Genomic DNA, 57,671 nt, shown 5'->3' with positions numbered 1-57,671 from the left:
CCTCCATCAGCGTGCGCAGGTCGGCCATGGGGACCTTCCTGCTGCCGCCGACGTTGATTCCGCGCAGCAGCGCCGCGTACGTCGTCGTCATGTGCCCACCCTAGGACCCGGTGCCGGGGGACCCTGATCACCGCCCCGCACGAGGTCCGTTAGATGTAAGGGTCACGATCGTCCCCAGTACGGAGGGCGCGCGGTCCCCTGGGAGGAGCAGAGCACCCCCGCACTTCACCGGCCAGCAGGACGAGACGGGTTTATCCAGCTCATACCTTCGAAACGAAAGGTGACGGCAGGGGGCTGTCACCGCTCACGAGGGGGCAAGCCCGTCATGCGGAACGGAGACACAAGGGTGCGTGGCCTGGCCGCCCGGGCCGGCGGCTGGAGCGCACGGCACCGATGGGCTGCCGTCGGTATCTGGGTGCTGTTCGTCGTCCTGGCGATGGGCCTCGGCTCGGCGGCCGGCCGGGTCGACGTCAAGGACAGCGACCAGCTCAAGGGGGAGACCCACACCGCCGCCAAGATCATCGAGGATGCCGGGATCGACGAGCCGGCCAGTGAGTCGGTGCTGATCCAGGCCAGGGATGCCGGCGGCAAGGCGACCGACGCCGACTTCCGGGCGGCCGTCGCCGCCGTCGTGAAGGCGGTCGAGGGCACCGGCAAGGTCACCGACGTCACCTCGCCGTACGACACGAACACGATCTCCAAGGACGGCCGCAGCGCGCTCGTGCAGTTCGACATGCGCGGCGACGCGGACACCGCCGGGGAGCGGGTCGAGCCGGTACTGAAGGCCGTCGAGGGGGTGCAGAAGGAGCACGAGTCGCTGCGGATCGAGGAGATCGGCGGCGCCAGCATGATGAAGACGTTCGACGACGCGTTCGGCGACGACTTCCAGAAGGCGGAGCTCTCCGCGGTGCCGGTGGCCCTCGGCATCCTGCTGATCGCGTTCGGGGCCCTGGTCGCGGCGCTGCTGCCGGTTCTGCTGGCGGTCAGCGCGATCATGGCGACGATGGGTCTGATGGGCATCGTCAGCCATGTCATGCCGATGAGCGACACCGCCAACTCCGTGATGCTGCTGGTCGGTCTGGCCGTGGGCGTCGACTACTGCCTGTTCTATCTGCGCCGTGAGCGCGAGGAGCGGCAGGCGGGGCGGGACTCGCAGACCGCTCTCAGGATCGCCGCCGCGACCAGTGGGCGCGCGATCATCGTCTCGGGTGTCACGGTGTGCGTGGCCATGGCGGGCATGCTGTTCACCGGGCTCGCCGAGTTCGAGGCGATGGGCCTGGCCTCGCTGATGGTCGTGGCGGTGGCCATGGTCGGTTCCGTGACCGTGCTGCCCGCGCTGCTCTCGCTCCTTGGCGAGCGGGTCGAGAAGGGCAAGATCCCGTGGCTGCACCCGGAGAGCCGGCTGCGCCGCAAGCGGAGCGGCAACCGGGAGAGCCGTTTCTGGACGGCCGTGCTCAAGGGCGTCCTGGCCAAGCCCGTCGTCTCGGTGGTCGTGGCGGCCGGCGCGCTGCTCGCCGTCGCGGCACCCGCGCTCGGCATGAAGACCCAGAACCTCACCCTGGACCAGGAGTTCGGCGACTCGCTGCCGATCGTGCAGACGTACAACCGGGTCAACGAGGCCTTCCCGGGCGGCTCCGAGCCGGCCGAGGTGGTCGTCAAGGCGGCCGACATCAACGCCCCCGAGGTCACCGGCGCGCTGGCCGACTTCAAGGCGAAGGCGATCTCCTCGGGCGCCTCGCGCGGCCCGGTAGAGATCAAGCTGCACGACGCGCAGAACCTCGCCTTCGTGTACGTCCCGCTGGTGGGCGGTTCCGACCTCGACAAGGCCGGTGAGAGCCTGGACAAACTGCGCGACGAGGTCCGGCCGGCCACGCTCGGCAAGGTCGACGGTGTCGAGGCGCCCATCACCGGACAGGTCGCCGGGTCGAAGGACTTCAACGACCAGCTGGCCGGAGCGGTCGTCCCGGTGTTCGCGTTCGTCGTGGTCTTCGCGTTCGTGCTGATGCTGCTGTCGTTCCGTTCGCTGACGGTGGCGATCACCTCGATCGTGCTCAACCTGCTGTCGGTGGGCGCCGCCTACGGCATCCTCGTCGCGGTCTTCCAGCACGGCTGGGGCGCCTCGCTGGTGGGCGCGGAGGGCGTCGGCGCGATCATCACCTGGCTGCCGCTGTTCCTCTTCGTGATCCTGTTCGGCCTGTCGATGGACTACCACGTGTTCGTGGTCTCGCGGATCCGGGAGGCGCACCTGCGGGGCCGCAGCACCAAGGACGCGATCCAGCACGGCGTGGTCACCACGGCCGGTGTCGTCACCAGCGCCGCCGTCATCATGGTCGCCGTGTTCGCGATCTTCGGGACGCTGTCCATGCAGTCCATGAAGCAGATGGGCGTGGGCCTCGCGGCCGCGGTGCTCATCGACGCCACGATCATCCGGGGCGTGCTGCTCCCGGCGGTCATGGCCCTGCTCGGCGAGCGCAACTGGTACCTGCCGAAGTGGCTGCACAGGCTGCCCGACCTCACCCACGACGAGGCCGCGGACGCCGTGGCGACGCCCGCGGCCCGGGACGACGAGAGTGAGCCGCTGAGGGTCTGACCCGCACCGGGCGGGACTGAACCTCCTTGTACCGAGGGTCCGTTGGTCACCGGGGTGCCAACGGGCCCTCACTCATGCGCGCAGTTGCGCCTCGATGAGGTCGGCGGCCCTGCGGGTGCCGCCTTCCTGGGCCATCTCGGCCTGGACCTCCTTGAGCCTGCGGGCGACCTCGGGGTCGTCGACGAGCGCGAGGGCGGCCTCGCGCAGCGCCTCGGCGGTGGCCTCCTCGGTGTCGATCCGGCGGGCGACCCCGAGCCCCTGGAGCATGGCGGCGTTGCCGAACTGGTCCACGGCCTGCGGTACGGCGATCATCGGCGTGGCGGTCGCCAGTCCCTCCTGGCTGCCGCCCGCGCCGGCGTGCGTGACGAACAGGTCGGCCTGCCTGAGCACCGCCAACTGCGGTACCCAGGAGCGCACTTCCACGTTGTCCGGTACGGCGCCCAGCTCGGCCGGGTCGACGTGCCTGCCGATCTGGAGCACGAGGTGCCAGCCGGGCAGGTCACCGAAGGCCCTGAGGCACTCCTTGTAGAAGTCGGGCCGCTTGGTGAAGGAGGAGCCGAGGGAGACCAGGGCCACCTTCCCGGCCGTCTCCGGGCGCCGCCACTCCCCCTGGGAACCGCGGTCCCCCTGGCAGGCGCCGACGAACGTGTACACGCTCTCGTCGACCCGGTCGGCGTGGGGCTGGAGCGCCCTGGGGATCAGGACGAGGGACCGGTCGGGGCGCCCGACGAAGGCATCGGGGTGCAGATCGATCCCGTTCTCCCGCAGCCACTCCTGGAAGCGGGCGTAGTAGGCCTGCCCGCGTGCGGTGCTCTTCGGCCCGGCCCACATCGGTTCGGCGACCTCCTCTTCGTAGCCCTCCCAGGCGACGAGGTTCGGGGAGAGGGAGATCGCGGGCACGCCCCAGCGGTGGGCCAGGACGCGGGCCGGGTAGGCGGTGATGTCGTGCAGGACGAGATCGGGTTCGTCTCCGTCGTACGCCTCGGCGAGCTGGGGCAGGGCCTGCATGGCGTCGGCGAGGAAGAGCTCCACGTGGTCCAGGAGCTCGGTGCCCCAGGCGGACGGGTCGTCGTCGGGTCCGGGGAGCGTCGAGTTCCACGGCTTCACCTCCGCCCCGGTCTCGGCGACCTTCTCGGCGAACAGGGGCGGGACGGCGTACGTGACCCGGTGCCCGCGCGCCACGAGCTCGCGGACCACCTCGAGGCTGGGGTTGACGTGGCCGTGGGCGGCGATGGAGAACATGGCGATGTGTGAGGTCATGGAGACCACCCTGCACGAGACGAGACGTCTCGTGCAAACTGATTTCCGTCGTCAGCGCTGGTAGCGGGCCAGCACCAGGTTTCCGTCCTCCTCCAGGCGGGTGCGCAGCTCACCGAGGCCGATCGCCCCGCTGTAGTACTCCTGGAAGGCGGGGGTGGCCACCTTGTCCTTCCATTCCGGATAGCCCCGGACGGACTGCGCGGGCGCCGAGCGGAGGTGGGAGGCGAGGGCGGTGCCCGTCGCCCAGCCGTCCTTCGCGGTGCGCAGGGCGGGGTCCTTCAGCGCCTCGGTCCCGGTGGGCAGCATCCAGTCCCCCAGGGCCAGCCGGACCATGTTCCGCGGCTGGAGGAGGAAGTCGATGAACTCGGCGGCCTCCTTCTTGTGCGGGCTGTCCTCGGCGACGGACAGGGTCTGCGGGCTGACGCCCTGGGTGAGTCCGTCGGCGCCGGCCGGGGCGGGCAGGACCTGCCACCGGAAGCCCTCGGGGGCCTGCTGGGTGATCTGCTGGCGGTAGGAGAACCCGAGCGGGACCATCGCGTACTTGCCGCCGAAGAAGCCGGGCAGGGTGTCGGAGCCGCCGCTGCCGAGCGTGGTGGGCGAGGCGCTGCGGTCGGTGTTCGCCTGGTCGTGGATGGCGCGGGGCACGGTCTCGTCGGCCTTCTCGAAGCGGATGACGACCTTTCCGTCGGCGCCCCGGTGGAAGAGCTGTCCGCCCGCCGACAGCGACAGGTTGAGGGTCGCGGAGACGGGCTCCTTGAGCGGCCAGGCCACGCCGTACTTGCCCGCGCCGCTGAGCTGCTCGGTGATCCGGCGGAACTCCGGCCAGCTCCACGGGTGTTCAGGCGTCGGGACCCGCACACCGGACTCCCTCAGCCACTCGGCGTTGGCGACGAGAACCCGCGGCTCCTGGAGGAAGGGCACGCCGTAGACGCCGTCGCCGAAGGTGGTGGTGTCCCAGCTCCGCTGCGGGATGTCCGACTTCAGCCGTGCGGGGAGCAGGTCCCTGAGGTCGGCGAGATAACCGCCGTAGGCGAAGTCCGCGAGGTCGTCGGAGGCGTCGTGGATGATGTCGGGCGCCTCGCCGCCCTCGAACGAGGTGAGCAGCTGGTCGTGGACGCTGTCCCAACTCCCCTGCACATACTCGACCTTGACGTCCGGATGAGTGGCGTTCCACTCCTTCACGAGTTCCTGGTTGGCCTGGACGGACTCCTCCTGCCAGGCGAGGGACTGGAAGCGCAGGGTGACGCGACCGTCCTCGGGGGCGCTGGTGCCGGTGCACCCGGCCAGGAGCAGGAGGAGGACCGCCGTGAACCAGCGTGCGCGCATCAGCTCTTCACCGCCCCGGCCAACATGCCTCCCGTGATGCGGCGTTGGATGATCGCGAAGATGACCAGCGAGGGCAGGGTGGCGAGGAAGGCGGCCGCCGCGAGCGGGCCCAGGTCGGCGACGCCCTCCGCGCCGATGAAGTGGGTGAGGACGACCGGCAGGGTCTGCTTGTCCGCGGTCTTCAGCAGCACCAGCGCGAAGAAGAACTCGTTCCACGCGGTGATGAACGCGAACAGCGCCGTCGCCACGATCCCCGGGGCGAGCAGCGGGGCCGTCACCGACACCAGGGTCCGCAGCCGCCCGGCCCCGTCGACGGCTGCCGCCTCCTCCAGCTCGGTCGGCACCGCTCGGACGTAGCCGACGAGCATCCACAGCGCGAACGGCAGCGCCCACACGACGTACACCAGCACCAGTCCCGCGAGGGAGTTGACCAGCCGCAGGTTCTTCAGCACCAGGAACAGCGGGATGATCACCAGCACGAGCGGGAACGCCTGGCTGACCACCACCCAGCCGGTGGCCGCCTTCGCGAGCCGGGTGCGGTGGCGGGCCATGACGTAGGCGAGCGGGGTCGCGAGCAGCACGGCGATCACGGCGGCGGCGAGCGCGGCGAGCAGGGAGTTCCCGGCGGCGCGCAGCAGGGGCTGTTCGTCGAAGGCCTGCCGGAAGTTGTCGAGGGTGGGGTCCCGGGGGATCCAGGTCGGGTGCAGACTGCCCAGTTCCCGCGGGGACTTGAAGGCGGTGGAGACCAGCCAGAGGAAGGGGAAGGCGAGGAAGACCAGATAGGCGAGCAGGGCGCCGTACTGGCCGGCGCGGCCCAGGGTGCTCGTCCTCATGCCTCGTCACCTCCCTTGAGGCGGCCGACGAGGAAGAGGGCGAGCAGGACGGAGACGACGGCGACCATCACACAGCCCATCGCGGCCGCGTAGCCGAACTGGCCGTAGCGGAAGGCCTCTTCGTAGGCGAAGAGCATGGGCAGCCGGGTGCGGCCGCCGGGCCCGCCGCTGGTCAGCACGTACACCAGGGCGAACGAGTTGAAGTTCCAGATGAAGTTGAGCGCGGTGATCGCGAGCGCGACCGGTCTGAGGGCGGGCCAGGTGACCGTGCGGAATCTGCGCCAGGCGCCCGCGCCGTCCATCGCGGCCGCCTCGTGGAGTTCGCGCGGGGTGTTCTGGAGGCCGGCGAGCAGGGTGACCGTGGTCTGCGGCATCCCGGCCCACACGCCGACGACGATCACGGCGGGCAGGGCGGTGGACAGCCCGCTGAGCCAGTCCCGGCCGTCGCCGAGGCCGAGGGTGCGCAGGGTCTCGTTGAGGACACCGGCGTCCGGGTTGTAGACGAGCCGCCACATCACACCGACGACGACCTCAGGCATGGCCCACGGGATGATCGCGAGGGCGCGGGCGAGCCAGCGCAGTTTGAGGTCCTCGTTCAGCAGGAGGGCGAGGCCGAGCGCCAGCAGGAACTGCGGCACGGTCACGCCGACCGCCCACACCAGACCGATCCGGAACGACTCCCAGAACAGGGTGTCGTGCAGCAGGTCCTGGAAGTTGAGGCCGCCGATCCACTGCGTGGCCCGGGTCCGGCCCGACTGGGCGTCGGTGAAGGCCAGCAGGATCCCGTACAGCAGCGGTCCCACGCTCAGCACCAGGATCGGGACCAGGGCGGGCAGCACCAGGAACCAGGCCCCGCGGTCGGAAGGGCGGCGGTCCCCCTCGGCGCGCGGTGCGTCCTGTGCCGACCGCTCCGTCGCGGTCACCAAGGTCACGTCATCGGCTCCTTCACGCGGCTCGTGCCGATCCGGCCCTCCTGGCCTGGGCCTCCGTCATGGTCGTGAAGGGGGTATGCGCCGTCAAGGCGGTGCGCACACGGCCCTACCTGTACGAATGCGAGACTGACCGGTGGATGGCGCGAACTCGACGGCGTTCGCGGTGGCCGTACACAGACATGCGGGACAGGTCAGGACCGGGAGGCGTGGGAGACGATGGACGAGGCACGGGCGCGGGAGGTACTGGCCGCGGCGGGCCTGCCGACTCGGTCGGCGGAGCTGCTCGCCCTCGGCGAGAACGCCGTGTTCGCCGCCGGTGACCTGGTCGTCAAGGTGGCGCGCGACGCCGAGCTCCTCGACCGGGCGCGCCGTGAACTGCACATCGCGGTGTGGCTGGCGGAGGCCGGGGTGCCCGCGGTGCGGGCGGCCGAACCGGAGGCGCGGTCGGTCCAGGGGCACCCGGTGACGTTGTGGCACCGGCTTCCCGACGCCGTACGGCCCGCCGGGGCGCGGGATTTGGCCGAACTGCTGCGGGTCGTGCACGCGCTGCCCGCGCCGTCCTCCTTCACCCTGCCTCCCCGTGAGCTGCTGGGCGGTGTCGAGCGGTGGCTGCGGCTCGCGGGCGACGCGATCGACCCCGCCGACGCGGCGTACCTCCGTGAACGCAGGGACGGTTTCGCGGCGGCCGCGGCCTCGCTGACCCCTCATCTGCCGCCGGGGCCGATCCATGGGGACGCGCTTCCCCGCAATGTGCACGTCGGGCCGGACGGGCCGGTCCTCGTCGACCTGGAGACGTTCTCCTCGGATCTGCGCGAGCACGACCTGGTGGTGATGGCGCTGTCCCGCGACCGTTACGGTCTTGCGGCCGAGGCCTATGACTCCTTCACCGCCGCATACGGCTGGGATGTGCGGGAGTGGGAGGGGTGCTCCGTACTGCGGGGGGCTCGGGAGACAGCCAGCTGTGCGTGGGTCGCGCAGCACGCGCCGACCAACCCGAAGGCGCTGGCCGAGTTCGAGCGGAGAGTGGCGTCCCTGCGGGACGGTGACGGGACCGTGCGGTGGTATCCGTTCTGACCGGTGGACGGGTGCGGGTCGTCGGTGGCTGGTCGCGGCCACGCGGCCGAGCCGCACATTGATACAGCCCCGCGCCCCTAGGGGGTCTCCTCGCCCTGGATGAGAAGCGCCGCCCTCCGCAGTTCCGTCACCACCGTGCGGACGGCTCTCCTCGCGGTTCGCTCCGGCCGGTACAGGGCGTCGATGTGGCGCCTGGCCCGTACCCCGCTCAAGGGCCTCAGGACCAGTGCCGGATGCCGGCGCGTCGTCCAGCGGGGCATCAACGCCAGGCCGCCGCCCGCCGCCACCACCTCCGCCGCCACCGCGAACTCGTTGATGCGGTGGGCCAGATGCGGGCGCCGGCCCGCGGCCGCCGCGATCGCCTCGATGGTGGCCATGACGGGGAAGCCGTCGTGGACGGTGATCCAGGGCTCGCCCGCCACGTCCGCCGGGGTCACCCGGCGCCGTGCCGCCAGCGGGTGGCCGGCCGGCATGGCCACGTCCAGGGGCTCGCGCAGGAGCGTCGTGGCCGTCACCGTGGGCGGCCAGCCGGGGGCGTGGTCGAGGCGGTGGGCCAGGACGATGTCGTACGCGCGGGTGAGGCGGGGGAAGTCCTCCTGCGGGACGTCCTCGTCGGCCAGCCTCGGCACCGGCGTGCCGGGGTCGGCCAGGGCGCGCAGCAGCAGCGGGAAGAAGGCCGCGCCCGCGCTGTGGAAGGCCGCCACCGAGACCTCGGCGTCGGGCCGGTCCTCGAACTCCTCGACCGTGTGCCGGGCCCGGGCCAGCGCCGTCTCCACCTCGACGGCCGCGCCCGCCAGCGCCTGCCCGGCGTCCGTGAGCACCAGCCGCCTGCCGTCGCGCTCGGTCAGCGGCACCTTCACCGACCGCTGCAACAGCCTGAGCTGCTGCGAGATCGCCGACGGGGTCACCAACAGGGCCTCGGCGACGGCGGTGACGCTGCCCAGTTCGCCCAGTTCCCGCAGGATCCGCAGCTGTCGTTCGTCCACCGGGACAGTGTAGGAGTACTGAAAGATCGTTGAAGAAAGTGGCTCTGGGCTTCAGGGACGAAGGGGTGCAGGCTGGGCGGGTGTCCGACGCCCGCCGTACCGACCTGGTACTCCTGCTGGTCGCGATCGTCTGGGGTTCGAGCTATCTCTCCGCCCAGACCGCGACCTCCGCCCTCCCCGTCCTGCTGGTCCTCTTCGCCCGCTACGCCCTGTCCGCGCTCGCCTGCCTCGGCGTCGTCGCCTCCCGCGGGCGAGGCCCGCGCCGGTGGACCCGCGAGGAGCTGCGGGCCGGGGTGCCCCTCGGGCTCACCCAGGCCGCCGTCCTGGTCGTCGAGACCTACGGCGTCGCCCACACCAGCGCCGCCAACGCGGGCCTCATCATCAGCCTGACCATCGTCCTCACCCCCCTCCTCGACCGGACCGGTCACCGGGGCGGCCTGCCGCCCGTGTTCTACGCGGCCGCCGGTGTGTGCGTCCTGGCCGTCGGACTCCTCATGGCGGGCAACGGCTTCCACGCGCCCCGCCTCGGCGACCTGCTGATGCTGGGAGCCGCCGTCGTCCGGGCCGGGCATGTCGCCCTGGTCGGCCGGCTCACCGCGGGCCGGGCGGTACGGCCGCTGCACCTCACCACCGTGCAGACCCTCGTCGGCACGGTCCTGTTCCTCCCCCTGGCAGCGCGCGACCTTCCCACCCTGGCCCACGCGGACCCGGCCACCTGGACGCAACTGCTCTACCTCGCGCTGTTCTGCAGCGTGTTCGCCTTCCTCGCCCAGACCTGGGCCGTGCAGCGCACCTCGGCCAGCCGCGCCAGTCTCCTGCTGGGCACCGAACCGATCTGGGCCGCGGCGGCGGGAGTCGCCCTGGGCGGCGAGCACTTCACCGTACTGACCGGGCTCGGAGCGGTCATGATGATCACCGGCACCTACTGGGGACAGTCCGTGGAGCGTGCCCATCGCACAACCGCCCTGCCCCGCACCGAAGTCCAGCCCACCGAAGAGGACACCCGATGCCCGGCGACGACGCCTGCGACACCTACGACACCTACGACCGTCTGATCTCGCTGCTCGACACCTCCCGGGTCGACTACCGGCTGATCGACCACGACCCCGAGGGCAGCACCGAGGCCGTGTGCGCGCTGCGCGGCCATCCCGCCTCCGAGGCCGCGAAGTGCATCGTGCTCAGGGTCAAGGTGGACCGCCGGACCACCCGGCATGTCCTCGCGGTCGTCCCCGGGGACCGGCGCGTGGACCTGGACGCGGTCCGGGAGCTGTTCGCCGCGCGCTACGTCGGGTTCAGCGATGCGGGGACCGCCGAGCGGCTGGCCCGTGCGATCCCCGGCACGGTGCTGCCGTTCAGCTTCGATCCCGAACTGGAGGTCGTGGCCGATCCGGAGGTCGTGAAGCAGCCCCGGCTGTACTTCAACGCCGCGCGGCTCGACCGCTCGCTGTGCATGGCGGGGGCCGACTACGAGCGCCTGGCGGGACCCCGGGTGGAGCCCGTCGCGAGCCCTCCGGTCCCGGCTGTACCGCAGGGGTGACGCGGACCGGGGTGAGGGGCTCTCACACCGTCTCGTCGGCCGGCTCGCGCAGCGGCCAGGTGCCGTCGACCACCGCTGTCGCGTCGCCCTTGCGGCGCAGGAAGTCCTGGAAGTCCGCCGCCCACTCGGCGTACCACTCGATCTGACGGCGGTGCAGGTCCGCCGGGCCGAGGCCCGCGACCTTGGGGTGCCGGACGGCTATCGCGCAGGCCAGCCTGGCCGCGGCGAGGGCGTCCGCCCCGGCGTCGTGGGCGGCGTCGAGGGCGATGCCGTACTCGGTGCAGACCGCTTCGAGGTTGCGCTTGCCGCGGCGGTAGCGGTCCACCGAGCGGTCGATGGTGTACGGGTCGATGACCGGTGCCGGGTCGAGGCCGCCCAGGCGCTCACGCAGGGACGGCAGGCCGTACCGGCGCAGTTCGGCGGAGAGGAGGCTCAGGTCGAAGGCGGCGTTGTAGGCGACGACCGGGACGCCCGTCTTCCAGTAGGCCGTGAGGACGTCCGCGACGGCGTCGGCGACCTGGTCGGCGGGGCGGCCCTCGGCTGCGGCCCGCTCATTGCTGATGCCGTGCACCGCCACGGCGTCCGCCGGGATCTCCATGCCCGGGTCCGCCAGCCACTCCCGGCGCCCCAGCGGCTGCCCGTCCCTGACCTCGATCACGGCGGCCGTGACGATGCGCGCCTCGCGCGGATCGGTGCCGGTGGTCTCCAGGTCGAAGCCGATCAGCAGCTCTCGGTACCAGCCCATGGGCGGTCCCCCTTCTTGGTGGTGCTTTCCCCCAGTGGTCTCCACCTTCCCATGCGCCACTGACAATCAGAGGACCGCGTTCCGCTTGGCGCCCCGCCCGAGGGGACGTTCAGGACACCGGTCGCGAATCCGCCCAGTTCATCTCGAACTCCTCGCGGTAGGTCGGGAAGAGACCGCTGTCGTCCACATCGCCCGCCTTGACCACCCGGTTGCCGTTGCGCAGCACGAGGACCGGTGCCTCCATCCCCCGCGACCGGCGCAGATAGGACTGCACGACCGCGATCCCGTCCGAGCCGTCGCCGTCCACGAGGTAGGCGGTGAAGCGCGGGGTGTCGTCGTAGACCTGGATCTCGAAGGCGCCCGGGTCCCGCAGCCGGGACCGCACCCGGCGCATGTGCAGGATGTTCATCTCGACGGCGCGGCTCAACTCCCCGCGCTTCATGCCCAGTTCCCGCTCGCGCCGCTTGACGGCGCTGGAGGCCGGGTTCAGGAAGAGCAGCCGCACCCGGCAGCCGGCCTCGGCCAGGCGCACCAGTCGGCGGCCGGAGAAGTTCTGCACCAGGAGGTTGAGGCCGATGCCGACGGCGTCGAGGCGGCGGGCGCCGCCGAAGATGTCCTCGGCGGGGAACTGCCGCAGCAGCCGCACCCGGTCGGGGTGCACGGCCACCACGTCGGCGTACCGGTCGCCGACCAGGTCCTCGACCGCGTCGACGGGCAGCCGGCGGGCGGAGGGCACGTCACCCCCGGCGCCGAGCATCTCGAGGAGCTTGGCGGAGGCGCGCTCGGCCTGGCCGAGGACCGCCTCGGACAGGGCCCGGTTGCGGGAGACGACGTTGCGGGTCACCTCCAGTTCGTCCAGGGCCAGTTCGACGTCACGGCGCTCGTCGAAGTAGGGCTCGAAGCACGGCCAGTGCTGCACCATCAGCTCGCGCAGCTGGGGCAGCGTGAGGAAGCTGAGGACGTTGTCGTCGGCGGGGTCGAGCAGATACCCCTTGCGGCGGCTGACCTCGCGGACGGCGACGGCGCGCTGGACCCACTCCTGTCCGGCGGGGCCGGCGGCCGCGACCACCCAGTCGTCGTGGCCGTGGACGGGTTCGTAGATGGGACGCAGAACAGCGGCCACGACCGCGCGCAGCCGCTGTTCGACGAGGTTCAGCCAGATGTAGGCCCGGCCGGCCCGCTGTGCGCGCGTCCGCACCTCGCGCCAGGCGTCGGCGTCCCAGTCCAGCTCCGGACCGATCGTCGCTCCCGCGTCCATCGGTCGTGCCAGGGACACCGTGCCGGGCGGGGCGTCTGCGGAGTTCCCCTCGTGACCCTCGTCACCAGGGGGCAACTCCAGCCCTCCCGAGCCCACCCGCGCACCGCCTTCCGCTCCCCCGAGCACTCCCCTTGCCAACGATCAAGGAAGGGTACTCCGGGAGCGGTCGGCGGTGCAGCCGGATGGACAGGGTCAATCTCAACTACCCCATTCCCAGTGACCGTTCTGCCCGGCGAGCTCGGCCGGAGTGAGCGGATTCATAGCCGTGACGTCCCTGGGGGCGATGGAGAATCCCTGCCAGTGGACCGGCATGGGCTGCTGGTCCTCGTCCCGCGCGATGTGGTGGAAGCCCACGTTCATCCAGACCACCGGGTGGGTCAGGCTCTGGCCGTTGACCCACTTGTCGACGGACTTGCCCGCCGCGGTCCCGCAGTCGCCGGTGTTGTTGCTGGCGAACTGCTCGCACGGGTTGTACTCGGTGAAGTACACGTCGTGCTTGGTGAAGGAACGGCCCGGGTACTTGGTGCTGGGGCCGGGGACGATCTCGTACGACCGCGGGTGCCAGTCCTTGTTCTTGCCGACCGCGCTGACCATGCGCCACCAGCGGTAGCTCTTGGCGTCGCCGGCGAGTTCCTTGGTGACCGGCGTGCGGGTGGTCTTGACGGTCGCGGTCTGCTGGCCCTGGGCGGCCGCGGTGACTGTCGAGTCGTACTGCTCGACCCGGTTCTTGGAGGAGCCGTCGAGGGCGAAGTCCAGGCGCCAGAAGGCGTTGTGGCTGTGGCTGGTGGCCTGGGCGCGGGGGCCCTTGCCGATCGGCCAGCCGCGGCCGTCGCCGGCGTCGTAGTCCTCGTAGGAGAGGCTGCCGGTCGCGCCGAGGTTCATGGTGACGGTGCCGTCGTCCTGGAAGCGCCACTCGGTCATGTACTCGTACCAGCCGACCTGGTTGACCGTGTAGACGAGCAGGTCCTTGCCCTGGGCCTGGTAGACCTTGTTCGCGCTGTCGCCCTGCATGCGGTAGGCGTGGCCGCGGGAACGGGTCGTGGTGCACAGGCCGTTGACCTCGGCGCGGTCCGGGTCCCAGGAGTCCGGGACCTTGACCTTCTTGATGGTGCCGCCGGGGCATTCGCCCGGGTCCAGGTTCATCAGGCCCTGCGCGAACCCGAAGCCCGTCAGGTCGTCGTACTCGACGCTGCCGTCGTCGTAGGGGACGTGGATCTGGCCGAGCCGGGCGCTGTTGAGGACCTTGATCGGCGCGGCCTCGCCCTTGGGCTGGTAGGAGATGTCCTCCAGGACCATTCCGGCCTTGCTGTCGTAGCGCCAGCACATCCGCCAGGTCGTACCGCTGGCGAGCTTCTGCTCGATCTTGTAGGCGCTGCTGCACTCCGCCGCGGCCGCGGCGGCGACCCCGGGCTGGGCGGCGGCAGGTCCCGCTCCGGTCGTGACACCGGCGGCCAGCGCGGCCACGGAAACGCCGAGGGCCGCGTGCCTGCGCGCGCGGCTGATTCTGTTGACACGCATGAAGAAATGACTCCCTTGCGGAAGGAGCAGGTGGGAAAAGTGGACGGACGAAGGCGGGTCAGCTGTCGAGCTTGGCGACCTTGCGGGCGCTCAGATCGATCACGAAGGCCCTGGCGTCGATCCAGGGGCCGTTCTTCACCTTCGGGAACAGCCGTACGCAGCGGTGCTCGCCGCACTTGTCGAGAGCCGCGGGCTGGCCGCCCGGGACGGCCCGGTACACGGCGCCGGTGAGCAGCAGCTGGTCGGCGTTGGTCAGTTCCTTGTCGGTGGCGTCCTTGTAGTCGGCCTTCAGGTCCGCGCCGAGCGGGTCGGCGATCAGCAGGCTCGCGGCCTCGGCGTACTCGGCGCTGCTCAGCGGCGGCTGGACGCCGTGCTGGGTGCCGGTCGCGACGACCTTTCCGCTGTCGAGGTCGACGGTCCTGGTGACCAGGGTGTCGTCCCGGTAGTCGTAGAACGTCACGTTTGCGCGGCGGGGCGCGTTCGGGTCGTCCAGTTCGCCGGCCTTCGGGTCGGCGAGGTCCACGGTGAGGCGCTCGGGGCCGCGCTCGCCCTCGACGTCCTCGCTGGAGCTCATCATCTGCGGGTTCACGGCGATCTGCTCGACCCGCTCGATCTCGTCGTCGGTGAGCGGGTCGCGGCCCTTGCCCTTCTCACCCTCGGCGGCCGGGGCCTGCTCGACGACCCCGGGCGCGACGGCCCCGTCGGCGCCCTGTCCCGCCTGTGCCGCGGACTGTCCCGAGGCCGCCTTGCCGCCCCCCGTGTCGTCCGCCCCCGCCGTGCCCGGCAGGGTGATCCCGACCATCACGGCGGTCCCGGCCACCGCGATGGCCGCACCTGCCACCACCTTCCCGAGGTGGCGGTGCACTATCTTGCGCACATCTTCCCCCTACTCCCCGGGCATGGTCCGGGAGTATGTGTCTGCCCCACTGGTTCGGCACAGGGGATGCTGTGATCGCCCTGTGCTCCGGTCGATCGGTAAGAGGGACGTAAGTCATAGGTGGTTCCATCACTTTCGGGGACACTCGGGGCCTAGGGGCCCCACGCGGCGCGGGACAGCTGAAAGAGTCGTTTCATGCAGGTCTGGCCTGGAGAGGCGTATCCACTCGGTGCCACGTACGACGGCGCCGGTACCAACTTCGCGGTCTTCACGGAGGCGGCGAACCGAGTAGAGCTGTGTCTGTTGCACGACGACGGCTCGGAAACGGCGGTGGAACTGCGCGAGAGCGACGCGTTCGTCCGGCACGCGTATCTGCCCGGCGTCATGCCCGGACAGCGCTACGGCTTCCGTGCGCACGGTCCGTACGCTCCCGAACGCGGACTGCGCTGCAACTCGTCGAAGCTGCTGCTCGACCCTTACGCGCGCGCGATCAGCGGCTCGATCCGCTGGGGCGAGGAGGTGTACGGCTACCACTTCGACTCGCCCGACAAGCGCAACGACCTCGACTCGGCGCCGCACACCATGACGTCGGTCGTGGTCAACCCGTACTTCGACTGGGGCGACGACCGGCGGCCGCGGATCGGGTACCACGAGACGGTGATCTACGAGGCGCACGTCAAGGGTCTCACCATGCGGCACCCGGGGCTGCCCGAGGAGCTCCGGGGCACCTACGCCGCGCTCGCGCACCCCGCGATCATCGAGCACCTGGTGGAGCTCGGTGTCACCACCCTGGAGCTGATGCCGGTCCACCAGTTCGTGAACGACCACCGCCTGGTCGACATGGGCCTGAACAACTACTGGGGCTACAACACCATCGGTTTCTTCGCCCCGCACAACGCGTACGCCTCCTGGGGAGACCGCGGCCAGCAGGTCCTGGAGTTCAAGTCGGCGGTCAGGGCCCTGCACGAGGCCGGGATCGAGGTCATCCTGGACGTCGTCTACAACCACACCGCCGAGGGCAACCACCTGGGCCCGACGCTGTCCTTCAAGGGCCTCGACAACCCGTCGTACTACCGCCTCACGGACGACCCCCGGTACTACATGGACACCACCGGTACCGGGAACTCCCTGCTGATGCGGTCCCCGCACGTCCTTCAGCTGATCATGGACTCGCTCAGGTACTGGGTCACCGAGATGCATGTCGACGGCTTCCGCTTCGACCTGGCGGCGACCCTGGCCCGGCAGTTCCACGAGGTGGACCGGCTGTCGTCGTTCTTCGACCTGGTGCAGCAGGACCCGGTGGTCTCCCAGGTGAAGCTGATCGCCGAGCCGTGGGACGTCGGCGAGGGCGGCTACCAGGTGGGCAACTTCCCGCCGCTGTGGACCGAGTGGAACGGCAAGTACCGCGACACCGTACGGGACCTGTGGCGGGGCGAGCCGCGCGCGCTGGCGGAGTTCGCGTCCCGGCTGACCGGTTCCTCCGACCTCTACCAGGACGACGGTCGGCGCCCGCTGGCCTCGATCAACTTCGTCACCTGTCACGACGGCTTCACCCTGCACGACCTCGTCTCCTACAACGACAAGCACAACGAGGCCAACGGCGAGGACAACCGCGACGGCGAGAGCCACAACCGGTCCTGGAACTGCGGGGCCGAGGGCGAGACCGACGACCCCGAGGTGCGGGAGCTGCGCGCCCGCCAGATGCGCAACTTCATCGCCACGCTCATGCTGTCCCAGGGCGTGCCGATGATCAGTCACGGCGACGAGGTCGCGCGCACCCAGCGCGGCAACAACAACGCCTACTGCCAGGACAGCGAGCTGGCCTGGGTGCGGTGGCCGGAGGACGCCGGCGACGGCGACGGCGACGGGACCGCCGGGCTCGGCGCCGAGCTGCTGGCCTTCACGCGCGCGATGGTGTGGCTGCGCAAGGACCACCCGGTCTTCCGGCGCCGCCGCTTCTTCCACGGGCGGCCCGTGGAGGGCACCCACGACGAGCTGTCGGACATCGCCTGGTTCACTCCCGAGGGCAAGGAGATGGCCCAGCGGGACTGGGACCGTGCGCAGGCCTCGGCACTGACGGTCTTCCTCAACGGCAACGCCATCTCCGAACCCGGCACCCGCGGGGAACGCATCACCGACGACTCGTTCCTGCTGATGTTCAACGCCTCGCCCAAGACGCTGGACTTCGTGGTGCCGGTCAATCACGGCCGGCAGTGGGAGGTCGTCGTCGACACCGCCCGGCCGGACGGGGTGCCGGCCGGGACGGGGGCGAAGGTGCAGGCCGGGGACCGGCTCACGCTGGTGGACCGCAGCATGGCGGTGTTGCGGAGGCCCGTGTAGGGGAGGACGGGACCGTATCGTCGGGACGATCCCGTGCCGTCGCAACGAAACGGTCCCGTCCTCGCTCCCGGTGTCACGACGGCACGGGATCGTCCCGACGTCCCCGCCCGGGGCACATGGAGCACCCGATGACACGAAAGGCCGCAGGGCGGGTACGTAGCTCTGCATGACACCTGAGCGACCCGACCCGTCGGTGCCGACGGCCACGTACCGGCTGCAGCTGCAGCCCGAGTTCCCGTTCGCGGCGGCGGCGGAGGCCGTGCCGTATCTGGCCTCGCTGGGCGTCTCGCATCTGCACCTGTCCCCCGTCCTCGAGTCCGTCCCCGGTTCGCGGCATGGCTACGACGTCGTGGACCACGCGCGCGTGCGCGCGGAACTGGGCGGTGAGGACGGCCTGCGAGCCCTGTCGCGCACCGCCCGGGAGCACGGGCTCGGGCTGGTGGCGGACATCGTGCCGAACCACATGGCGATGGACCCGCGCCACAACCGCGCCCTGTGGGAGGTCCTGCGGGAGGGGCCGAAGTCGCCGTACGCGCGGTGGTTCGACATCGACTGGGAGGCACAGGGCGGCCAGGTGCTGCTGCCGGTGCTGGGGGGTCCGGTCGGCGGGGAGCTCGGCAACCTCACGGTGGACGGCGAGGTGCTGCGCTACTACGACCATGTGTTCCCGCTCCGCGAAGGCACCGGGGACCTGCCCCTGCCGCAGCTCCTGGACGCGCAGTGGTACCGGCCGGTGTGGTGGCGGCTGGCCCGCACGGAGCTCAACTACCGGCGTTTCTTCAGCATCTCGGAGCTGATCGGGGTGCGGGTCGAGGACCCGGAGGTGTTCGAGGCCACCCACGCCAAGATCCTCCAGCTGCTGCACGAGGGGGTGGTGGACGGGCTGCGGGTCGACCACCCCGACGGCCTCGCCGACCCCGACACGTACCTCCAGCGGCTGCACGAGGCCACCGGCGGGCGCTGGACGATCGTGGAGAAGATCCTCGCCGACGGCGAGCAGCTCCCTGCGGCCTGGCCCGTGGCCGGCACCACGGGGTACGACGCCCTGCGGCACATCGACGGGCTGTTCACGGATCCGGCCGGGTTCGGTGAACTCCTAGGCCAGTACCGCCGGTTCGCGGCCCCGCAGACCGACCGGGGCGGTGACTGGGCGGCGACGGCGCGCCGGGCGGCGTACAAGGTCATCACGCACGAGCTGGCCACCGAGACCGACCGGCTGACCCGGGTGGCGGCACGCGTGTGTGCCACGTCCCCGGAGCCCGCCCTGCGCGACCGCGCGCCCTGGGCGCTGCGCACCGCGCTCCAGGAACTGCTGGTGCGGATGGAGGTCTACCGGCCCTACGGCTCCACGGACGCCGCCTCGGTCGTCACCGAGGAGGCCGCGGCCGAGGCCCGGCTCGCCTTCGTGGTCCCCGAGGAGGCGGGCGCCGTCGACGTCGTACGGGATCTGGTGCTGGGGCGGGCCGGTGCCGGGCCGGACCAGGTGGAGTTCCGCACCCGGTTCGCGCAGACGGCGTCGGCGCTGCGGGCCAAGTCCGTGGAGGACACGGCGTTCTACCGGTACGTACCACTGCTGTCGGCGACCGAGGTGGGCGGGAACCCCGGGAGTCCGGCCGTCTCGCCCGAGGAGTTCCACGCCTACTGCACGCGCGTGCAGCGCGACTGGCCGCTGACGGGGACCGTGGTGTCGACGCACGACACCAAGCGCAGCGCCGATGTGCGCGCGGCCCTGGCCGTGCTCACCGAGTGCCCCGCGTGGTGGGCAGACACGCTGGCCGAGGTGACCCGCGCCGGCGAGGGCGTGCCGGACGCACAGCTGGCGTGGGCGGCCTGGCAGACGGTGTTCGGGCTCGGTCCCGCGGCGCCCGAGCGGGTGCGCGGGGCGCTGCTGAAGCATGTGCGCGAGGCGGGCCTGTACACGAGCTGGACGGAGCAGGAGCCGGCGTACGAGGAGGCGGTGGCGGAGTTCGTCGCGGCGGGGCCGTGCGGGCCGCAGAGCGAGCAGGTGGCCGCGTTGCGCACCCGCCTCGAACCGCACATCCGGGCGAACGAGCTGGGCACGGCCCTGGTGCAGCTGACGATGCCCGGGGTGCCGGACGTGTACCAGGGCACGGAAGGCCGGTATCTGGCGCTGGTCGACCCCGACAACCGGCGGCCGGTGCGGTTCCCGCCGGAGGATGCCGGCGACAAGGGGGCGCTCACCTCGGCGGCGCTGCGGCTGCGCCGTCGCCGGCCGGACGTCTTCGGGGACGCGGCGACGTACACACCGCTGGCGGCACAGGGGCCCTCGACGGCGCACTGTCTGGCGTTCACGCGCTCCGGGGAGGTGCTCACCGCGGTGACCCGGCTGTCGCTGCGGCTGGCGGAGGCGGGCGGCTGGCGGGAGACGGTGCTGCCGCTGCCGCCGGGCGTGTGGCGCGACGTGCTGGTGCCGGAGCGGGAGTTCTCCGGGCACGCGCGCGTGGCGGAGCTTCTGGGCGAGTCGCCGGTGGCGCTGCTGGAGCGGGTCGCCACCGACTGACCAGGAGTGGGTGGACGAGGCGGGTGCACGTCGCGGAGGCCGGTGGCGGCCGGGTGCTCGGGGTGCGTCTGGTGGGACCGCAGGTGCCCGAGACGGTCGCCGAGAGCCGGCTGATCGTCGGCTGGGACGCCGGGGCCGCCGATGCGGCCCGGCGGGTGCACCCGCATCCGACGCTGTCGGAGGCGGTCGGCGAGGCGTTCCTGACGCCGGCAGGGCGCGGGCTGCACCAGCAGTGACGCCGGGGCCGCCGGCGGGGGCCCGGACAACCCGGCTGGCGCCTACGGCTCTACCCGCTGCCGGTAAATGCATCTGGGCGCCCCCTGGAGGCTCCCCGCGGCCTGCTTGACACCTCAACCAGACCGTGGGGTACTGCGGATTGCGAGGCCGGTCGGACGTGTCGGGGGTGAGTCTCCTGCCGGAGCTGCGCTACCCCACGGTGACCGAACTGGTCCGGTCCGCGCGGGCGTTGACCGCGCGCCGGCCCGGTGTCTGCCGGCTGCGGCAGGTGGGTGTCTCGCGCGCGGGCAGACCCCTCCACGTGCTGTCGATCGGCCAGTCCGGCAGGGCCGTCCTGGTGGTCGCGGGCGCCCACGCGAACGAGCCGACCGGCGGCCCGGCCGCTCTGGCGGTGGCCCGACGGGTGCTGGCCGAGCCGGAGTTGCGGGCGGACACGTCCTGGCACTTCCTGCTGTGCGCGGATCCCGACGGGGCGAGTCTGCACGTCACCCCGGCGCCGCGCAGTCTCCTCGACTACCACCTCGGCTTCTTCCGGCCGGCCGGGGCGGAGCAGCCGGAGTGGGCACCCGCGATGCTCCCGCCGGACCGGTTGCCGCCCGAGACCCGAGCCCTGACCCGGCTGATAGACGAGGTGCGGCCCTACGTCCAGGTGAGCTTGCACGCCACGGATCTGGGCGGCAGTTGGGTGCAGTTGACGAAGGACGTGCCGGGGATCGCCGAGCCGTTCGCCAAGTCGGCCGTGGAGCTGCACATTCCGGTGGAGACCGGCGCCTCGGACGCGGCGGGCTGGCCGGCGTCCGGGCCCGGGGTGCATGTGATGCCGGCGCCGGGCGCGGGGGCGGCGTACCCGAGCATGCCGGACGACGCGCGGCTCAGCACCTGGTACCACGCGCACCGCCACGGCGGTCTGACGGCGGTGGTCGAGGTGCCGATGTGGGCGAGCGACCTGGTGGACGATCCGGCCCGGCATCCGGCGCCGGCGGCGGCGATGCGGTGGCTGGCGGGGCGGCTGCTGCGCCAGTCGCGGGCGGTGGACCGGGTGCTGGCGGACGCGCTGCCGCGCCTGACGGGCGCCGAGGGACCGCTGCTGCGGGCCGCCACCTGGTGCCTGGAACTGGTGCCGGGGCTGGCCGCGGACTGGATCAGCACCCGGCCCGCCGACGACACCAGGGCGTACATCGGCAGTGTGGACGCGTTCTCCCGTCGGCTGCCGCTGCGTGCCGCGGCCATGCTGCTGCGGGTCCTGCGGGACGCCGACGACCGCGCGGCCCCGCGTCTGGAACGGCTCGTCGAGGAGTGGAGCGTCTCCTTCGCGGAACGTTTCGGGGCCCGCTGGGTGCCGTTGGAGCACCAGGTCGAGCACCAGGCCCGTACGGTCGTGACGGTGGCGCTGCACGCGCGTGAGCGGGCCCGCTGAGCCGGCCTCGCCCACGCGCGCGGACGTCTCAGCCGTCGAGGGCGAAGACCGCCCCGGTCCGGGCCCTCAGCACACAGGGGTTCGAGAAGGTCCGCCGGTACTCGACCGGGCGCCCGTTCCACTGCCCACCGGCCCGTGCCGTGACCGGCGCGTAGAGCATCGGGCAGTAGACGTCCGCGGGCGCGAGTGCGTCGATGTCGCCGCCGACGGAGTCCAGTTGCGCGCAGGCCTCGGCCGCGCGGCCGTGCCCCTGGGGCGGGTCGCACAGCAGGAGGGTGCCGCGTGTGTCGCTGGAGCGGCCGTCGCCTGTGGTCACCGTGAGGTAGAGGTGGTCGCCGCCGGCGAAGGACCCGGCCGTCGCGGGGGACGCGGCGGCCAGGAGCAGGGCGGCCGCCGTCAGAGCCAGGTGTGCCGCTCGCCGTACCGCTGTCGCTGAGCTGGTGTACGTCATTCCCGATGCATCGGCACGGCGGCCCCGGATCCCCAGCCCGGCTCACCCGAACGGGAGCGGGCGGGCACCTCCCGAGCGGCGAGTTCGAAGGCGGCGAGCACCACCCGGGACTGGTACTCGATCTGGCGCGGGACCGGGATCCAGCGCGCCCCGCAGCCGTCGCGGTAGTCGGCGCACCACAGGTCGACGAGCCGGTCCAGTTCCGGCAGCGCTCCGACCGGGTCGGCGCCCGCGCGGGTCACCAGCTGGTGCAGCAGACCGGCCGTACGCAGGGCGAGGCGCCGTCCGGCGATGCGCAGTGCGGCCAGGTGGCCGACGTTGAGCGGGGGCATCGGGCGGCCGCCGTCGTGGACGTCGGGGTCCCAGGCGTCGGCGAGTCCGGGGCAGACCAGTAAATAGTCCTCGACCGGGGCGAGCAGCCGGGCCGCGTCGGGGGCGGCCGAGACATGCGGGCGGATCCGCGTAAGGACGTCCTCGAGGAGTCGCGCGTCGCGGCGCAGTGTGTGGCTGACGGTGCGCAGCACGGCGGCCGCGTCGGCGGGGGTGCCGCCGTCCTCCACACCGGCCACGCCCCACATGGGCGCCTCGACGACGGCGGTCACGGTGCCGTACCGGTGCGGGTGGTACCAGGTCGACTCGACGGCGGCCTCGGTGATGGCGGCGGCCAGGTCGCCGCGGCGCGGTGGCGGGATCCGGTAGACGGCGGGGCCGAGGCTCGGCCAGTAGAGGGTGTCGTACGGGCCGAGCTCGCGCGGGATGCGCAGCCGGGACGCGGTGTGGGCGACGCGCCGGGCGAGGCCGGGCAGGTCCTGGGTGAGCTCTACGAAGCCGCCGCCCACGTCGACCCCGTGCAGGGAGCACTGGAGAAAGGGCCGCAGTTCGTCCTGGAGCGCGAGCAGGGTGCGGGTCTCCGGCAGTGCGGCGGCCTCCGCGCCGTCGGGCAGCCACTCGGGCTGTTCGCCGAAGCCGGGCCGGAAGAAGTTGCGGAAGTAGCGGCCGAGGGAGTACGGGCCGCGCAGCCAGCCCTCGTTGCGGCGCAGGCCGTCGGGGTCGAGGCAGAGCAGCAGGTTCCAGGTGGCGTCGGCCCCGACGGTGAGCCGGGGGTCGGCCAGGGCGCGTTCGGCGAGTCTGAGGGCGGTGCCGCCGCCGACGGGTTCGTTGGCGTGCGGGCCCGCGACCACGAGGGCCTGGCGGCTGCCGTGGCCGACGGAGAGCAGCCACAGGGGGGTGCCCGCGCGGGAGGTGCCGGCGCGGCGCAGCCGGGCGTCCGCCGGATGGCGGGCGACGAGCGCCGCGGCCCGCGCGCCGAGCTCGTCGACGGTCGGGTAGCGGAGGAGGGGCGGCAGGGCACACCTCCACAATGTGGTGCCGTCGGTTCACCTGATGTGCATGGTGTACGCACAGTCAGTCACGACTTGGGGGGTACGTCAACACCGTGAGACGGAACATGTTGAGGCCGCAACCGCACGTAAATCCCAGGCCAGAGGTGAGGTGGGGCTCAGTCGGCTGCGAGCCGGAAGGCCATCCGGCCGAACCCGACCTGATCGCCCTCGCGGACCACGGCGGCGCCGATGACCCGTCGGCCGTTGACCGTGGTGCCGTTCGTGGAGCCGAGGTCGCGCAGGACCCACATGCCGCCCTGGCGGCTGAGTTCGGCGTGCACGCGGGAGACGGTCTCGTGGGTCAGCCGCAGGCCGTTCGCCGGATCGCGGCCGATGCGCAGCGCGTGCCCGCTGCCGGGGTGCGGCAGCAGCAGCTTGGGCAGGCGCTCGGCCTGCCACGCCCTGCGCAGCCGCACGGTGAAGCCGGAGACGGCCTCGACGGTGCCGAACACCAGCCGGGAGACGCGGCTCTCCTGGGGCAGGTCCGCGGTGAGCACGGCGAGTTCGTCGGACCGGCGCGCGACGAGGGCCAGTTCCATCCGGCGCACGAACGTGTCGTGCGACAGGCGGCCCATGGCGACGCCGTCACGGAGCACCTTCAGCACCTTGTCGCGCTCCGCGTCGGACAGCCGCGCGGGGTACGTGTTGAACTCGAAGGACGACGTCACGTTGGTGATTGTCGGGCAGTGGACCCCGGGTGTCCAGAAAACGAGATGACGGCCCCCACCCGCGCACACCCGCCGACACCTGCCGCAAAGGGGAGGATTCCCCGGCGGATTGATCTCGTTTGAAGCACCATGGACGGGCTACATCACGGTGAACAGACGAAGGGGAACCGTCCGTGCAGTTCGAGGTGTGGGCACCGCAGGCCGGCCGTGTGACGCTCCATTGCGGGGGCGCCACGCACGCGTTGGAGCGCGATCCGGAGCGCTCGGGATGGTGGTGGGGCGAGGCGGAGGCCGGGGACGGCACCCGGTACGGCTTCGCACTGGACGACGGCCCGGTGCTGCCCGACCCGCGCTCGCGCCGTCAGCCGGACGGCCCGGACGGGCTCAGCGCCGTCGTCGAGCACGAGCGGTACACGTGGCGCACGCGGTGGGCGGGCCGGCCACTGCCGGGCGCGGTCCTCTACGAGCTGCACGTGGGCACCTACACCTCCGAGGGCACCCTGGACGCGGCCGCCGCCCGGCTCGACCACCTCGTCGAACTCGGCGTCACCCACGTGGAGTTGATGCCCCTGTGCCCCTTCCCCGGACGGCACGGCTGGGGCTACGAGGGCGTCTCCCTGTGGGCGGTGCACGAGCCCTACGGCGGTCCCGAGGCCCTGAAGCGCTTCGTCGACCGGGCGCACGAGGCGGGCCTCGGTGTCGTCCTGGACGTGGTGCACAACCACCTGGGCCCGTCGGGCAACTACCTGCCCGCCTTCGGGCCGTACTTCACGGACACGCACCACACTCCCTGGGGCTCCGCGGTCAACCTGGACGCTCCCGGCTCCGACGAGGTGCGCGCGTACCTGCTGGGCAGCGCGCTGTCCTGGCTGCGGGACTACCGGATCGACGGACTGCGCCTGGACGCCGTGCACGCGCTCGCCGACACGCGCGCGTGCCACTTCCTGGAGGAGCTGTCCACGGCGGTCGACGCCCTCGCCGACGAACTGGGGCGGCCGCTGTTCCTCATCGCCGAGTCGGACCTCAACGACCCACGGCTCATCACACCCCGCGCCCAGGGCGGTCTCGGGCTGCACGCGCAGTGGAACGACGACTTCCACCACGCCCTGCACACCGCGCTGACCGGCGAGTCCCAGGGCTACTACGCCGACTTCGCCAGGGCGCCCCTGGCCTCGCTCGCCAAGACGCTCACCGGCGGCTACTTCCACGACGGCACCTGGTCCAGTTTCCGCGGCCGCAGCCACGGGCGTCCGCTGGACCGTACGCGCACGGCGGGGCACCGGCTGCTCGGGTACTCCCAGACCCACGACCAGGTCGGCAACCGCGCCCAGGGCGACCGTCTTGCGGCCTCCCTCTCCCCCGGCCTGGCGGCCTGTGCGGCGGCGCTCGTGCTGACCTCGCCCTTCACCCCCATGCTGTTCATGGGTGAGGAGTGGGCGGCGAGCACGCCCTGGCAGTTCTTCACGGACCACACCGACCCCGAGCTCGCCGAGGCCGTACGCCGGGGCAGGCGGCGGGAGTTCGCGGAGTACGGCTGGGCCGAGGAGGACGTGCCCGACCCGCAGGACCCGGCGACCCGCGACCGCTCCTGCCTGGACTGGTCCGAGCTCGAACGCGAACCCCACGCGCGCGTGCTCGCCTGGTACCGCCGGCTCCTCGCCCTGCGGCACGAGCAGCCCGACCTCACCGATCCCGACCTGGCCGACACCAAGGTCGCCTTCGACGCGGACCGGCGCTGGCTCGCCTTCCGCCGCGGGGACGTCCGGGTGGCCGTGAACCTCGCGAAGTCACCGGCGGCCATCCCCCTGGGCCCGCGCGAGGCCCGTGTCCTGGCGGCCTGGGAGCCGGTGGACGCGCCGGGCGCGGACGGGGTGCTGCACGTGCCCGGGGAGTCGTGCGTGGTGCTGCTGCAGGGCTGACGTCCGGGACGCCTCCGGTTCGCGGGGCGACGTACGGGACGTCCGCCGTCGGGCACCTCGCAGGGACCGGACGGAGTGACCGGTGGGGGGTGACCGGTCGGGGGTGACCGGTCGGGGGTGACCGGTCGGGGGTGACCGGTCGGGGGTGACCGGTCGGGGGTGACTGGCCGGACGTTCAATTGGCCGGGGTGACCGGACGGGGTGACCAGCCGGGAGTGGCTGGACGGGGTGACCAGCCGGGGACGTCCGGACGGGATGACCAGCCGGGGGTGACCAGTCGGCGTGGTCGGCCGGGATGACCGGACGACGTGACCGGACGACGTGCCGGCATGGCGTGACCGGACGAAATGCCCGTACGAAATGCCCGTACGAAATGCCCGTACGACGTGACCGGACGACGTGCCCGGACGACGTGCCCGGACGACGTGACCAGTCCGCGTGGGGCCGTCTACAACTCCGCGTCGTCGGTCTCCTCGTCCCGCAGCTCGGTGACGCGTTCCAGCAGGATCGCCTCCCAGGCGCGCCGCAGCCGGGTGCGCAGCAGGGGCAGGGGCTCCGGGGCGCGGCCCTCCAGGCCCGCGGCGAGGCGGATCGCGGTGTCGCAGCGGGCGAGCCACAGTCCGCGCAGGCAGGGACGGGCGCCGTACCCGGCCAGGGTGGCGGCGCGGACGGCGGCGGGCGAGCCGACGGCGAGCGCGAGGCCCGCGATGTCCTCGGCGGGGTCGCCGACGACCGTGCCGGTCCAGTCGAGGACGCCGCGCACCCTGCCGTCGGCGCTGATCACGAGGTGTTCGCCGGTCAGGGCATGGTGCACGAGGACCGCGCCACCGGGCTGCGCGGCGAGCTGGACCGCGGCCGGCGAGGTGAGCTGCTGGAGCCGGGCCGGGTCGAACTCGTCGGCCGCACGCAGGACTTCGGCGGCCCGGCCGGCCTCCCGGCGCAGCGCCTCCAGGGAGCGCGGGGCCACGCGGGGGACGCCGAGCGCCTCGGCCTGCCGTACCGGCACCTCGCGCAGCCCGGTGAGCAGGCCGGCCAGGTCGGCCTCGCCGACGGCGGACACGTCGTGCTCCTCCGCCGAGCCGCCGGGCACCTTGGTGTCGAGCGTGTAGGCCAGTCCGGGTGCCCATTCGCCCTGCGCCACGCTGGTCGGCACCGCGACCGGCACGTGCGGGCGGACCAGCTCGCGCAGCCGCAGCTCACGGCGTCTGCGGGTGGTGGCCTCGCGGTCGGCGGCGAGGCGCAGGACATGGCGGGTGCCGACCCACCAGGTGGTCTGCCCGCTCTCGGCGACGGGCCGGACCTCGGGCCCGCCCGCGTCGGACGTGCCGTCCTTGAGCAGGGAACGGACCAGCCGGCGGACCGTGTCCGCGGTGGGTGTCGGTGCCTGGGTCATGGTCGCGCCGTAGTCGCTCGGGGGTGGAAGGGCTCCTGGGGGCTGGGTCAGTCCACTATGACCATCTCGCGGGTGGTGTCGTTGAGCCTGCGGCCGCCGTTCTCGGTGACCGTGACGATGTCCTCGATGCGTACCCCGAAACGGCCCGGCAGATAGACACCGGGTTCCACGGAGAAGCACATGCCCGGGACCAGCAGTTGTTCCTCGCCCTCGATCATGTACGGCGGTTCGTGCGTGGTGACGCCGATGCCGTGCCCGGTGCGGTGGACGAAGTACTCGCCGTACCCGGCGTCGGCGATGACCGCGCGGGCCGCCCGGTCGACCTCCTGGCAGGCCACGCCGGGCCGGACCGCCCTGAAGCCCGCCTCCTGCGCCGCGCGCACGACGTCGTGCACCCGGCGTTCCTCGTCGGTGGGTTCGCCGACATGGACCGTGCGGGAAGTGTCGGAGCCGTAGCCGTCCTTGAGGCCGCCGAAGTCGAGGACGACCATGTCGCCGCGTTCGATGACCCGCTCCCCCGCCTCGTGGTGCGGGTTGGCGCCGTTGGGGCCCGAGGCGACGATGGTGAAGTCGACCTGGGAGTGGCCGAAGCGGCGCAGCAGGTCGGCGAGGTCGGCGGCCACCTCGGACTCCCGGCGGCCACCGAAGGGCACCTTCCGGACCTCCTCGAAGGCCGCGTCGGCGGCCGCTCCCGCGGCGGCCATCAGCTCCAGCTCCGCCGCGTCCTTGACGGCGCGGAGCATCGGCAGGGCCTCGGTGAGGGAGGCGTACGCCGTGCCGGGCAGGGCCTTCTGGAGGCCCAGCAGGTGCATGGCCCAGGCGTTGTCGCTGATGCCGAACCGGCCGCCGGTGTCCAGGAGGGCGGCGGTGGCGGCGTAGGGGTCCTTGCCGTCGGTCCAGTCCCGCAGGGTCAGGGCGCTCGCGCCGGCGGCCCTGGCGGCGTCCGGGGCCTCCAGGGTGGGCACGACCAGGACGGGGTCCCGTCCGGGGGCGAGGACCAGCAGGGTCAGCCGTTCTGTGACGGCGGTGGGCGCGTAGCCGGTGAGCCACACCAGGTCGGGGCCGGGGGCCACGAGGAGTCCGGCGAGCCCGGCCTCGGCGGCCGACCGTGCCGCGCGCTCCATGCGGGCCCTGTAGTCGTCGGCGGCGAAGGGCGCTGCGGTGCCGGTCATCCGGGCCTCCCTGGGCGGGTGATGGTCTTTGAGCAGCATCCTGCCCGGACGGCGAGGGCCGCGCGAGCCGGTCGGCGGGTCTTTCGGCACGGATCGGCCGGGGCGCCTGGCGTGCGTCAGCCCTCCAGGGCCATACGGACGCCGAGGAGCAGCAGGACGCCCCCGGAGACCTGTTCCAGCCGTCGGCGCACGCCCGCGCGGGACAGCACCTCCCGCAGCCGGCCGACGAACCACACATAGAGGCTGTAGTAGCCGATCTCGTAGACCGCCCAGAGCGCGGCGAGCCCGATCATGGTGGGCAGGTGGGGTGCCCCCTCGGGCACGAACTGCGGCAGGAAGGACAGGGCGAAGACGGCCGCCTTGGGATTGGCGAGGTTGAGCAGCAGTCCCGCGCGGTAGACGGCCAGGCCGGTCCTGCCGGGGCTCTCCCAGCCGCCGTCGCCGCCGGCCTTCTCGGCCCGGCGCGCCTGGCGCAGCGCCTGGACGCCGAAGGCGACGAGCACGACGGCACCGGCGATCCGCATCACGTCGTAGGCGATCTCGGAGGCCGTCAGCAGCGCGGTCAGGCCGAGGGCTGCGACGACGCCCCAGAGGAACACGCCGGTCTCGTTGCCGAGCACGGTCAGGAGGCCGGAGCGCCTGCTGTGCAGGGACTGCTTGATGATCAGCACGGTGCTCGGGCCGGGTGACGCGGCGATGAGGGTGCAGGCCCCCAGGAAGGCGATGAGCGTGGTCGGCATGGGCTCATCGTGGCGTCCGCGGCCGGATCCGGACCAGTGGTTTTCCGCCGCCGGACGACGGGAGGGACTTGATCGGGCATCCCACCTAATGCTTGGATCCAATAGCAACCATTAGACGAGGGGGTACGTCGTGCTCGTGCTCGCACACATCAGCGATCTGCATCTCGACGGGACCGCACGCGCGACGGAGCGCGCCGAGCGGGTGCGCGACCGGCTGTGGCAGCTGCCGGGGCGGGTGGACGCCCTGCTGGTGACCGGTGACATCGCGGATCACGGTGCGGAGGCGGAGTACGAGGAGGCCGCGCGCATCCTGGGACTGCACGAGGGCGACGCGCCCTTCCCGGTGCTCACCTGCCCCGGCAACCACGACAGCCGCGGCCCGTACGGCAAGGCCCTGCTGCGCCGGCCCGCCGCCGACGGGCCGGTGAACAGCGTGCGGGTCTTCGACGGCGGTGCGGTGCTGATGTGCGACTCCAGCATCCCGGGGAGCGACGAAGGGGCCCTGGACGACGAGACGTACGACTGGATCGAGGCGACGCTCGACGACCTCGGCGGCAGCCGTCCGGCGCTGCTGGCCTTCCATCATCCGCCGGTGGCGGTACACCACCCCCTGCCCGACTCCTACCAGCTGCAAGACCGCGCGCGGCTGGCCGCGCTGCTGGAACGGCGGCCGGAGATCGCCGGACTGATCACCGGTCACGCGCACACGCCGACGGCGACCGTGTTCGCCGGGCGGCCCCTGATGGTCGGACCCGGGGTGACATGGACGCTGCGACTGCCGTGGGAGGGCGAACAGATCGCGGACCGGGACGCGCCGGTGGGGCTGGCCTTCCATGTACTGGACGACGAGCGACGGCTCACCACGCACTTCCGCGTGGTCAGGTGACGACGCCCGGAACGGCCGTCAGCTGCTGGTAGCCGCCGCTGCGGTGGCGGACCGTCAGCACGACCTCGCGGCCGGGGCGGGCGCGCGCGACGGCGCGCGCGAGATCCTCGGCCCCGTCGATGCGGGTCCGGCCGAGGGCGAGGAGTACGTCGCCCCGGACCAGGCCGGCCGCGTAGCCCGGGCCGGGGACGTGGACGCCGACCACCAGTGCGCCCGACTTCTCGGCGTCCACGGCCTCCAGACCGAGGGTGGCGACGGCGGGCGCGGGCGAGGCGGCGGGCGTCGGCGCCCCGGCCGACGGGACGGGGCCCCGGTGCGCCGAGGCGTGCGGCCCGCTGTGGTGAGGCCCCGCCTGCCGTCGCAGTTCGGCCAGTTTGCTCATGCCGATCACCGTGGCACCGACCGTCCCGAGACCCACCCCCGACAGCACCAGGACGGCCGCGGCGAACAGACCGAACAGCAGGGTCGTGAGCCTTCGTCCGCGCCGGCGCGCGGCGTGCGGGCGCCGGGCGGGCCCGGGCCTCCCGCCCCCGCCGGGCTCCTGACCGGGCATCGGCTTGGGACGCAGTGCAGTCTGTTCCATGGTTCGCCTCCGGCTGGATCACCACCGGCTGGTGTCTACCCGGCCCGGGGGCGCGCGACGAGCCACGAACGAGTGAGACTGACGGGCCATCAGGAGACACGACAGGGGCGGACGCGCAGAACGGGTCCGCCCCACCGGGTACCGGTCTCGTGCTCGTCCGGTCAGACGGCCAGGTGCAGGGCGGCCGGGGGGTGGTCCGGGAGGAAGCCGTGGGTGCGGCGGGCCAGGTGTTCGGCCTTGTAGCGGTCGACCGTGCGGTGCCAGTGCAGGATGCCCGCCATCCAGTGCTGGAGGTCGGTCACATAGCCGCGCATGACCTCGCGCCCCTCCTCGGAGAGCCCGAAGTCGTCGTACACGACGGGCAGTTCGTGCTCGGCGACATGCTCGAACTGCTGCATGCGCTGGGTCATGAGGTCGTGGACGACCCGCAGAGCGCTCGGGTAGTCGATGCCGAAGAAGTTCTGCACGACGAGGATCGAGTTGTGGATCTCGCCCTCGTACTCGATCTCCTTCTGGTAGGAGAAGACGTCGTTGAGCAGGCACGCGTAGTCGACGGCGGCGTTCTCCAGGGAGCGCACGGGTCCGCTGCGGTAGACCTCCGGTGGGACGGCCGGGCCGTGGCCCATGCGGCACATGCTCATGGTGAGGTCGGAGCCGAAGGTGGCGCGCCGCATCTCCAGGTAGTCGACCGGGTCGGGCACGCGGTGCAGGATCTGGTTGCCCAGCTCCCAGACCCAGCTCTCGGTCATCACATTGACGGCGTCCTTGAGGGTGCGCCGCTGGTCGGGGGTCATCTCCGCCGTGGTGCGCGCCCACAGGTCGATCAGGCCGCGTTCCATGGCGTTGCCGGGGACGAGGGTCTGCTCGCCGTCGAGGGGCATGCAGTCCGACAGCCGCCGGGTGGTGAGCCGGGCGGCGGCGAGGTCGCGGCGGCCGCCGTAGACGAGCGGGTAGTAGTCGTCGCCGTAGGTCCCCCAGGCCAGCCAGTGCGAGCTCAGGTCCAGGGCCTCGGGGCTCGCGTCCGGGTCGATGCCCGCCGAGCACAGGGGGAGGTCGGCCGCGGCCAGCTTGTCCTCGTCCCACACGCCCTCCTGGAGCATGCCCATGCGGTGCGCCCACGCGACGAGGCGGGGGCGGGCGCCGGGCAGGTGCGGACTGTGCTCGACCTGGAACGGCATGTGGAAGTCGGGCAGCAAGGACGGCCCGACCTTCTGGAACGGGACGTGGGTGTGGGCGCGCAGCCGCTCGGCGCCGGCCGAGGCGAGCAGGGCGCGGACGTCGGCGGCCGAGGTGCCGCGGCCGGTCAGGGTCTGCCAGGGGGAGGTGGTGTCGGCGCGGGCGTTCATGTAGCGGCTGGAGCGCATGTGCCATTCGTGGCCGCCGGACTGCCAGTCCTGCAGGCCCTGCGTGTACTTGGCGACGGCGGTCACCTCGGCCGGGGACAGGCCGTGCTCCACGGCGAGCGCGGGGACCTCGGCGAGGGCGGTGTGCTCGAACTGGTGGAGGCGGGAGGTGAGGACGTCGTTGACGGTGTCGGCGGCCTCCTGGGTGGTGCAGCCGAAGAAGGTCTCCAGGACCAGGACGCCGTTGCTGAGTTCGCCCTCGTCCTCCACCTCGCGCTGGTAGGAGAACAGGTCGTTGCGCAGGTGGACGCCGTCGGAGAAGGTCTCCATCAGCACGCGCAGGGGCCGTGAACCGGCGACGGACGCGGGCACCTCGGCCGTCGCGTACTCCACCAGACCGGCCGACCAGGGGGCGCCGCCGACCTTGCGGCGCATCTCGATGTACTCGACGGGGTTGGCGATCCGCCCCTCGTTGATGTTCGACAGCTCCCACAGGGACTCGTTCAGCAGGTGCTCGGTGGCGACGGCGAAACGGCGGCGCCAGTCGGCGGACATGGACGGCACGGTCCGCGTCCACAGATCGGCGAGGCCCGCCTCGACCGGGTTCTGCGGCTCGGGCATCGGGGTCGACAGGTCCATCGGCATGAACAGGGGCAGCCGGTCGAGGTAGGCCTTGCCGCCGGCGCGGTCCTGGGTGCGCTTGAAGGTCTCCAGGAAGTGGTCGTCGAAGAAGAAGACCCACACGTACCAGTCGGTGATGAGCGAGAGCGCGGGGCCGTCGCAGTCGGGGTGTGTGTAGGCGCAGAGCAGGCCGTAGTCGTGCGCGTCGAGGTCGGACTGCTCCCAGATCCCGGAGCCCTCCAGCATGCCCATCTCGCGCGCCCACGTGGTCGAGTGGGCGCGGGCCTCGTCGAGGTGGGGGTTCAGCCGCGCGGGATACGGCATGTAGAAGTGCGGGAGTTCGAAGGGCTGCTGCGTCATGAGCCGGGCCCTACCCAGGGCTCTCCGCGGGCATCCACCACGGCACACATGATCACACCATCGCGTGAATCCGGGACGAAACCGGCAGTTCCCGGCGTCTGTTGTGGCGTCGAGGGCGGCCGCGGTGGTTCGCGGCCCGCGACAGGGGCGCCCCGGCCCGTCCCCCCTGCCCGTGCCGACGCGCCCGGACGTCTCGTGTCGCACCTCATCGACGGGATCAAGTCCCTACGCACCCATGTGACATGAGAACCTGGACAGGAGAGGGGTTCGGACGGAGCCGTCGAGGTGTGTGCCGACAGGGGGTCCTCGATGTTCGGGGCAGAGTTGTTCACCCAGACCGCTGCCGCCGCAGCGGGCACGATGGTCGGGCTGATGACCACGGATGCCTGGCAGGCGGCCCGGCAGCGGATGGCCCGGTTCCTGCGACGGGAGGACGTCGAGCGGCTGGACCGGGTCAGGGCGGAGCTCGACGCGGCACCCCCGGCCCAGCAGGAGATCATGCTGCGGGAGCAGCGCCAGGAGTGGGACAGCACCCTGCGCGGCCTGCTGGCCCACAATCCCGGCCTGTCCGGTCTGCTGGCCGAGTTCGTCCAGGAGTTCTCCGGCATCGCGCGCCCGGTCTTCATCCAGGTGCAGCAGGCCCCGGGCCCGCTGGAGCCGGTCCGCGCCCCGGGAGCGCTGACCGTCGCGCCTCCCCTGGGCCGGCTCGACCGCCGGGTGCGGGGCCGGGAACCGCTCCTGGACACGCTCAAACAGCTGGTGGGCAAGCCGACTTCGGGTGTGCAGGTGCTGCACGGCATGGGCGGCAGCGGGAAGACCACGGTCGCCCTGGAGATCGCCGCGTACGCCGCCGCGCTGAACGTCGACGTGTGGTGGGTGACGGCGAAGAACCCGGCCACGCTGAGCGCCGGGATGCGCGAGGTGGTGGCCGCACTCGGCACCCCCGCGGATCTCATCGACCGTGCCTGGTCGGGGCGTTCGAGCGCTACCGACCTGCTGTGGCGGCGGCTGTGCGACACCTCGGCCCCCTGGCTGCTGGTGGTGGACAACGCCGACGAGCCCGAGCACCTGGCGCCCTACGGCCGGCTGGCGGAGGGCAGGGGCTGGATCCGGCCCGCCGCCGAGCTGCCGGGGCTGGTGCTGATCACCAGCCGGGACAGCAGCCCGCGGACCTGGGGGCCGTGGGCCACGCTGCACTCGGTCGACGCCCTGGAGGAGGACGACGCCACCGAGGTGCTGTGGGACCTCGCCGGGGAGCGGGCCGGTTCCCGGGAGGACGCCCGACTGCTGACCCGGCGGCTCGGCGGGCTGCCGCTGGCGCTGCGTATCGCGGGCTCGCACCTCGCGGCGGCGTCGGCGTTCCCCGCCTGGCCGGGCACGACGACCGTGCGGACGTACGCCGACTACCGGGTGGCCCTCGACGAGCGCTTCACCGAACTCCTCGACGAGCATCCGCCCGGGCGGCAGGGCAGCAACTACTCGGTCCCGGTGACCGGCACCTGGGAGCTGTCGCTGGACCTCCTGGAGCGGCGGGGCATCGTCCAGGCCCGGCCGCTGATGCGGCTGCTGTGCTGTCTGGGCGAGGCGCCGGTGCCGCTGGTGGGCCTGTTGCGCCCCGACCGGCTGGCGGAGTCGTCACTGCTGCCCGGTGTCACCCCCCAGGAGCTGTACACCGCGCTCACCTCGCTCGCCGACTTCGGACTGATCGAGCTGCACACCCCGCCCGGCGGCGACGACCACACCCGCACCCTGCTGATGCACCCCCTCGTCCGGGACGCCGGCCGTCTCCAGCGGGACCTCGCCGAGCACATGCGGGAGTACGCGGCCGTCGTGGCCGACCTGGTCGTCTGCGCCACCGCCGAGCTCAGCGAGGACGACCCGCGCGACTGGCCGCGCTGGCGGCTGCTGCTCCCGCACTGCGACGCCCCGCTGGCCCTGATCGGCGACCCGTACGAGGCGGCGGACGAGCTGGTCTCCAAGGCGCTGCGGGCCGCCGCGGCCGGGGCCCGGCATCTGATCCGGCGGGGCTGGCTGGACCGGGCCGAGGAGGTGCTCGGGGCGTGCGAGCCGGTCGTGCTCGCATGCGGTCCCCGTGACCCGGACGCGCTCGAAGTGCGGTCAGCGGCCGCCCACTTGCTGCATCTGCGGGGCCGGCTGCCCGCGGCGGAGTCGCTGCTGCGCACGGTGCTGGAGGACACGCGCGCCCTGTTCGGTGACGCGGCCTGCGAGACCGCCGACGCGCGGTACGCCCTCGCGAATCTGCTCAACGGCCGGGGGCGCCCGGTCGAGGCGGAGACCGAGTACCGGGCGGTGCACGCCACGCGCCGGGCCCTGCTGGGCGAGCGCGACCCCCGGACCCTCGCGGCCCGCAAGGGCGTGGCCTGGATGGCCCGGTACCGGGGGCTGCTCGCCGAGGCCGAGGAGGAGTACCGCCTGCTCCTGGACGCCTACCGGGAGACCCTCGGCGCGAACCACCCCGACACCCTGGTCACCCGGCACGAGATGGCCCAGGTGCTGCACGAGCGCGGCATGTTCCGGCAGGCCGAGCAGGAGCTGCGGGAGACGCTGGGGGTGTGCGGGGACGTCCTGGGCGAGCGGCACCCGATCACGCTCGCCGTGCGCCACGACCTCGCGGACGTCCTGCGGGACCGCGGCCTGCTCGTGGAGGCCGAGCACGAGTTCCGTGCGGTGCTCGGGCTGCGCGCGGACGCCTACGGCGAGGACCACCCGGAGACGGTGGCCGCCCGGCACGGCCTGGCCACCGTGCTGCGCGACCGGGGCTGGCCCACCGACGCGGAGACCGAGTTCCGGGAGGTCTTCGAGGTCCAGCGCAGGCTGCTCGGCGACATGCACCCGCACACCCTGGTGGTCCGGCACAACCTGGCCGACCTGCTGATGGAACGGGGCCAACTGGAGGCGGCGGAAGCCGAGTTCAGGGAGGTGTACGCGGCCCGCCGGGAGGTGCTCGGCGAACAGCACCTGCTCACCCTGTCGGTGCGGCACGGCGCCGCGCACGTGCTGCACCTGCGAGGCCGGACCGACCGGGCCGAAACCGAGTACCGCACGGTCCTGGCGGACTGCGTGGAGACCCTCGGCCCCCGCCACCCGGGCACGCTCGCCGTCCGCCACAACCTCGCCGACCTGCTCAAGGACCAGGGCCGGCTCGCCGCGGCGGAACAGGAGTTCCGGGAGGTCTACGAGGCCCGCCGGACCGTGCTCGGCGAGCAGCACCTGCTCACGCTGTCCGTACGGCACGGCGCCGCGCACGTGCTGCATCTGCGCGGGCACGTGGAGCGGGCGGAGGGGGAGTACCGGACGGTGCTCGCGGACTGCGTGGAGACGCTGGGGCCCCGCCACCCGGGGACCCTGGCGGTCCGGCACAACCTGGCCGACCTGCTGTGCCTCAAGGGCGAACTCGACGCGGCGGAAGCGGAGTTCACGGAGGTGCGCGCGGCCTGCGAGGAGGTGCTGGGGTTACGGCACCCACGGACCCTGGCCGCGCAGGCGGCCCTCGCGGGCCTGCGTTCCGAGGATCAGGCGCCCCGGGACCCCGACTCGGCGGCCACCGGTTCGTAGCCCGGGAAGTGTGCGGGGATCTGGGTGAGGTCCCACAGGGCGAGCGTCTTGTCGTCGTAGAAGTCGTCGGACTCGTCGTCGCCGATGACCTGGAGCGGTTCGGGCAGGCCGAAGGGGGCCAGCCGGAGGTTGATCGGCCGCCACCAGCCCGTGACGATGTCGGTGTTGGCGGGCGTCCTGGAGAAGGTCGTGGTGAGCAGATAGCGCGAGCCGCTCTCGCGGAAACGGGTCAGCGCCTCCACCACATGCTGGTAGGAGAAGTGCACGAGCGCGTCCCGGCACACGATGAGGTCGACGCGCGGCACGGGCTGGGCGGTGAAGTCGAGCAGCTGGAACTCCCGCCCCGGGCCGGGGTGTTCGGCACGGTTGGCCGCGACGAGTTCGGCGACGACGTCCCCACCGAGGTAGGAGGCGCCGTGCAGGTCGACGTGCCGCATCCAGTTCAGGTCGCCGCAGGGTGCATCCAGTACCGAACGGACGCCCAAGTCCGCGATCAGGGACCCGAGTTGGGCGATCACGCGTTTCATGCGCTGGAGCTCGGAGCCGGGGCCGGAGCGGGTCTCGTCGGAACCCCAGCGGTTGGTGCGGTAGATGTCGGTGAACACGTCGTGCAGGTCGGCCTCGTCACGGGCGTCCGAGACGTCGAGGTAGCGCCGTGCGTCCACGTCGTAGACGGGCTCCCCAGGATTGCGCAGGTACCGCGGGGTCAATGACGTCCTCTTTCGCTGCCCGTCGGCGGGACGTAGGGCAGCCCACCGGATCAACCCCAGGCAGCATAACTCTCCTCAGGGCCGGACCTGGATGAGCGCGTGCGTGCCGCTCGTCCGCCAGCGCCGCCCCCGCGCCTGGTCCAGCGCGGTCACCGTGCGCCCGTCGAGCCCGGTGATCACGTCGGACTTCAGGGTGCGCAGGGCGGCGACCGGTCCCGGGAAGTGCGCGGTCACCTCGGCGAAGGGCGTGTCCGGCGTCCACCACCGGTCGCCCACCAGACGCCGGTAGTTGAGGTCGCCCTTCAGGACGGTGAGGGTGGCGCCGCCGATCTCGGTCCGCAGGTCGTCGGGCATGTCCGCGTACGGCAGCGGCGCGCAGGAGAACGCGTGCGCGCGGACGTCGAGCCGTCCGTCGCCCATGGCGTCCCACAGCCGGCGCCCGTAGGCCGCGGCCTCCCCCGGCGCCCGTACGAGCCGGCGCAGCGCGTCGACCACGTCGGCGGTCGTGGCGTCGGAGACGTAGTAGGGGTACGGCTTCACATGCAGCACGACCCGTTCGACATGGCCGTGTCGGAGGAGATGGGCGACCAGGAGGAGGTCGGGGATCAGCTCGCGTCCGGCGTTGTCGGCGATCAGGCAGAGGGTTCCGGCCCCGTCGAGCAGGGCCCGGAGCCGGTCGCTGTCGTCGGCGACCAGATCCGGTACGGCGTCCCGCCCCTCGGCCTCCCCGTCGGAGAGGCGGAACCCCAGATCGGCCCGGTTGCCCCACAGCGACCCGTGCAGCAGGGCCGCGCCCTGCTCCTCGGCCGACAGGGCGGAGAGTTCGTCCAGCGCGGCGAGTTCCTCGTCCGTCTCCGGGGAGTCGAGTTCGGCGAGTTTGGAGGGGCGGAAGGGATCGATGCCGCGCCAGGGCCCGTCCCCGAAGTACCCGACGGCATCCAGCAGCCGCCGGTAGAAGTAGCTCTCGGACCACAGCCAGGGCACGTCGAACCAGGACTGCCCGAGGTAGCCGCCGATCCCCCACTCGCTCCACGCCCCGCCGGGCAGCGGCTCGATCACACCCTTCGTGCAGCTGTCGAGCAGCGCGTCGAGGGCGCGGTGCTGCTCGGGCCCGTAGGGGAACGCCTCCCGCACCTGTCCGATGATCGCGGGATGCCGCTCGGCGAGCACGCCGTAGGGGAAGGAACCGGGTTCATTGCCGAGGATGACGGGGGCGCTGATGGACATGCGCCGACTGTAACCACTGCGGGGGCGGGGCCGTGTCATGCGCGGCTGCACCGCGTGGGGGCCCCGGCCCGAGCGCACGAGTGCCCGGCAACAGCGCTCACCCGCCGCCGCGGGACTCCTGCTCCAACTGACTGACCAGTGCCAGGTAACGGGCCCGTCGGGGCACCGGCACCAGCCCCCGGATCATCACGTGCCACATCTCCGCGAGCCGCCGCGGCTGCCGCCCCACCGGTTCCAGATGCCGGCCCACCACCCGCGTGCCCACGAAGAAGGAGACCAGGGAGTGCGCCACCGCGTCCACGTCGGTGTCCGGATGCAGGTCGGACTCCTTGACCGCCCCCATCAGCTTCGCCGTGGCCAGGTCCAGCCACTCGGTGAACGGGTGCCGCAGTGGCGGGCGCACCTCGACTCCCCCCGTGGCGAGCCGGAGTCCGGCCCGCAGCACCGGTCCCTCGACCGACAGGCGCGCTATCCCGAAGGTGATGCGGACCAGCGACTCGAGCGACGTGTACCCGCGGGCGTCCACGTCGCCCGCGAGCTGCCGCGACGCCCGCGACTGGATCTCCATGATCGCGTGCGCGAGATCGTCCTTGGCGGCGAAGTGGAAGTAGAGGGCGCCTTTGGTGACTTGGGCGTGCGCGACGATGTCGCTCAGACTGGTCGATTCATAGCCGCGACGGTCGAACAGATCGGCGGCGGCGGTGATGATCGTCGCCCGGGTCTGTTCGGCGCGTAACTGCCTCGGCATCGACTGCACACTCCTGGTACGGAAAAGAACGGGTCATGCCGTTTGTTTCTTACTCCCTGTACACGATAACTCACCCTGCGACGGCACCCACCCGGCATGCGAAGACCACCGACTCCCCTTGCAACGCGATGACTTGTACGTCGGCGCCGTCCACCTCGCTCACTTCCGTCCAGACCGGTTCGTCGAGCTCCGCGTACTGGTGGAACGTGGCGTGGAACGAGGCCGGCACCCGATGTTCCGGCCCGCCGTGCGCCCGTACGGCCTGCCGGGCGGCCTCCAGGAGGAGCATGCCGGGGATGTGGTCCAGGGGGTGGTCGAAGAAAACAGGATGTGCGGTATCGACGCGGAGCCGCCAGCGGCCGGGTCGGGCGGTGGGCGAGAGAAGGACGTCGGCGGCGAGGGCCCGCCCCACCGTGTCGGCGGGCAGCGGCGCCGGCAGCGGCCGGGGCAGCCGCAGGGCGCCGACGTCGGCGGTGCGCCCTCCGCGCAGCCGGCGGTACACGGACTCCTTCGTCCAGGTCACGGCGATGCCGCCGGTCGCCACTCGTTCCCCGCCCAGGCGCACGACGGCCTCGTAGCGCAGTGCGGTGGGGCGGCCGGCGCGACGGCGGACCTCGGTGACGGTGACGTCGACGACGGGTTCGGCGGGGGCGGAGCCGACGGCCAGGTGCTCGGGGCGGGTGTCGACACGCAGCTCCTGCAAGACAAACTGATGTCCGAGCGGGACCTCGTAGGCCGCGTGGGCGAGCAGGGCCCCGCACTGGCGGACCGTTTCTGCGACCAGCAGCGGCTCATACGCCGAGCGGTCCGGGGACACGTGTAACTGGTGGGCGCGCGGCCACTGGGCGGTGATGGTGAACCGGTCGGCGTCCGACCTGGTCCAGCCGGTGAGGAGGATCTCCGCGACGGCCACCCGGTGCACGAACTCACGGGGTACGGTCGCCGTCAGGGTCCCGGACCCGGCCCGGGCCTGCGTGAACTGCCGCAACTCTGGCATGTCTCCCCTCGTTCCTCCGAAGCGATGACGGACGGTGAGGTGCCCGTGCCGGTGAGCGATAGAGTACGAGGGATTCCGGTCTGTTTTCAATGTGACCGATCGAGACCGGATCAGATCCGAACTCGGCGCATGGGAGGGGTTCTTATGGCGAGACAGGAGCGCGCCATCAGGACACGCAAGGCGATCGTGGAGGCCGCGGGTGCCGTCTTCGACGAGCACGGGTACGCCGCGAGCACCATCGCGATGGTGCTGGAGCGGGCCGAGGTCACCAAAGGTGCCCTGTATTTCCACTTCCCTTCCAAGGAGTCCCTGGCCCAGGCCGTGCTCGACGAGCAGTTGTCGCTGGGTGCCGTACCGCCGCATCCGTGCAAGGTGCAGGAGATCGTCGACATGACGTTCGTCTTCGGGCACCGACTGCGGACCAACGCCCTGCTGAAGGGGAGCGTGCGGCTGACGGTGGACCAGTGCGCGCCGCCCGGGGTCGATCACACGGGGCCGTTCCGGCAGTGGAGCGAGCATCTGGTGGCGATGCTGCAAGAGGCCCGGGCGCAGGGCGAGTTGCTGCCCACGGTCGAGCCGAGGAACACGGCGGATCTGCTGGTCGGCGCGTTCGCCGGGGTGCAGTTGATGTCACGGGCGCTGCACGGACGGGAGGATCTGGGACACCGGATCTCCGTGCTGTGGGCCCATGTGCTGCCGAGCATCGTGGTGCCGGCCCTGCTGATCGGCATCGACAGCCGGCCCGACCGGGGAGCGCGGGTGCTGGCCTCCGTCGGGAGCGGTGAACTGGTGGGCGCCGAGGCGTGATCCGGGGCGGCCGGACCGGTGCGAAAGAGCCGGCCGGTGCCCATCCGCACCGGCCGGCCCCGTCGTTCGGGCGTACGCTCAGAAGGTCAGCTTCCAGCCGTTGAGCGTGCCCGTGTCCTGCGCGGCCGTGTCCTGGACGCGGAGCTTCCAGGTGCCGTTGGCCGTCTCGGAGGAGGCGTTCACGGTGTAGGTGGTGTTGACGTTGTCCGCGGAGTCCGAGGAGCTCGCCGCCTTCAGTCCGTACACCGTGCCGTCCGGGGCGACGAGGCTGATCACCAGGTCACCGCGGTAGGTGTGGGTGATGTCGACGCCGACCTGGAGGGCCGAGGGGGCGTTGCCGCTGCGGCCGCTGACGGCGATGGAGGACTCGATCGCCGAGCCGTTGTCCGGGATGGAGACGGCCGTGGTGCTGGAGAAGGTCGTCCCCGTCGTCGTACCGCCGCCACTCACGGCCGCCACCGTCTTCGCCGCGTCGGCCAGGCCCGCGCCGCAGCCGCCGGAGCAGGCACCGGGCAGCGGACGGGCGTTGTTCTTGATGGCGGTCTCGATCTGCGCCGGGGTCAGCGAGGAGTTGGCCGACTTCATCAGCGCGACCAGGCCGGCGATGTGCGGGGTGGCCATGCTGGTGCCCTGGTAGTAGGCGTACGACTCCGAAGCGGGCGTCGAGGCACCGGAGTTGAGCGTGGACAGGATGCCGTTGGCGGTGCCGGTGCTGGTCTGGCCGCCGGGCGCCGAGATGTCCACGAGGGAGCCGTAGTTGGAGTACGAGGCCTTGGCACCGGAGCGGTTGGTGGCGGCGACCGAGATGATGTTGTTGCAGTTGCCCGGCGAGTGGCCGGAGACGTTCTCGTTGTCGTTGCCGGCCGCCACGACGACGGTCGTACCGCGGCTGACGGCGTTGTTGATGGCGGTCTGGGTCGCCGAGGTGCAGGCGCCGTCGCCGCCGAGGCTCATGTTGATGACCTTGGCGACATTGGTGTTGGCGGGCACGCCGGAGACGGTGCCGCCGGACGCCCAGGTGATGGCGTCGATGATGTCGGAGTCGTAGCCGCCGCACTTGCCGAGCACGCGCAGCGGGGAGATCTTCGCGCCGTACGCGATGCCCGCGACACCCTTGCCGTTGTTGGTGACCGCGGCGATGGTGCCGGCGACGTGCGTGCCGTGCCAGGAGGAGCTGGAGGCCGGGATGCCGGAGCCGCACTCGTTCGCGGCGTAGTAGTCGCCCGGGTCGGCCGGGTTGCTGTCGCGGCCGTTGCCGTCGACGGAGACCGCGGTGTCGGAGATGAAGTCGTAGCCGCCGACGATGTTCGCGGCGAGGTCGGAGTGGGTGACGTAGCCGGTGTCGATGACGGCGACGGTGACCCCGCTGCCGGTCGACGTCGGCCAGGCGCCCGGCACGTTCATGCCGGCCGTGGACTCGAACAGGTCCCACTGCTTGGCGTACTCGGTGTCGTTCGGGTCCGCCTGCGGCCGGTTGAGGCGGTCCGGTACGACGTAGGCGACCTGCGGGTCGGCCTTGAACTCGGCGACCGCGTCGGCCACTTCGGCGCTGCTGGGATCGGTGCCGAGGTCGACGAGGGCGGCCCCGGTGCCGAGTCTGCGCTGGAAGTCGGCGTCCTTGGCGGCGGCGTCGGCCTCGGCGGCCTTGTTCGAAGTGGCCTCGGCCGCACCGGACTTGTAGCCGACGATGAGGCGCTCGGCCTGGACGCCGGGAGCGGCCTCGGTGAGCGCGGCCGGGACCGCGGCCTGCTGGGCGGGGGTGTCCTGGGCGACGGCGACGGAGGCCGTACCGACGGAGAGCAGGGCCGCGGAGACGGCGGCGGCGGATATCAGCTTCCGCCGGAGGGAGGGGGAGGTACGCAAGGGCTTGCCTTTCGGGGCCGTGCTCCGGGCAGCGCGGAGCGGCAGTCGAATCGCTTCGTCGATGAAGCGGCGGGGGGTGAAGCCAGGAGCGTGGGGCCGGCCGAGATGAGGGAGCGTGACCTGTTCGGGGTTGCCTGTGGGTCAGCTGTGGTCGAACGATAGGCAAAGGGCAGGTCATGCGGATACAGGGGAAACCCTTGACCCGGCCGGAAACCCACCCTCTACGGTGGCCGGTTGACCGCTGATGGCCCCTTTGCCCGCGTCTGCACGGAGCCGAACAGCCCGGTGTGCCGGTGAACGCGCGAGGGCCGCGTCCCGTACTGCACGGAAGCCCGTCGTTCCCGCGCCGCTCGAGGAGGCGTTCCGGATGGCCCGGATGCCCTGGACCACAGCCCGTCGTACCGGTGCGGCGGTCGCCGCCGCCCTGACCCCGTTCGTGATGACCGTGTTCGCCGCGGCGCCCGCGCAGGCCCACGGCGCCCCCACGGATCCGGTCAGCCGGGTCTTCGCCTGCTCCCCCGACGGCGGCTCGTCGGGCACGGCCGCGTGCCGGGCCGCCGTGTCGGCGAACGGTTCGCCCTTCACGGCGTGGGACAACCTGAGGGTCGCGAACGTGAACGGCCGGGACCGGCAGGCGATCCCCGACGGCAAGCTGTGCAGCGGCGGCCTGTCCGCCTACCGGGGCCTCGACCTGGCCCGCTCCGACTGGCCGTCCACACGCCTTTCCCCCGGCGCGACCCTGACCATGAAGTACGTCTCGACGATCCCGCACACCGGCACGTTCCGCATGTACCTCACCGAGCCGGGCTACGACCCGTCGAAGCCGCTGAAGTGGTCCGATCTGCCGGAGCGGCCGTTCGCCGAGGTGAAGGACCCGGCGCTGACGGACGGGGCGTACCGGATCCGGATGACGCTGCCCAAGGACCGCACGGGCCGGCAGGTGTTGTACACGATCTGGCAGAACAGCAGTACGGCGGACACCTACTACTCCTGCTCGGACGTGGTGTTCCCGGCGGCGGCCGACCAGGGCGCGGGCAGTGCCGGGGGCGGGAACGGGGCGAGCGCCGCCGCGTCGCCGGCCCGGTCGAGGGCGGCGGAGAAGAACCCCGCGCGGAGTTCGCCGCCGGCCACTCCTTCCGTCGCCCCCTCGCCGACGCCTTCCGTCGCGCGTTCGGCGGGCGGCGCCGTGCCCGACTCCACTCCGGTGGCGGCCGACGCCGACCCCGGCTCCGGGCCTTCCGCGCCCGTGATGGCGGGCGGCGCCGCCGCGGTGCTGGTGCTCACCGGGGGCGCCGCCCTGGCGCTTCGTCTGCGCCGACGCTGAACTACCTGTCTACGGTGCTCAGTTGACGTAGACCGGCTCGCCGCCCGCGGTCACCGGGCTGTACTTCGCGCTCCAGAAGCCGCTGGCGGGGCACAGCGAGGAACCGGACGTCCGGCTGAACTGCTGGTTGGCGAAGGTGATGGAGTTGTCGGCGTTGTCGGCCGTGCCGGACAGGCCGGCCGCCGCCTGGTAGACACAGCTGACGCTGCCCAGCAGGGTGCGCAGCACGACGGTGGTCTGGATGGCGGAGCCGCTCGCCGGGGTCACGGCGACGGCGCCGCCGGAGGACACGGCGGTGGAGTACGGCAGGTTGTTCACCGTGATGCTGGTGACGCCGAGGACACCGACCACGTTCGAGGTGCAGTTGCTGAAGGTCTGCCCGGTCAGCGACTCGGTGGCGGTGCCCGGTGCGGTCGGGTTGCCGGCGACCGTGGCGGTGAAGGTGGAGGCCGAGCAGGTGATCCCGCTGGTGCCCGTCGAGGTGGAGTAGAGGGTCGCGGTGGTGCCGCTCGCCAGGGAGGCGCTGATGACCGTGCCCTCGGCGACGTTGGCACCGCCGACCGCGCCGGTGGTGAGGACCGCGACATCGGCCGCCGCGGCGGGGGCGGACGCGGCCACGGCCACCGGAAGCGCGAAGGCGGCGGCAGCGGCGGTGAGGGACAGCAGAGAACGCATACGCATGGGGGATTGCCTCTTTCCTGAGGTGAGGGTGGGTGTGGGGGGCGCGGACGCGCGTCGGCGCCCGCCGTTGCCGACCCGTCACGCCTTCTCCGTACGTGACGGACCGGCAACGGCATCAGGCCGGCGACCGGTCGGCTGCCCCATGGGGGAGGGCTCCGGCCGGGCCGGGCGAGAGAGGGCGAGTCCGGTGCGGCCCAGGGGGAAACGGCCGGTTCGGGTGCCGTGGAGGGTCGGACTCGGGCGGTGCGGAGCCCGTCCGTGAGGACAGCTGGTCCGGGAACGCGGGCAGGTGCCGCCCGACGGCTTGGATCCGGCGCCACGGATCCGAGGAAGCCAGGGAGAGTTGTAGACCTGAGCATCCGTCAACGTCAAGGTGCTGCACGGCAGTTGATCTACGATCGGCGGTTTTTGCTGCTGTTGGAGGCACTGTTGATCACGGGTGGCACATAATCAACACCCTTTACTCACAACTTGCTTGACCCACGGGCGTAACCGCCGGTAACTTCCCTGCCATTACCGCGGAGTACGAAAGCCCTTGCAGCCGCCGGGGGCTGGCAGGAGACGTACGCCGCAGCCGCTGTCCGCGCCAGGACAACAAGCCACTGAAGCCGCACATCCGCACGTGAGCCCCACTTGCGTTGACTATGCCCCTGGGAGCAGCACATGGCCTCGTCCGTCGGCACCACCTCCGAGACTCCTGAAAGCGGTTCCGCCCCCGAAAGCCCCGGCAGCACCGCGAGACGCGGGCGGGTCCGGGGCCGCCGGGCCGCGATCATGGCCGTGCCGGCGGTCGCGATCACCGCGGGGATGGCGATCCTGACCGCCGAGGGCGCTCTGGGCGTCCAGTTCGCCATCTCCGGCATGCCCTTCACCGTCACCGCGACGGAGCTCGACGGCACCGGGTTCGAGCAGTTCGGCGGCCTCGACAACATGGCGGAGAACAGCCCGAACGCCGGCGACACCGGCGGCCAGGTGCTGGTCGTGACCTCCGCGATCAAGAAAGCGACCCTCACCAAGCTGTGCCAGAGCGTCGACCTGGGCGGCACCAACCTGCGGATCGAGGCGGGTGGCGGCAAGGACAAGGTGCAGGCGACCGACCTGACCACGGACTCGACCGAGCTGTCCGGCAACGCCTCCTTCGACAACATCGAGATCGGCAACGACGCCAGCACCCTCACCAAGGCGGGCGTGAAGGGCCCCATCGGCGTCTTCAGCCAGCAGGCCGACACCGTGCACATCGGCGACCTGCGGCAGACCAACTACGCCACCACGGCAGGCGTGTTCAAGCTCCCCGGCCTCAAGCTCAGTTTCAGCAGCAAGGCCTGCTGATGGAGGGGCAGGAGCCGGTGGGCGTCCAGCGGAGCGCGCACAGCCAGGACGCGTTCACCCGCTTCGTGAACGGACGCCCGTTCTTCGGCGGGCTGTGGCTCACCCTGGGCGGGGCGTGGATCCTGCTCACCATGAAGGCCTCGATCAAGGTCGTCGTCCATGTCGGGATGCAGGGGGTGGCGGGCTACCTCCTGCCGACCCTGATGGTGCTGCTGGGCCTGCTGATCCTCTTCAGCCCGGCCCAGCGCCTGTTCTACTCGATCACCGGCGTCCTGGTCTCCATGGGCACCTGGGTGACCTCGAACATGGGCGGCTTCATGGTCGGCCTCCTGCTGGGGGTCGTGGGCAGCATCCTGACCTTCGGCTGGCTGCCCGACCAGGAGCCGCGGGTGAGCCGCCGCGAGAGGCGCCGGACGGCACAGGGGGCACCCCAGGACGGCCCGGCGACCGGGACCGGACAAGCCGGTACGGACACCCGCACGGCTCAGAACGTGACGGCCACCGGCGCACCGAGGACCGCCCCGTAGTCCCGGACGCGGGGGCCGCTCCCGCGACCGGATCGCGCATCCGCCCTCCCCTCCCGGGGCACGGACCGCGCGGGCACGCCCGTCACACGCCGGGCAGCCTGCGCGGTTCGACGCGTTCCTCGACCGTCCCGTCGCCCTCGCGCGTGACGACGTAGGCGCTCCTGCCCGCCACCTCGGTGACGGCCTCGACGAGTTCGGTGCCGCGGTAGACCAGCCCGACGCCGTCGTCCGTGCAGTGGGTGGTCGGCAGAGTGCCGTCCGCGACCAGCCGGTGGACCAGGGGGCGGCGGCCCGGGTCGCTGTCGTAGTGCACCCCGTTGCCGTACGGCAGGAAGCCCAACGCGTCGGTGAGCGGGCGGAGTTCGGGGCCGTACGAGTCGGTGGTGCCGCCCTGGAACCAGCACAGGGAGCCCGCGCTGACCCCGCTGAGCACCACGCCGGACTCCCAGGCCCTGCGCATGATCCGGTCGAGGCCGTGCACCCGCCACACGGCCAGCAGGTTGGCCACCGAGCCGCCCATGACCCACACCACGTCCTGCTCCAGGACGGTGCCCTCGACGTCGTCCAGGTTGGGCATGGGGAACAGCTGGAGCGGCGTGAGGTCGAAGCCGGCCGTCCGTGCCGCCTCGTGCATCCGTGCCGTGAAGTGTTCGGCGTCCCCGATGGCCGTGCCGACGTACATCACGCGCGGCCTGCGGCCGTGGGCGCCCGAGAGGTCCACGGCGTGGTGCACCAGCGCGTGGAACGACACCATGGTGCGCCCGCCGGTGCGGTGTCCTCCGGAGGTGGCGACGATCGTCGGTTCTGCGGCCATCCCGTGATCCTAGTCAGCGGCGGTTCAGGCGTGCGGCGCGGACGGGGGCGGGACAGCGGCACGCACGCGTGCGAGGAGACCCGGCCGCCGCACCCCGATGAAGATCATTACGATGCGGAACCGAGAAGTCACTACAAGGGGCTGATCACTTGACTACCGGCGGTCACACGCGGTTGGCTCCTGGCCAGTGAAAGTTCAATCGGCCGACGCGCCCGCGTTCCGGCCACACTTTCACGTTCCGCCTGCCAGGCCGCACAGCGAGGTGCCGCACCCCATGAACACTCTTCCCCCACCTCGGACTTCCCTCAGAACCAGATCCCTGCGCACGGCCGCCCTCACCTCCGTCGTCCTGCTGCTGCTCGCCGGCTGCTCCGGTGCCGGCGGCGACTCCCGGCTCGGCGCGGGCGGGGCGGAGGGCGCGGACGCCGCAGGGCTGAAGATCGCCCTGATCACCCACGGCGGCGAGGGGGACGCCTTCTGGGAACGCGTGCGCAAGGGCGCCGAGGCCGCGGCCGCGAAGGACGGTGTCGAGCTGACGTACGCCAACGACTCCGATCCGGCGGGACAGGCCCGGCTGGTGCGCGACGCGATCGGCGACCGGGTCGACGGCATCGCGCTGACCCTGGCCAAACCTGCCGCGATGAAGGCCCCGGTGGCCGCGGCACGGGCGGCCGGCATCCCGGTGTTGGGCCTCAACTCCGGTATCGACGCCTGGAAGTCGCAGGGGCTCCTTGAGTACTTCGGCCAGGACGAGATCGTGGCCGGCGCGGCCGTCGGGGACAAGCTCAACGGCCTGAAGGCCAAGCACGCGCTGTGCGTGATCCACGAGCGGGGCAACGTCGCCCTGGAGGCGCGCTGCGCCGGTGTGAAGAAGACCTTCGGCGGCGAGACCGAGAACGTGTACGTCGAGGGCACCGACCCCGAGGCCGTCGACACCGTCCTCACGGCCAGACTGCGGCAGGACTCCGACATCGACGAGGTCGTCACGCTGGGCGCGCAGTTCGCGCTGGACGCCGTGGAGTCGGTGAAGGCCGCCGGCAGCAGGGCCCGCATCGCCACCTTCGACCTCAACAACGACCTGGTGCCGGCGATCCGCGCCGGGAAGGTGCAGTTCGCGGTGGACCAGCAGCCGTATCTGCAGGGCTACCTCGCCGTGGACGCCCTGTGGCTGTACCGGACCAACGGCAACATCAGCGGGGGCGGGGTGGCTCCCGTGCTCACCGGGCCCGCCTTCGTCACCCGGACGAACGTCGCCGCGGTCGCGAGGTTCGCCGCCTCCGGCACGCGCTGAGCCTCCGGCGTCAGCAATGGGAGCGCTGTGAGCCCCGTGAGCAATGGGAACGCCGTGAGCCTTGTGAGCACCACCGGAACCGACCGCAGGAAGACGACCACTCCCCCTGACCGCCCAAGGACGACCATGCCCGACCGGACAGGCGCCCGGCGCCGCCTCGGCTCCATACGTCTCTCCCTCATCATGCTGGCGCTGGTGCCGAGCGTCACGCTCGCCGCGATGTGGGGCGTGACGACCACACAGCTGTTCTCGGAGGGCCTGCGGCTGCGCTCGCAGACCGAGCTGAGCAGGTCGACCGGCGCGATGGGCACCGAGACCACGCTCGCGCTCCAGGGGGAACGCGCGGTGTCCGCCGCGTGGCTGGCCAAGGTGCCCGGATCCCCGGCCGCCCTGGACGAGAAGCGGGCGGCCACGGACGCGGCGGTCGCCAAGCTCGTGCAGCGGTCCGAGGAGATCCAGCAGGCGCCCCCGCGCATCGCCGACCAGCTGTACTCGGTGCTCGGCTCGGTGGGCAGCCTGGAGTACTACCGCGACCAGGTGGACCACCCCACCGACATCACCGCCGAGCAGGCCCTCGACCAGTACACGTCGATCATCGACGACCAGATCCACGCCTTCCAGCAGCTCTCGCAGGTCGACGACGGCGACCTCACCTCGCAGGCGGGGCCGCTCGTCGCGATCGAACACGCGGCGGAGCTGACCTCCCAGGAGGACGTGGCGCTCACCCTGGCCTGGCCGTCCGGGCACCTCGACGAGAAGGCCTGGGAGCACTTCGTCCAGCTGGTGAACACCCGCCGGTGGCTCGTCGAGGACCAGATCGTGCCCGCCCTGAGCGGCGACGCGAAGACGCAGACCGAGCGGATCCTGGGGAGCGCGGACTGGCGGACCCTCACGGCGGTCGAGGACCAGGTCCTCGCCGCGCGGCCGGTCGCCGGCACGGGACGGGTGGCCCTGCCGGACGCGGGCGAGCGGTGGACGGCCGCGATGGCGAAGGTGTCCGTCCGCTACACCGACCTGATCCGGCAGCAGACCTCGGGACTGCTGACCCGGAGCGCGGACAAGGCGCACGAACAGCTCCTGACGGCGGCCTGGCTCAGTGCCGCCGGACTGATCGCGCTGCTGATCTGCCTCGTCATGTCCTGGCGGATCACCCGTTCGCTGTCCCGGCGGCTGCGGGGCCTGCGGGAGGCCACCCTGGGCCTGGCCCAGGAACGGCTGCCGGACGTGGTCGCGCGGCTGGACCGGGGCGAGAAGGTCGACGCGGACCGGGCCGCACCGGAACTGGACTACGGCTCCGACGAACTGGGGCAGGTGGCGCAGGCGTTCAACGCCGCTCAGCGGACCGCCGTGACGACCGCCGTCGAACTCGCCGACACCCGGCGGGGGTTCCAGAAGGTGATCCTCGGCATCGCCCGGCAGAGCCAGAACCTGGTCAACCTCCAGCTCAGCCGACTGGACACCCTGGAGCGCGAGCACCAGGACCCGGACGTCCTGGCGGGACTGTACGAACTGGACTCCACGGCCAGCCAGTTGCGGCGGTACGAGGAGAACCTGGTCATCATCAGCGGCGGGCAGCCGCGGCGCAGCTGGACCGAGCCGGTCGCGCTGATCGACATCCTGCGCAGTGCGGTCGGTGAGGTCGCCGAGTACCAGCGGGTGGAGGTGCGCACCGAGGAGGAGGTCTGCCTGGCCCCGCCCGCGGTCGCGGACGTGATCCACCTGCTGGCCGAACTGATCGAGAACGCCACGCTGTACTCCCCCGCGCCGAGTCCCGTCGGGGTACGGGCCGGGCTGGTCGCCAAGGGACTCGCCGTCGAGGTGGAGGACCGGGGCCTCGGCATGTCGGAGGACGAGTACGCGGCCTTCAACGCCCACCTGGCCGAGGCCCCCAAGTTCGACGTGGTCGCCCTCGCCGACGATCTGCGCCTCGGCATGTTCGTCATCGCGCGCCTCGCCAACCGCCACGGCATCCAGGTGACCCTGCGCTCCTCGCCGTACGGCGGAACGACGGCGATCGTCCTGATCCCGCACGAGATCGTCGTACGGGAGGAGCAGGACGAGCCGGAGAACCGGGGCGGGGTGCCTGCGGCACGGCCCACCGGGGTGACGGCCGGGACCTCGCCCGCGACGGAACGTACGACGGACCCGACTGACCCGACAGCACCGGCCAGCACGCCGGCCCAGACGGCGGACGCCTCAAGCTCGGCGGACACCCGGGACTCGACCGTCACCCCCGACCCGGCACACACGACCGACTCCGCGACGGACGCCGAAGGCTCGGCTGACACCCCGCGTCCGGCGAGCACCCCACGCACGGCGGACTCCCCGACCTCGACCGTCACCCCCGACTCGGCCGACGCCCCGAATCCGACCGGCGCCCCGGACACGGCGGCTACGCCCGGCCCGGCGGGTGCCCCAGACCCGGCGGACGCCCCGAATCCGACCAGCACCCCACGCTCGGCGGACGCCCCGAATCCGACCAGCACCCCACGCTCGGCGGCCTCCCCACACCCGGCAACCACCCCCCACTCGGCGGGCTCCCCGACCTCGACCCCCACCCCGCCCCCGGGACGCCGGAAAGACAACGCCCCGCTCTCCGCGGCGCGTGCCGGCCTCACCCCCCTGCCCCGGCGGGTGCCGCAGACCAGTCTGGCCGTCGAACTGCGCGAGGACGTCTCGGCCGCCCGCGAGGAGGAGGACGCGGACGAGTTCACGCCGGACCACGCGGCCTCCTCGCTCGCCGGATTCCAGCGCGGCACGCTCCGCGCCCGGGACGAGGACGGCCTCCTCGACACCCCGCAGGACCCGGCCGCGGGGCCCGCCCCCGATGCCGTACCGAAGGAAGCGACCGCTCACGGGACCGACCCGCTCGACACCCCCGAGGAAGTGAGCACCGTCGACACGAACGGTCCGCCCGGCGCTCCGGGGACCCCGGCCCCCGCCGGGACCCACGCTCCGCAGGACCCGCCCGTCGCCGCCCGTACTCCTCACACCGATCGCTCATGAAGGACATGCCATGACACGCCCCACCCCCGCCACGCACACCCAGCTCGACCAGCTGCTCACCGGACTCGTGGAGCGGGTCGCCGACGTGACGCAGGCTGTCGTGCTCTCCGAGGACGGACTGGTCGTCAGCAAGTCCACCGGCTTCCTGCGCGACGACGCCGAACGGCTGGCGGCGACCGCGTCCGGTCTGATGAGCCTGAGCAAGGGCGTCAGCATGGACTTCCGGGGCGGCCCGGTGCGCCAGGCGCTCATCGAGATGGCGAACAGTTTCCTGATCCTCACCTCGGCGGGACCCGGTGCACACCTCGTCGTCCTGACGGGTCCGAACGCCGACGTCGGCGTGGTGGCGTACCAGATGAACATGCTGGTGAAGAAGATCGGCGAGCACCTCAGCGCGGCACCACGGGCCGGCATCGGCCCCACCGGCGGGTGAGGTGACCGACAGTGACGCGCCGGGCCGGCTGGTGCGACCGTTCGCCCTGACCGGCGGACGGACCCGGCCCAGCCGCGCCGACTTCACCCTCATCACGACGGTGACCGCGGTGGATCCGCCGCCGGAAGGGGCCCCGCGCCCGCAGGCCGAGCAGACCCGCATCCTGCGCCGGTGCGCCCGCCCGGTCGCCGTGGCGGAGCTGGCCGCGCTGCTCGACCTCCCGGTCAGCGTGGTCGTGATCATGCTGTGCGACCTCCTGGAGGAGGGTCTGATCACCGCGCACCCGCCGCGTCCCGTCTCGCCCCGCTCCCCGGACCTGGACCTGTTGCAGAAAGTGAGGGAAGGCCTTGGCCGGCTCTGACACGCTCGCCACCGGGACAGCCGGTGCGCCCGCCGCACCCGACACCGTCAAGATCCTCATCGCCGGGGGCTTCGGGGTCGGCAAGACCACGATGGTGGGGTCGGTCAGCGAGATCACCCCCCTGCGCACGGAGGAACCCCTCACCGTCGCGGGCCTGGGCGTCGACGACCTGGCCGGCATCGAGGAGAAGCGGGCCACCACCGTGGCCATGGACTTCGGCCGGATCACCATCAGCGACGAGCTCGTGCTCTACCTCTTCGGCACACCCGGCCAGCAGCGGTTCTGGTTCATGTGGAACGACCTCGCCGTGGGCGCCCTGGGCGCGGTCGTGCTGATCGACGTCCGCCGCCCGGAGTCGAGCTTCGCCGCCGTGGACTTCTTCGAACGCCGGCGCATCCCCTTCGTCGTCGCCGTGAACGGCTTCGACGGCCTGCACCCCTACCCCGCCGAGGACATCAGGGAGTCCCTCGCCCTCCCGGAGGACGTCCCGGTGGTGCTGTGCGACGCCCGCCGGCGCGAGTCGTCCCGGGACGTACTGATCGCCCTGCTGGACCTGCTGATCGCGGCGGCGGTCGACTAGCGACTCCCGCTCGACGGACCCGGGTCCTCCCACCCGTGCCGGGGCCCGGCGCGGAACGTGCTCCGCGCCGGGCCCAAGTGGTCCTGTCCTGTCGAACCGTCAGCCGAGGCCGTTCGCCTTCAGCCAGGCCTTCGCCACGTCCAGCGGGTCCTTGTTCTCGAGCTGGACCTGGGAGTCCATGTCGAGCAGGGCCTTCGTGTCCAGCTTGGCCGAGACCGCGTTCAGGGCGGCCACGCCCTCCTGGGTGAGACCCGACTTGTAGACCAGAGGGGTCACGTTCGCGAAGCCGAAGAGGTTCTTCGGGTCCTGGAGGACGACGAACTTCTCCTTGGTGATGGTGGGGTCGGTCGTGAAGATGTCCGCGGCCTGCACGGTGTTCTTCTTCAGGGCCGCCTGGGTCAGCGGACCGCCCGCGTCGAGGGCCTTGAAGGACTTGAACTTCAGGCCGTACTCGGACTCGAGGCCGAGCAGACCCTGCTGCCGGGTCTGGAACTCCGGCGAACCGCCGATGACCAGGTCCGGGGCGATGTCCTTGAGGTCGGCGAGCGTGGACGAGGACGTCAGGTCGTACTTCTTCGCGGTGTCCGCGTTGACCGAGACGGAGTCCTTGTCCTCGGCCGGCGCCGAGTCGAGCAGCGTCAGCTTGGAGTCGAGCTTCGCCTTGACCGCGGCGTCCACGGCCTCCGCCGACTCCTGCGCCGCGTCCTTGTCGAGGTAGGCGAGCAACGAGCCGTTGTACTCGGGCAGGACGGTGATGGAGCCGTTCTTCAGCAGGCCGTAGGTGGTCTCGCGGCTGCCGATGTTGGGCTTGTAGGTGACCTTGATGCCCTTGGCCTTCAGGGCCTCGCCGTAGATGTCGGCGAGCAGGATGCTCTCGGCGAAGTTGTTGGAGCCGACGACGACGGTGTCGCCGCTCGCGGCGCCGCCCGTGTCCTCGCTCAGCGGGTCGGAGTTGTCGTCGGAGGACCCGCACCCGGCCAGCAGCACCGTGGCGGCGGCGAGCGCGACGGCGGCCACGCCGGGGTTCTTCCTGAGGGACCTGCGGTGTGCGGCGGTGTAAGTCACTATTCCCGTTCCGGAACTCAGGGGATTCAAGGGGGTTCAGGGTCTTCGTGCGGGGAAGCCCTGGCACTGATCCAATCCAGCCCGTTCTCGGTGCGTCAAGAGCGGCCTGGTCACAATTGGCCTCAACTGGTAGTCGGTTGTGAAGGAGAAGCAAAACCGGCACGCGGGGTGCGCCTCGGGTTGTAACGGATTCTTGACTCAGGGCGGCAACAAGCGCTGTCCGAAGAGGCTGTAGTCTCGCCGCAGTTGGCGCCGGTCACACAGGCGTGCGGGAGCCACTCAGGTGTCCCTACGCACCGTCCCGTAGCGATCAGAATCGGTCAGAAGTGCTCAGGCGCGCCGACCGAGACACCCACGAAGGAGGGCTGGTGTCCACGAACGAGGTGGACGTGTCCACCCGGTCGGCACCGCCGCCGGACCGGGACGGTGCACGCGGTGACCGGGGGCTGCGGGACTTCGCCGAGCGCTGGCCCTTCCGGCGCAAGCTGAACATCCTGGTGGGCGTCCCCCTCGCGGTGGTCGCCGTGCTGCTGGCCTATCTCTTCGCCGACCAGGTCGGCCAGTCCCAGGACGCCGCGGACGCGGCGCAGCTCGTGCGGGACAGCGCCCAGGTGGCCAAGCTCGTCGGGCAGTTGGAGGCCGAACACCAGCAGGCCGTCCTGCTCTCCGTACGCCACCAGTCCAGCCGGGACGGCGGCACGCCCTCGCAGGCCGCCTACCGCGAGGCGCAGATCCGCGTGGACAACCAGGTCGAGAAGGTCCGGGAGGTCTTCGGCGGCCGGCTGCCGCAGGAGGAGGCCCAGGCCCTTCGCGAGGTCAACGGCCTGGAGGACCTGCGCAACACCATCGAGCGGTCCTACCTGCCCGCCGACAACATCGACCCGGCCTACAGCGACGCCGCCAAGGGCCTCATCGACGGGCTCGGGCTCGACCGCAACCCGGCCCTGGCGGCCACCTTCACCGGCAACCTGCTCGACTCGCTGCTGCGCGCCGACGCCGCGCACGGCTCCTTCGAGACCGGTGTCTTCTCCGCGACGACCGGTGACTCCAACGCCCTCATCGAGCTGATCGGCGCGATCGGCTCCTACGACGAGTACACCCACCAGGTGGAACGCTTCGGCAGGTTCGCCACACCGGGGCAGGCCGAGGAACTCGGCGACATCGAGCACAACGTGGCCCAGGCGGCCATCGCCCGGCAGTACGCCGAGCTGCAGATCGACCCCGGCGCGCTCCAGGCGGAGACCCAGTCCGAGATCAAGGAGGCCTTCCAGACGGCGCTGGACTCCTACCCGGACTACCGCGCCCAGGCCCGGACCCGGCTGAAGACCACCACCTCGCTCATCGACCAGATCGCCGACCGCGCCGACACCGCCTCCCGCAACGCCCGCTCGAACGCGGCCTGGCTGCTCGGGTCGACCCTGCTGGGCTTCGTGCTGTGGCTCGCCTTCTCGGTCGCCGTACGGCGCTCGGTGGTGCGGCCGGTGCAGGCGCTCACCGGTGCCGCCCGGCAGGTCGCGGAGGTGGCGGGCCGGGAGCTGGCCCGGGTGGCCGACGACGACACCGAGGACACCGGGACACCGCGGCTCCAGGAGATGCCGGTCACCGCGAAGGACGAGATCGGCAACCTCGCCGACGTGTTCAACCAGGTGCAGACCACCGCGGTCGCGCTCCTGGAACGCCAGGTGCTCAGCCGCCGCAACGTCGCGGAGATGTTCGGCAACGTGGGCCGCCGGGTCAGCAACCTCACCACCCGCCAGCTGGCCCTGATCGACGCGGTCGAGCGCGGCGAGACCGATCCGGCCCTGCTGGAACGCCTCTACAGCATCGACCACATCGCGGTCCGTCTGCGCCGCAACGCCGACAGTCTGATGCTGCTGGCCGGCATCCGCGAGACGGTCCTCGACTCGGGGCCGCTCGCGCTCACCAACGTGGTCCGTGCCGCGCTCGGTCAGATCGAGGGCTTCCAGCGGGTGTCCCTCCAGGCCGGCACGGAGGTCATGGTCGAGCCGGACATCATCGGCGACCTCACCCTGATGGTGGCCGAACTCGTCGAGAACGCCGTGTCGTTCTCGCCGGCCGGCAGCCCCGTCGAGGTGATCGTCAAGGACAGCCGCGAGGGCGCGCTGGTCGTGATCTCGGACCACGGTCTCGGCATGAGCGCCGAGCGCCTGGCGGAGGAGAACGCCCGCCTGATCCGCCGTGAACGCCTCGACCTCGTCCCGACGAAGGTGCTCGGCCTGTTCGTGGTCGGCACCCTGGCCCGCCGCTGGGAGGTGGGCGTGGTCCTCTCCCGCACCCCGGGAGGCGGCGTGACGGCCGAGGTGACCATCCCCTCCTCCCTCCTGCTGACGATGAGCCCGGTGGCGGTCGCCTCCGGCGGCCCGGCGGCGACGGCTGACTCCGGCGCGGCCCCGGCCGCGAAGGCGGCCCCGGGAACCCGCCCGGCACCCGCCTGGGCCTCGGACACCGCCCCGGACCCGACACCCACCCCGGACCAGGTCCGGCCCACAGCTCCTACGGCCGTACGGCCCGACTCCGGCCAGGAGGCGGCCCGGGACCGGACGACCCGGGGTACCGCGGCCGAGGAGCCCGGCGTCCCGGTGACCGCTTCCGCCGACGGCGAGCACACGCCCCTCCCCCGCCGGGTCCCGCAGCGCGCGGCGACCCCCGCGGCTCCGGACCCCGAACCCGCCCCGCCCACCGCCCCGTTCATTCCGACGGCCCGCACCGCCGAGGCCCCCGGGAACGGCGACGCGGGCGAGGGCTCCCGTCCGCTGCGTCGCCGGGTCCGCGGAGCCACGCTGCGTACCACCGTGGGTGCGGACGCCGTACCGAGGACCGCGCCCCTCCAGCCCGCCGACGCGGAGGCCGTGCGTGACGCGCTCGACGAGTTCGAGGCGGCCGTGGAGCGCGCCCGACGCGACAGCGAGACCGGCAGCCACACCAGACCCGTACTCAGGGACGACGTGCAGACCCAGCAGCAGACCGCATCCAACCCCCCGCACGATCAGAACCACTCCCCGGAAGGAGCGGAGCAGTGAGCACGCCCACAGGTGACACGCCTACGGAAGGCACCACGCCCGCAGACCTGCAGGCCGCCGCAGCCGACTTCACCTGGCTGCTGAACCGTTTCGCGACGGAGACCGCGGGCGTCGTCGACGCCATCGCGGTGTCCTCGGACGGGCTGCTCATCGCCGTGTCGGAGCTGCGTGAGCACGCGGACTCCGAGCGCCTCGCCGCGATCGTCTCCGGCATCACGAGCCTGGCCGCCGGAGCCTCCGGCAACTACGGCCTGGGCGGCCTCAACAAGGTCATCATCGACCTGGAGGGCGGCCATGTCCTGGTCTCGGCGATCGGCAGCGG

General features: G+C 72.1%; 46 protein-coding genes and 2 pseudogenes (2 of these 48 only partly in view). 22 read left to right on the top strand and 26 right to left on the bottom strand.

Translation table 11 applies throughout. The annotated features are described in order from the left end of the window. Window positions 1-91, bottom strand: partial view of a DUF1697 domain-containing protein gene (locus M2163_RS36450; protein WP_280896101.1) — the 5' end (the start) only. Its footprint begins 464 nt before the window's first position; only the first 91 of its 555 coding nucleotides appear in the window; it begins with the start codon at window positions 89-91; the stop codon falls past the left edge of the window. A gap of 234 nt (window positions 92-325) precedes the next feature. Between M2163_RS36450 and M2163_RS36445 the strand changes: the two genes are divergently transcribed. Then, window positions 326-2,590: an MMPL family transporter gene (locus M2163_RS36445; RefSeq protein WP_280896100.1), complete on the top strand. Its 2,265-nt coding sequence runs from the start codon at window positions 326-328 to the stop codon at window positions 2,588-2,590. Window positions 2,591-2,662: 72 nt separating this feature from the next. On the opposite strand, the pseudogene mgt reads toward M2163_RS36445, so the two are convergent. The 4 genes and pseudogenes from mgt to M2163_RS36425 form a co-directional block, all read right to left on the bottom strand. Further along, window positions 2,663-3,893 (bottom strand): annotated as a pseudogene (gene mgt / locus M2163_RS36440) (macrolide-inactivating glycosyltransferase). Between the two features lie 8 nt (window positions 3,894-3,901). Then, a complete protein-coding gene (locus M2163_RS36435; RefSeq protein WP_280848663.1) occupies window positions 3,902-5,176 on the bottom strand; it encodes a sugar ABC transporter substrate-binding protein in 1,275 nt (424 codons plus the stop codon). Beyond that, window positions 5,176-6,009 (bottom strand): carbohydrate ABC transporter permease, encoded by an 834-nt coding sequence (locus M2163_RS36430; RefSeq protein WP_280848664.1) that lies wholly within the window; start codon window positions 6,007-6,009, stop codon window positions 5,176-5,178. The genes M2163_RS36435 and M2163_RS36430 overlap by 1 nt, the downstream gene beginning before the upstream one ends. Then, complete coding sequence (locus M2163_RS36425) at window positions 6,006-6,941, bottom strand: sugar ABC transporter permease (RefSeq protein ID WP_280848665.1); 936 nt, start codon at window positions 6,939-6,941, stop codon at window positions 6,006-6,008. The genes M2163_RS36430 and M2163_RS36425 overlap by 4 nt, the downstream gene beginning before the upstream one ends. Before the next feature lie 216 nt (window positions 6,942-7,157). Here M2163_RS36425 and M2163_RS36420 point away from each other — a divergent pair, with 216 nt between their 5' ends. Further along, window positions 7,158-8,015, top strand: a complete 858-nt coding sequence (locus M2163_RS36420; protein ID WP_280896099.1) for an aminoglycoside phosphotransferase family protein — start codon at window positions 7,158-7,160, stop codon at window positions 8,013-8,015. Window positions 8,016-8,092: 77 nt separating this feature from the next. Here the strand turns inward: M2163_RS36420 and M2163_RS36415 are convergent, their stop codons facing one another. After that, entirely contained in the window at window positions 8,093-9,001 is a 909-nt protein-coding gene (locus M2163_RS36415) for a LysR family transcriptional regulator (RefSeq protein WP_280848667.1), read from the bottom strand. 80 nt (window positions 9,002-9,081) lie between these two features. Here M2163_RS36415 and M2163_RS36410 point away from each other — a divergent pair, with 80 nt between their 5' ends. Together M2163_RS36410 and M2163_RS36405 are read left to right on the top strand one after the other, a co-directional pair. Further along, window positions 9,082-10,056, top strand: coding sequence for a DMT family transporter (locus tag M2163_RS36410; RefSeq protein WP_280896098.1), 975 nt, complete (start codon window positions 9,082-9,084; stop codon window positions 10,054-10,056). Further along, a complete protein-coding gene (locus M2163_RS36405) occupies window positions 10,008-10,538 on the top strand; it encodes a YbaK/EbsC family protein (protein WP_280896097.1) in 531 nt (176 codons plus the stop codon). Before M2163_RS36410 ends, M2163_RS36405 begins: the two co-directional genes overlap by 49 nt. A gap of 22 nt (window positions 10,539-10,560) precedes the next feature. Here the strand turns inward: M2163_RS36405 and M2163_RS36400 are convergent, their stop codons facing one another. The 4 genes from M2163_RS36400 to M2163_RS36385 form a co-directional block, all read right to left on the bottom strand. After that, window positions 10,561-11,283 carry a 3'-5' exonuclease gene (locus tag M2163_RS36400; RefSeq protein WP_280896096.1) on the bottom strand — a complete coding sequence of 241 codons (723 nt, stop codon included), beginning with the start codon at window positions 11,281-11,283 and terminating at the stop codon, window positions 10,561-10,563. A 109-nt stretch (window positions 11,284-11,392) separates the two neighbouring features. Beyond that, window positions 11,393-12,667, bottom strand: coding sequence for an SAV2148 family HEPN domain-containing protein (locus M2163_RS36395; RefSeq protein ID WP_280854055.1), 1,275 nt, complete (start codon window positions 12,665-12,667; stop codon window positions 11,393-11,395). Between the two features lie 72 nt (window positions 12,668-12,739). Beyond that, the gene (locus M2163_RS36390) at window positions 12,740-14,059 is read right to left on the bottom strand and encodes a copper amine oxidase (RefSeq protein ID WP_280848671.1); all 1,320 of its coding nucleotides are present in this window, start codon (window positions 14,057-14,059) and stop codon (window positions 12,740-12,742) included. 58 nt (window positions 14,060-14,117) lie between these two features. Continuing rightward, window positions 14,118-14,936 (bottom strand): Tat pathway signal sequence domain protein, encoded by an 819-nt coding sequence (locus tag M2163_RS36385; RefSeq protein WP_280848672.1) that lies wholly within the window; start codon window positions 14,934-14,936, stop codon window positions 14,118-14,120. Between the two features lie 195 nt (window positions 14,937-15,131). Between M2163_RS36385 and glgX the strand changes: the two genes are divergently transcribed. The 4 genes and pseudogenes from glgX to M2163_RS36365 all read left to right on the top strand — a co-directional run bounded on the left by glgX (window position 15,132) and on the right by M2163_RS36365 (window position 21,451). Next, window positions 15,132-17,276: a glycogen debranching protein GlgX gene (gene glgX, locus M2163_RS36380; RefSeq protein WP_280896095.1), complete on the top strand. Its 2,145-nt coding sequence runs from the start codon at window positions 15,132-15,134 to the stop codon at window positions 17,274-17,276. Between the two features lie 166 nt (window positions 17,277-17,442). Next, window positions 17,443-19,797 carry a malto-oligosyltrehalose synthase gene (gene treY / locus M2163_RS36375; protein WP_280896094.1) on the top strand — a complete coding sequence of 785 codons (2,355 nt, stop codon included), beginning with the start codon at window positions 17,443-17,445 and terminating at the stop codon, window positions 19,795-19,797. 29 nt (window positions 19,798-19,826) lie between these two features. Continuing rightward, window positions 19,827-20,033, top strand: a pseudogene (locus tag M2163_RS36370) (dihydrolipoyl dehydrogenase); the annotation flags it as partial. A gap of 167 nt (window positions 20,034-20,200) precedes the next feature. Then, window positions 20,201-21,451 (top strand): M14 family zinc carboxypeptidase, encoded by a 1,251-nt coding sequence (locus M2163_RS36365; protein ID WP_280848675.1) that lies wholly within the window; start codon window positions 20,201-20,203, stop codon window positions 21,449-21,451. A gap of 28 nt (window positions 21,452-21,479) precedes the next feature. On the opposite strand, the gene M2163_RS36360 is transcribed toward M2163_RS36365, so the two are convergent. From M2163_RS36360 to M2163_RS36350, 3 genes are all read right to left on the bottom strand, one after another. After that, entirely contained in the window at window positions 21,480-21,902 is a 423-nt protein-coding gene (locus M2163_RS36360; RefSeq protein WP_280896093.1) for an SSI family serine proteinase inhibitor, read from the bottom strand. After that, a complete protein-coding gene (locus M2163_RS36355) occupies window positions 21,899-23,263 on the bottom strand; it encodes a M14 family zinc carboxypeptidase (protein ID WP_280848677.1) in 1,365 nt (454 codons plus the stop codon). The genes M2163_RS36360 and M2163_RS36355 overlap by 4 nt, the downstream gene beginning before the upstream one ends. 137 nt (window positions 23,264-23,400) lie before the next feature. Next, complete coding sequence (locus tag M2163_RS36350; protein ID WP_280848678.1) at window positions 23,401-23,952, bottom strand: DUF1707 and FHA domain-containing protein; 552 nt, start codon at window positions 23,950-23,952, stop codon at window positions 23,401-23,403. Between the two features lie 173 nt (window positions 23,953-24,125). On the opposite strand from M2163_RS36350, the gene treZ reads away from it, so the two are divergent. Then, window positions 24,126-25,871: a malto-oligosyltrehalose trehalohydrolase gene (gene treZ, locus M2163_RS36345; RefSeq protein ID WP_280896092.1), complete on the top strand. Its 1,746-nt coding sequence runs from the start codon at window positions 24,126-24,128 to the stop codon at window positions 25,869-25,871. A 448-nt stretch (window positions 25,872-26,319) separates the two neighbouring features. On the opposite strand, the gene M2163_RS36340 is transcribed toward treZ, so the two are convergent. The 3 genes from M2163_RS36340 to M2163_RS36330 all read right to left on the bottom strand — a co-directional run bounded on the left by M2163_RS36340 (window position 26,320) and on the right by M2163_RS36330 (window position 29,176). After that, complete coding sequence (locus M2163_RS36340) at window positions 26,320-27,264, bottom strand: aminoglycoside phosphotransferase family protein (RefSeq protein ID WP_280896091.1); 945 nt, start codon at window positions 27,262-27,264, stop codon at window positions 26,320-26,322. Window positions 27,265-27,311: 47 nt separating this feature from the next. After that, window positions 27,312-28,436 (bottom strand): aminopeptidase P family protein, encoded by a 1,125-nt coding sequence (locus M2163_RS36335; protein ID WP_280848681.1) that lies wholly within the window; start codon window positions 28,434-28,436, stop codon window positions 27,312-27,314. A gap of 116 nt (window positions 28,437-28,552) precedes the next feature. Beyond that, on the bottom strand, window positions 28,553-29,176 hold the full coding sequence (locus M2163_RS36330; RefSeq protein ID WP_280848682.1) for a LysE family translocator: 624 nt from the start codon (window positions 29,174-29,176) through the stop codon (window positions 28,553-28,555). Between the two features lie 130 nt (window positions 29,177-29,306). Between M2163_RS36330 and M2163_RS36325 the strand changes: the two genes are divergently transcribed. Continuing rightward, on the top strand, window positions 29,307-30,062 hold the full coding sequence (locus tag M2163_RS36325) for a metallophosphoesterase (protein ID WP_280848683.1): 756 nt from the start codon (window positions 29,307-29,309) through the stop codon (window positions 30,060-30,062). Here the strand turns inward: M2163_RS36325 and M2163_RS36320 are convergent. Next, complete coding sequence (locus tag M2163_RS36320) at window positions 30,055-30,645, bottom strand: PDZ domain-containing protein (protein ID WP_280848684.1); 591 nt, start codon at window positions 30,643-30,645, stop codon at window positions 30,055-30,057. The genes M2163_RS36325 and M2163_RS36320 overlap by 8 nt on opposite strands. Before the next feature lie 161 nt (window positions 30,646-30,806). Next, window positions 30,807-32,969 (bottom strand): germacradienol/geosmin synthase Cyc2, encoded by a 2,163-nt coding sequence (gene cyc2 / locus M2163_RS36315; RefSeq protein WP_280848685.1) that lies wholly within the window; start codon window positions 32,967-32,969, stop codon window positions 30,807-30,809. Window positions 32,970-33,278: 309 nt separating this feature from the next. Between cyc2 and fxsT the strand changes: the two genes are divergently transcribed. Further along, window positions 33,279-36,545, top strand: coding sequence for an FxSxx-COOH system tetratricopeptide repeat protein (gene fxsT / locus M2163_RS36310; RefSeq protein WP_280896090.1), 3,267 nt, complete (start codon window positions 33,279-33,281; stop codon window positions 36,543-36,545). On the opposite strand, the gene M2163_RS36305 is transcribed toward fxsT, so the two are convergent. The 4 genes from M2163_RS36305 to M2163_RS36290 all read right to left on the bottom strand — a co-directional run bounded on the left by M2163_RS36305 (window position 36,503) and on the right by M2163_RS36290 (window position 40,227). Continuing rightward, window positions 36,503-37,255, bottom strand: a complete 753-nt coding sequence (locus tag M2163_RS36305; protein WP_280848687.1) for a class I SAM-dependent methyltransferase — start codon at window positions 37,253-37,255, stop codon at window positions 36,503-36,505. The two genes, fxsT and M2163_RS36305, sit on opposite strands and share 43 nt — an antisense overlap. A gap of 75 nt (window positions 37,256-37,330) precedes the next feature. Further along, entirely contained in the window at window positions 37,331-38,482 is a 1,152-nt protein-coding gene (locus M2163_RS36300; protein ID WP_280896089.1) for a damage-control phosphatase ARMT1 family protein, read from the bottom strand. Between the two features lie 97 nt (window positions 38,483-38,579). Then, window positions 38,580-39,230 carry a ScbR family autoregulator-binding transcription factor gene (locus M2163_RS36295; RefSeq protein WP_280848689.1) on the bottom strand — a complete coding sequence of 217 codons (651 nt, stop codon included), beginning with the start codon at window positions 39,228-39,230 and terminating at the stop codon, window positions 38,580-38,582. A 70-nt stretch (window positions 39,231-39,300) separates the two neighbouring features. Continuing rightward, window positions 39,301-40,227, bottom strand: coding sequence for a ScbA/BarX family gamma-butyrolactone biosynthesis protein (locus M2163_RS36290; protein ID WP_280848690.1), 927 nt, complete (start codon window positions 40,225-40,227; stop codon window positions 39,301-39,303). A gap of 144 nt (window positions 40,228-40,371) precedes the next feature. On the opposite strand from M2163_RS36290, the gene M2163_RS36285 reads away from it, so the two are divergent. Next, the gene (locus M2163_RS36285) at window positions 40,372-41,034 is read left to right on the top strand and encodes a ScbR family autoregulator-binding transcription factor (RefSeq protein WP_280848691.1); all 663 of its coding nucleotides are present in this window, start codon (window positions 40,372-40,374) and stop codon (window positions 41,032-41,034) included. Between the two features lie 78 nt (window positions 41,035-41,112). Here M2163_RS36285 and M2163_RS36280 read toward each other — a convergent pair whose 3' ends face one another. Further along, on the bottom strand, window positions 41,113-42,897 hold the full coding sequence (locus tag M2163_RS36280; protein ID WP_280848692.1) for a S8 family serine peptidase: 1,785 nt from the start codon (window positions 42,895-42,897) through the stop codon (window positions 41,113-41,115). A 367-nt stretch (window positions 42,898-43,264) separates the two neighbouring features. Between M2163_RS36280 and M2163_RS36275 the strand changes: the two genes are divergently transcribed. After that, window positions 43,265-44,221, top strand: a complete 957-nt coding sequence (locus tag M2163_RS36275; RefSeq protein WP_280896088.1) for a lytic polysaccharide monooxygenase — start codon at window positions 43,265-43,267, stop codon at window positions 44,219-44,221. An 18-nt stretch (window positions 44,222-44,239) separates the two neighbouring features. Here M2163_RS36275 and M2163_RS36270 read toward each other — a convergent pair whose 3' ends face one another. Then, window positions 44,240-44,902 carry a Tat pathway signal sequence domain protein gene (locus tag M2163_RS36270; protein WP_280848693.1) on the bottom strand — a complete coding sequence of 221 codons (663 nt, stop codon included), beginning with the start codon at window positions 44,900-44,902 and terminating at the stop codon, window positions 44,240-44,242. Between the two features lie 663 nt (window positions 44,903-45,565). Between M2163_RS36270 and M2163_RS36265 the strand changes: the two genes are divergently transcribed. Further along, entirely contained in the window at window positions 45,566-46,231 is a 666-nt protein-coding gene (locus tag M2163_RS36265; protein ID WP_280896087.1) for a DUF6230 family protein, read from the top strand. Then, window positions 46,231-46,758, top strand: a complete 528-nt coding sequence (locus tag M2163_RS36260; RefSeq protein ID WP_280896086.1) for a DUF6114 domain-containing protein — start codon at window positions 46,231-46,233, stop codon at window positions 46,756-46,758. Before M2163_RS36265 ends, M2163_RS36260 begins: the two co-directional genes overlap by 1 nt. 82 nt (window positions 46,759-46,840) lie before the next feature. Here the strand turns inward: M2163_RS36260 and M2163_RS36255 are convergent, their stop codons facing one another. Continuing rightward, window positions 46,841-47,572 carry a peptidase E gene (locus tag M2163_RS36255; protein WP_280848695.1) on the bottom strand — a complete coding sequence of 244 codons (732 nt, stop codon included), beginning with the start codon at window positions 47,570-47,572 and terminating at the stop codon, window positions 46,841-46,843. 274 nt (window positions 47,573-47,846) lie between these two features. Here M2163_RS36255 and M2163_RS36250 point away from each other — a divergent pair, with 274 nt between their 5' ends. The 5 genes from M2163_RS36250 (at window position 47,847) to M2163_RS36230 (ending at window position 53,243) form a co-directional block, all read left to right on the top strand. Beyond that, a complete protein-coding gene (locus M2163_RS36250) occupies window positions 47,847-48,863 on the top strand; it encodes a substrate-binding domain-containing protein (protein ID WP_280896085.1) in 1,017 nt (338 codons plus the stop codon). 126 nt (window positions 48,864-48,989) lie between these two features. Beyond that, window positions 48,990-51,869 (top strand): nitrate- and nitrite sensing domain-containing protein, encoded by a 2,880-nt coding sequence (locus M2163_RS36245; protein ID WP_280896084.1) that lies wholly within the window; start codon window positions 48,990-48,992, stop codon window positions 51,867-51,869. 10 nt (window positions 51,870-51,879) lie between these two features. Next, complete coding sequence (locus M2163_RS36240; protein ID WP_030313681.1) at window positions 51,880-52,302, top strand: roadblock/LC7 domain-containing protein; 423 nt, start codon at window positions 51,880-51,882, stop codon at window positions 52,300-52,302. A gap of 1 nt (window position 52,303) precedes the next feature. Further along, the gene (locus tag M2163_RS36235; RefSeq protein WP_280848698.1) at window positions 52,304-52,663 is read left to right on the top strand and encodes a DUF742 domain-containing protein; all 360 of its coding nucleotides are present in this window, start codon (window positions 52,304-52,306) and stop codon (window positions 52,661-52,663) included. Beyond that, the gene (locus M2163_RS36230) at window positions 52,650-53,243 is read left to right on the top strand and encodes an ATP/GTP-binding protein (protein ID WP_280848699.1); all 594 of its coding nucleotides are present in this window, start codon (window positions 52,650-52,652) and stop codon (window positions 53,241-53,243) included. The genes M2163_RS36235 and M2163_RS36230 overlap by 14 nt, the downstream gene beginning before the upstream one ends. Before the next feature lie 99 nt (window positions 53,244-53,342). On the opposite strand, the gene M2163_RS36225 is transcribed toward M2163_RS36230, so the two are convergent. Further along, the gene (locus M2163_RS36225) at window positions 53,343-54,308 is read right to left on the bottom strand and encodes an ABC transporter substrate-binding protein (RefSeq protein WP_280848700.1); all 966 of its coding nucleotides are present in this window, start codon (window positions 54,306-54,308) and stop codon (window positions 53,343-53,345) included. A 368-nt stretch (window positions 54,309-54,676) separates the two neighbouring features. Here M2163_RS36225 and M2163_RS36220 point away from each other — a divergent pair, with 368 nt between their 5' ends. Both M2163_RS36220 and M2163_RS36215 read left to right on the top strand, forming a co-directional pair. Then, entirely contained in the window at window positions 54,677-57,349 is a 2,673-nt protein-coding gene (locus M2163_RS36220) for a sensor histidine kinase (protein WP_280896083.1), read from the top strand. Beyond that, a protein-coding gene (locus M2163_RS36215) for a roadblock/LC7 domain-containing protein (RefSeq protein WP_280848702.1) crosses the window boundary here: on the top strand, window positions 57,346-57,671 show its 5' portion. Its footprint extends 151 nt past the window's final position; 326 of the gene's 477 nt are visible here — the first part of the coding sequence; it begins with the start codon at window positions 57,346-57,348; its stop codon lies beyond the right edge, outside the window. The genes M2163_RS36220 and M2163_RS36215 overlap by 4 nt, the downstream gene beginning before the upstream one ends.

Source organism: Streptomyces sp. SAI-135 (assembly GCF_029893805.1).
Taxonomy (GTDB): domain Bacteria; phylum Actinomycetota; class Actinomycetes; order Streptomycetales; family Streptomycetaceae; genus Streptomyces.
Note: the sequence above shows the minus strand (reverse complement) of the source record. Positions and strands in the feature narration are given on the sequence as shown.

What these genes read in the sequence shown, in the direction of transcription:
- M2163_RS36360 (WP_280896093.1), bottom strand. Translation starts at nt 21,902, where the DNA reads ATGACGTACACCAGCTCAGCGACAGCGGTACGGCGAGCGGCACACCTG.
- fxsT (WP_280896090.1), top strand. Translation starts at nt 33,279, where the DNA reads ATGTTCGGGGCAGAGTTGTTCACCCAGACCGCTGCCGCCGCAGCGGGC.
- cyc2 (WP_280848685.1), bottom strand. Translation starts at nt 32,969, where the DNA reads ATGACGCAGCAGCCCTTCGAACTCCCGCACTTCTACATGCCGTATCCC.
- treY (WP_280896094.1), top strand. Translation starts at nt 17,443, where the DNA reads ATGACACCTGAGCGACCCGACCCGTCGGTGCCGACGGCCACGTACCGG.
- M2163_RS36295 (WP_280848689.1), bottom strand. Translation starts at nt 39,230, where the DNA reads ATGCCGAGGCAGTTACGCGCCGAACAGACCCGGGCGACGATCATCACC.
- M2163_RS36290 (WP_280848690.1), bottom strand. Translation starts at nt 40,227, where the DNA reads ATGCCAGAGTTGCGGCAGTTCACGCAGGCCCGGGCCGGGTCCGGGACC.
- M2163_RS36420 (WP_280896099.1), top strand. Translation starts at nt 7,158, where the DNA reads ATGGACGAGGCACGGGCGCGGGAGGTACTGGCCGCGGCGGGCCTGCCG.
- M2163_RS36390 (WP_280848671.1), bottom strand. Translation starts at nt 14,059, where the DNA reads ATGCGTGTCAACAGAATCAGCCGCGCGCGCAGGCACGCGGCCCTCGGC.
- M2163_RS36260 (WP_280896086.1), top strand. Translation starts at nt 46,231, where the DNA reads ATGGAGGGGCAGGAGCCGGTGGGCGTCCAGCGGAGCGCGCACAGCCAG.
- M2163_RS36430 (WP_280848664.1), bottom strand. Translation starts at nt 6,009, where the DNA reads ATGAGGACGAGCACCCTGGGCCGCGCCGGCCAGTACGGCGCCCTGCTC.
- M2163_RS36335 (WP_280848681.1), bottom strand. Translation starts at nt 28,436, where the DNA reads ATGACCGGCACCGCAGCGCCCTTCGCCGCCGACGACTACAGGGCCCGC.
- M2163_RS36320 (WP_280848684.1), bottom strand. Translation starts at nt 30,645, where the DNA reads ATGGAACAGACTGCACTGCGTCCCAAGCCGATGCCCGGTCAGGAGCCC.
- M2163_RS36250 (WP_280896085.1), top strand. Translation starts at nt 47,847, where the DNA reads ATGAACACTCTTCCCCCACCTCGGACTTCCCTCAGAACCAGATCCCTG.
- M2163_RS36445 (WP_280896100.1), top strand. Translation starts at nt 326, where the DNA reads ATGCGGAACGGAGACACAAGGGTGCGTGGCCTGGCCGCCCGGGCCGGC.
- M2163_RS36275 (WP_280896088.1), top strand. Translation starts at nt 43,265, where the DNA reads ATGGCCCGGATGCCCTGGACCACAGCCCGTCGTACCGGTGCGGCGGTC.
- M2163_RS36270 (WP_280848693.1), bottom strand. Translation starts at nt 44,902, where the DNA reads ATGCGTATGCGTTCTCTGCTGTCCCTCACCGCCGCTGCCGCCGCCTTC.
- M2163_RS36245 (WP_280896084.1), top strand. Translation starts at nt 48,990, where the DNA reads ATGCCCGACCGGACAGGCGCCCGGCGCCGCCTCGGCTCCATACGTCTC.
- M2163_RS36435 (WP_280848663.1), bottom strand. Translation starts at nt 5,176, where the DNA reads ATGCGCGCACGCTGGTTCACGGCGGTCCTCCTCCTGCTCCTGGCCGGG.
- M2163_RS36285 (WP_280848691.1), top strand. Translation starts at nt 40,372, where the DNA reads ATGGCGAGACAGGAGCGCGCCATCAGGACACGCAAGGCGATCGTGGAG.
- M2163_RS36340 (WP_280896091.1), bottom strand. Translation starts at nt 27,264, where the DNA reads ATGACCCAGGCACCGACACCCACCGCGGACACGGTCCGCCGGCTGGTC.
- M2163_RS36300 (WP_280896089.1), bottom strand. Translation starts at nt 38,482, where the DNA reads ATGTCCATCAGCGCCCCCGTCATCCTCGGCAATGAACCCGGTTCCTTC.
- M2163_RS36400 (WP_280896096.1), bottom strand. Translation starts at nt 11,283, where the DNA reads ATGGGCTGGTACCGAGAGCTGCTGATCGGCTTCGACCTGGAGACCACC.
- M2163_RS36240 (WP_030313681.1), top strand. Translation starts at nt 51,880, where the DNA reads ATGACACGCCCCACCCCCGCCACGCACACCCAGCTCGACCAGCTGCTC.
- M2163_RS36265 (WP_280896087.1), top strand. Translation starts at nt 45,566, where the DNA reads ATGGCCTCGTCCGTCGGCACCACCTCCGAGACTCCTGAAAGCGGTTCC.
- M2163_RS36255 (WP_280848695.1), bottom strand. Translation starts at nt 47,572, where the DNA reads ATGGCCGCAGAACCGACGATCGTCGCCACCTCCGGAGGACACCGCACC.
- glgX (WP_280896095.1), top strand. Translation starts at nt 15,132, where the DNA reads ATGCAGGTCTGGCCTGGAGAGGCGTATCCACTCGGTGCCACGTACGAC.
- M2163_RS36405 (WP_280896097.1), top strand. Translation starts at nt 10,008, where the DNA reads ATGCCCGGCGACGACGCCTGCGACACCTACGACACCTACGACCGTCTG.
- M2163_RS36330 (WP_280848682.1), bottom strand. Translation starts at nt 29,176, where the DNA reads ATGCCGACCACGCTCATCGCCTTCCTGGGGGCCTGCACCCTCATCGCC.